The sequence below is a fragment of the Micrococcus sp. 116 genome, assembly GCF_902506395.1.
Classification (GTDB): Bacteria; Actinomycetota; Actinomycetes; order Actinomycetales; family Micrococcaceae; genus Micrococcus; species Micrococcus luteus.
In genome coordinates this window covers 631,225-688,640 of sequence record NZ_LR732370.1, presented here as the reverse complement: position 1 = coordinate 688,640, position 57,416 = coordinate 631,225, and the positions used below count along the sequence as shown (strand labels likewise).

At 73.8% G+C, this 57,416-nt stretch carries 47 protein-coding genes and 3 tRNA genes (1 of these 50 running past the window's edge); 8 read left to right on the top strand and 42 right to left on the bottom strand.

The window, feature by feature from the left end:
- The 3 genes from ffh to ftsY form a co-directional block, all read right to left on the bottom strand.
- Positions 1-1,353: the 5' portion of a signal recognition particle protein gene (gene ffh / locus CITRIK5_RS03200; protein WP_020628323.1), read on the bottom strand. 234 nt of this gene lie to the left of the window's left edge; the window shows 1,353 of its 1,587 coding nt (coding positions 1-1,353); it begins with the start codon at positions 1,351-1,353; its stop codon lies beyond the left edge, outside the window.
- A 123-nt stretch (positions 1,354-1,476) separates the two neighbouring features.
- Entirely contained in the window at positions 1,477-2,739 is a 1,263-nt protein-coding gene (locus tag CITRIK5_RS03195; protein WP_060973686.1) for an ammonium transporter, read from the bottom strand.
- A 194-nt stretch (positions 2,740-2,933) separates the two neighbouring features.
- A complete protein-coding gene (gene ftsY, locus CITRIK5_RS03190; RefSeq protein WP_182496698.1) occupies positions 2,934-4,142 on the bottom strand; it encodes a signal recognition particle-docking protein FtsY in 1,209 nt (402 codons plus the stop codon).
- Between the two features lie 38 nt (positions 4,143-4,180).
- Between ftsY and CITRIK5_RS03185 the strand changes: the two genes are divergently transcribed.
- A complete protein-coding gene (locus CITRIK5_RS03185) occupies positions 4,181-5,518 on the top strand; it encodes an MFS transporter (RefSeq protein WP_255477349.1) in 1,338 nt (445 codons plus the stop codon).
- Positions 5,519-5,580: 62 nt separating this feature from the next.
- Here CITRIK5_RS03185 and CITRIK5_RS03180 read toward each other — a convergent pair whose 3' ends face one another.
- Positions 5,581-7,386, bottom strand: a complete 1,806-nt coding sequence (locus CITRIK5_RS03180) for a hypothetical protein (RefSeq protein WP_134376875.1) — start codon at positions 7,384-7,386, stop codon at positions 5,581-5,583.
- Positions 7,383-8,537, bottom strand: coding sequence for a non-hydrolyzing UDP-N-acetylglucosamine 2-epimerase (gene wecB / locus CITRIK5_RS03175; RefSeq protein WP_134376877.1), 1,155 nt, complete (start codon positions 8,535-8,537; stop codon positions 7,383-7,385). The genes CITRIK5_RS03180 and wecB overlap by 4 nt, the downstream gene beginning before the upstream one ends.
- 220 nt (positions 8,538-8,757) lie before the next feature.
- Between wecB and CITRIK5_RS03170 the strand changes: the two genes are divergently transcribed.
- The 3 genes from CITRIK5_RS03170 to CITRIK5_RS03160 all read left to right on the top strand — a co-directional run bounded on the left by CITRIK5_RS03170 (position 8,758) and on the right by CITRIK5_RS03160 (position 12,373).
- Positions 8,758-9,651, top strand: a complete 894-nt coding sequence (locus CITRIK5_RS03170; RefSeq protein ID WP_134376879.1) for an ABC transporter permease — start codon at positions 8,758-8,760, stop codon at positions 9,649-9,651.
- A complete protein-coding gene (locus CITRIK5_RS03165; protein ID WP_134376881.1) occupies positions 9,648-10,529 on the top strand; it encodes an ABC transporter ATP-binding protein in 882 nt (293 codons plus the stop codon). Before CITRIK5_RS03170 ends, CITRIK5_RS03165 begins: the two co-directional genes overlap by 4 nt.
- A gap of 218 nt (positions 10,530-10,747) precedes the next feature.
- Positions 10,748-12,373 (top strand): glycosyltransferase family 4 protein, encoded by a 1,626-nt coding sequence (locus CITRIK5_RS03160; protein WP_135101948.1) that lies wholly within the window; start codon positions 10,748-10,750, stop codon positions 12,371-12,373.
- Positions 12,374-12,376: 3 nt separating this feature from the next.
- On the opposite strand, the gene CITRIK5_RS03155 is transcribed toward CITRIK5_RS03160, so the two are convergent.
- The 12 genes from CITRIK5_RS03155 to coaD all read right to left on the bottom strand — a co-directional run bounded on the left by CITRIK5_RS03155 (position 12,377) and on the right by coaD (position 25,033).
- Positions 12,377-14,656, bottom strand: a complete 2,280-nt coding sequence (locus CITRIK5_RS03155; protein ID WP_134376887.1) for a glycosyltransferase — start codon at positions 14,654-14,656, stop codon at positions 12,377-12,379.
- Positions 14,653-15,270: a hypothetical protein gene (locus tag CITRIK5_RS03150; RefSeq protein ID WP_127435260.1), complete on the bottom strand. Its 618-nt coding sequence runs from the start codon at positions 15,268-15,270 to the stop codon at positions 14,653-14,655. Before CITRIK5_RS03150 ends, CITRIK5_RS03155 begins: the two co-directional genes overlap by 4 nt.
- 238 nt (positions 15,271-15,508) lie before the next feature.
- On the bottom strand, positions 15,509-17,260 hold the full coding sequence (locus CITRIK5_RS03145; protein WP_036381209.1) for a glycosyltransferase family 4 protein: 1,752 nt from the start codon (positions 17,258-17,260) through the stop codon (positions 15,509-15,511).
- 3 nt (positions 17,261-17,263) lie between these two features.
- On the bottom strand, positions 17,264-18,523 hold the full coding sequence (wecC, locus tag CITRIK5_RS03140; protein WP_036381206.1) for a UDP-N-acetyl-D-mannosamine dehydrogenase: 1,260 nt from the start codon (positions 18,521-18,523) through the stop codon (positions 17,264-17,266).
- A gap of 155 nt (positions 18,524-18,678) precedes the next feature.
- Entirely contained in the window at positions 18,679-19,851 is a 1,173-nt protein-coding gene (locus tag CITRIK5_RS03135; RefSeq protein WP_073115619.1) for a glycosyltransferase family 4 protein, read from the bottom strand.
- Positions 19,841-20,986, bottom strand: a complete 1,146-nt coding sequence (locus CITRIK5_RS03130) for an LCP family protein (protein WP_127445983.1) — start codon at positions 20,984-20,986, stop codon at positions 19,841-19,843. The genes CITRIK5_RS03135 and CITRIK5_RS03130 overlap by 11 nt, the downstream gene beginning before the upstream one ends.
- A 50-nt stretch (positions 20,987-21,036) precedes the next feature.
- A complete protein-coding gene (gene mutM, locus CITRIK5_RS03125; RefSeq protein ID WP_134376895.1) occupies positions 21,037-21,954 on the bottom strand; it encodes a bifunctional DNA-formamidopyrimidine glycosylase/DNA-(apurinic or apyrimidinic site) lyase in 918 nt (305 codons plus the stop codon).
- 4 nt (positions 21,955-21,958) lie between these two features.
- Positions 21,959-22,621, bottom strand: a complete 663-nt coding sequence (rnc, locus tag CITRIK5_RS03120; RefSeq protein WP_012750822.1) for a ribonuclease III — start codon at positions 22,619-22,621, stop codon at positions 21,959-21,961.
- Between the two features lie 73 nt (positions 22,622-22,694).
- Positions 22,695-22,898 carry a 50S ribosomal protein L32 gene (gene rpmF / locus CITRIK5_RS03115; protein ID WP_002856390.1) on the bottom strand — a complete coding sequence of 68 codons (204 nt, stop codon included), beginning with the start codon at positions 22,896-22,898 and terminating at the stop codon, positions 22,695-22,697.
- Positions 22,899-22,900: 2 nt separating this feature from the next.
- Positions 22,901-23,473, bottom strand: a complete 573-nt coding sequence (locus tag CITRIK5_RS03110) for a DUF177 domain-containing protein (RefSeq protein ID WP_002856392.1) — start codon at positions 23,471-23,473, stop codon at positions 22,901-22,903.
- 174 nt (positions 23,474-23,647) lie between these two features.
- Positions 23,648-24,517 carry a UTP--glucose-1-phosphate uridylyltransferase gene (locus tag CITRIK5_RS03105; RefSeq protein ID WP_159833701.1) on the bottom strand — a complete coding sequence of 290 codons (870 nt, stop codon included), beginning with the start codon at positions 24,515-24,517 and terminating at the stop codon, positions 23,648-23,650.
- Positions 24,518-24,559: 42 nt separating this feature from the next.
- The gene (coaD, locus tag CITRIK5_RS03100; protein ID WP_036338106.1) at positions 24,560-25,033 is read right to left on the bottom strand and encodes a pantetheine-phosphate adenylyltransferase; all 474 of its coding nucleotides are present in this window, start codon (positions 25,031-25,033) and stop codon (positions 24,560-24,562) included.
- 132 nt (positions 25,034-25,165) lie between these two features.
- On the opposite strand from coaD, the gene CITRIK5_RS03095 reads away from it, so the two are divergent.
- On the top strand, positions 25,166-26,419 hold the full coding sequence (locus tag CITRIK5_RS03095; RefSeq protein ID WP_127445916.1) for an aminotransferase class I/II-fold pyridoxal phosphate-dependent enzyme: 1,254 nt from the start codon (positions 25,166-25,168) through the stop codon (positions 26,417-26,419).
- A gap of 237 nt (positions 26,420-26,656) precedes the next feature.
- Here CITRIK5_RS03095 and rsmD read toward each other — a convergent pair whose 3' ends face one another.
- Genes rsmD through CITRIK5_RS03075 form a run of 4 tightly spaced genes read right to left on the bottom strand, consistent with a single transcriptional unit; the run spans position 26,657 to position 31,564 of the window.
- Complete coding sequence (gene rsmD, locus CITRIK5_RS03090) at positions 26,657-27,220, bottom strand: 16S rRNA (guanine(966)-N(2))-methyltransferase RsmD (RefSeq protein ID WP_129867298.1); 564 nt, start codon at positions 27,218-27,220, stop codon at positions 26,657-26,659.
- A 3-nt stretch (positions 27,221-27,223) separates the two neighbouring features.
- Entirely contained in the window at positions 27,224-29,416 is a 2,193-nt protein-coding gene (locus CITRIK5_RS03085) for an ATP-dependent DNA helicase RecG (RefSeq protein WP_049146005.1), read from the bottom strand.
- Positions 29,406-30,446, bottom strand: a complete 1,041-nt coding sequence (locus CITRIK5_RS03080) for a DAK2 domain-containing protein (RefSeq protein ID WP_159833067.1) — start codon at positions 30,444-30,446, stop codon at positions 29,406-29,408. The genes CITRIK5_RS03085 and CITRIK5_RS03080 overlap by 11 nt, the downstream gene beginning before the upstream one ends.
- The gene (locus CITRIK5_RS03075) at positions 30,443-31,564 is read right to left on the bottom strand and encodes an LCP family protein (RefSeq protein ID WP_135019629.1); all 1,122 of its coding nucleotides are present in this window, start codon (positions 31,562-31,564) and stop codon (positions 30,443-30,445) included. Before CITRIK5_RS03075 ends, CITRIK5_RS03080 begins: the two co-directional genes overlap by 4 nt.
- 89 nt (positions 31,565-31,653) lie before the next feature.
- On the opposite strand from CITRIK5_RS03075, the gene CITRIK5_RS03070 reads away from it, so the two are divergent.
- Positions 31,654-32,133: a DUF3515 family protein gene (locus tag CITRIK5_RS03070; RefSeq protein WP_127445816.1), complete on the top strand. Its 480-nt coding sequence runs from the start codon at positions 31,654-31,656 to the stop codon at positions 32,131-32,133.
- 56 nt (positions 32,134-32,189) lie between these two features.
- On the opposite strand, the gene CITRIK5_RS03065 is transcribed toward CITRIK5_RS03070, so the two are convergent.
- The 6 genes from CITRIK5_RS03065 to leuC form a co-directional block, all read right to left on the bottom strand.
- A complete protein-coding gene (locus CITRIK5_RS03065; protein ID WP_069941791.1) occupies positions 32,190-33,329 on the bottom strand; it encodes a D-alanine--D-alanine ligase family protein in 1,140 nt (379 codons plus the stop codon).
- Positions 33,326-34,363 carry an NAD(P)H-dependent glycerol-3-phosphate dehydrogenase gene (locus CITRIK5_RS03060; RefSeq protein ID WP_069941792.1) on the bottom strand — a complete coding sequence of 346 codons (1,038 nt, stop codon included), beginning with the start codon at positions 34,361-34,363 and terminating at the stop codon, positions 33,326-33,328. The genes CITRIK5_RS03065 and CITRIK5_RS03060 overlap by 4 nt, the downstream gene beginning before the upstream one ends.
- A complete protein-coding gene (locus tag CITRIK5_RS03055; RefSeq protein ID WP_127445817.1) occupies positions 34,360-35,016 on the bottom strand; it encodes a 1-acyl-sn-glycerol-3-phosphate acyltransferase in 657 nt (218 codons plus the stop codon). The genes CITRIK5_RS03060 and CITRIK5_RS03055 overlap by 4 nt, the downstream gene beginning before the upstream one ends.
- A gap of 98 nt (positions 35,017-35,114) precedes the next feature.
- A complete protein-coding gene (gene murA, locus CITRIK5_RS03050) occupies positions 35,115-36,443 on the bottom strand; it encodes a UDP-N-acetylglucosamine 1-carboxyvinyltransferase (protein ID WP_036312919.1) in 1,329 nt (442 codons plus the stop codon).
- 172 nt (positions 36,444-36,615) lie between these two features.
- Positions 36,616-37,221, bottom strand: coding sequence for a 3-isopropylmalate dehydratase small subunit (gene leuD, locus CITRIK5_RS03045; protein ID WP_100058237.1), 606 nt, complete (start codon positions 37,219-37,221; stop codon positions 36,616-36,618).
- 3 nt (positions 37,222-37,224) lie between these two features.
- Entirely contained in the window at positions 37,225-38,679 is a 1,455-nt protein-coding gene (gene leuC, locus CITRIK5_RS03040; protein ID WP_044659168.1) for a 3-isopropylmalate dehydratase large subunit, read from the bottom strand.
- Positions 38,680-38,907: 228 nt separating this feature from the next.
- On the opposite strand from leuC, the gene CITRIK5_RS03035 reads away from it, so the two are divergent.
- Positions 38,908-39,684, top strand: a complete 777-nt coding sequence (locus CITRIK5_RS03035) for an IclR family transcriptional regulator (RefSeq protein WP_078026043.1) — start codon at positions 38,908-38,910, stop codon at positions 39,682-39,684.
- Between the two features lie 122 nt (positions 39,685-39,806).
- Positions 39,807-41,273, top strand: coding sequence for a UDP-glucose/GDP-mannose dehydrogenase family protein (locus CITRIK5_RS03030; RefSeq protein ID WP_036312925.1), 1,467 nt, complete (start codon positions 39,807-39,809; stop codon positions 41,271-41,273).
- Positions 41,274-41,300: 27 nt separating this feature from the next.
- Here CITRIK5_RS03030 and CITRIK5_RS03025 read toward each other — a convergent pair whose 3' ends face one another.
- From CITRIK5_RS03025 to CITRIK5_RS02955, 15 genes are all read right to left on the bottom strand, one after another.
- Positions 41,301-42,449: a thiamine-monophosphate kinase gene (locus CITRIK5_RS03025; protein ID WP_044659169.1), complete on the bottom strand. Its 1,149-nt coding sequence runs from the start codon at positions 42,447-42,449 to the stop codon at positions 41,301-41,303.
- Positions 42,446-44,206, bottom strand: a complete 1,761-nt coding sequence (locus tag CITRIK5_RS03020; protein WP_159833065.1) for a GTPase — start codon at positions 44,204-44,206, stop codon at positions 42,446-42,448. The genes CITRIK5_RS03025 and CITRIK5_RS03020 overlap by 4 nt, the downstream gene beginning before the upstream one ends.
- Positions 44,203-46,011 carry a dynamin family protein gene (locus tag CITRIK5_RS03015; RefSeq protein ID WP_044659171.1) on the bottom strand — a complete coding sequence of 603 codons (1,809 nt, stop codon included), beginning with the start codon at positions 46,009-46,011 and terminating at the stop codon, positions 44,203-44,205. The genes CITRIK5_RS03020 and CITRIK5_RS03015 overlap by 4 nt, the downstream gene beginning before the upstream one ends.
- Before the next feature lie 106 nt (positions 46,012-46,117).
- Positions 46,118-46,190, bottom strand: a tRNA-Glu gene (locus CITRIK5_RS03010).
- Positions 46,191-46,319: 129 nt separating this feature from the next.
- A tRNA-Glu gene (locus CITRIK5_RS03005) sits at positions 46,320-46,392 on the bottom strand.
- A 55-nt stretch (positions 46,393-46,447) separates the two neighbouring features.
- Positions 46,448-46,519 (bottom strand) — tRNA-Gln (locus CITRIK5_RS03000).
- A gap of 119 nt (positions 46,520-46,638) precedes the next feature.
- On the bottom strand, positions 46,639-47,436 hold the full coding sequence (locus CITRIK5_RS02995) for an HAD family hydrolase (RefSeq protein WP_135019811.1): 798 nt from the start codon (positions 47,434-47,436) through the stop codon (positions 46,639-46,641).
- Positions 47,433-49,010 carry a glutamate--tRNA ligase gene (gltX, locus tag CITRIK5_RS02990; protein ID WP_100058774.1) on the bottom strand — a complete coding sequence of 526 codons (1,578 nt, stop codon included), beginning with the start codon at positions 49,008-49,010 and terminating at the stop codon, positions 47,433-47,435. The genes CITRIK5_RS02995 and gltX overlap by 4 nt, the downstream gene beginning before the upstream one ends.
- 50 nt (positions 49,011-49,060) lie before the next feature.
- On the bottom strand, positions 49,061-49,855 hold the full coding sequence (locus CITRIK5_RS02985) for a fumarylacetoacetate hydrolase family protein (RefSeq protein ID WP_100058773.1): 795 nt from the start codon (positions 49,853-49,855) through the stop codon (positions 49,061-49,063).
- Positions 49,856-50,049: 194 nt separating this feature from the next.
- Positions 50,050-50,295 carry a YbdD/YjiX family protein gene (locus CITRIK5_RS02980; protein ID WP_101967181.1) on the bottom strand — a complete coding sequence of 82 codons (246 nt, stop codon included), beginning with the start codon at positions 50,293-50,295 and terminating at the stop codon, positions 50,050-50,052.
- A 1-nt stretch (position 50,296) separates the two neighbouring features.
- Positions 50,297-52,558 carry a carbon starvation CstA family protein gene (locus tag CITRIK5_RS02975; protein WP_100058583.1) on the bottom strand — a complete coding sequence of 754 codons (2,262 nt, stop codon included), beginning with the start codon at positions 52,556-52,558 and terminating at the stop codon, positions 50,297-50,299.
- A 25-nt stretch (positions 52,559-52,583) separates the two neighbouring features.
- Entirely contained in the window at positions 52,584-53,633 is a 1,050-nt protein-coding gene (locus CITRIK5_RS02970) for a branched-chain amino acid aminotransferase (protein ID WP_049145270.1), read from the bottom strand.
- A 188-nt stretch (positions 53,634-53,821) separates the two neighbouring features.
- Positions 53,822-54,898, bottom strand: a complete 1,077-nt coding sequence (locus tag CITRIK5_RS02965; protein ID WP_069941572.1) for a 3-isopropylmalate dehydrogenase — start codon at positions 54,896-54,898, stop codon at positions 53,822-53,824.
- Positions 54,899-54,969: 71 nt separating this feature from the next.
- Positions 54,970-56,595 (bottom strand): methionine--tRNA ligase, encoded by a 1,626-nt coding sequence (gene metG, locus CITRIK5_RS02960; RefSeq protein ID WP_049145187.1) that lies wholly within the window; start codon positions 56,593-56,595, stop codon positions 54,970-54,972.
- Positions 56,588-57,416: hypothetical protein (locus CITRIK5_RS02955; RefSeq protein ID WP_236557132.1), on the bottom strand; the 829-nt coding region annotated here is incomplete at its 5' end. The genes CITRIK5_RS02955 and metG, both read right to left, overlap by 8 nt.

Here is a 57,416-nt window from a genome sequence, read left to right as displayed (position 1 = left end):
GCCCGGCATCCCGGGCATGCCCGGGATGCCACCGCCGGCGGCCATGCGCTTCATCATCTTCTGCGCCTCGGCGAAGCGCTCGAGCAGGCCGTTGACCTCGGACACGCTCACGCCCGAGCCGCGGGCGATGCGGGCACGGCGCGAGCCGTTGATGATCTTGGGGGCCACGCGCTCGTGCGGGGTCATCGAGTGGATGATCGCCTCGACGCGGCCGATCGACGACTCGTCGAACTGCTCGAGCTGCTGCCGCATGCCCTGGGCGCCCGGCATCATCATGAGCATCTTCTTCAGCGAGCCCATCTTCTTGAGCTGCTGCATCTGGGCGAGGAAGTCGTCGAGGGTGAAGTCCTCCTGGTCCGCGAACTTGCGGGCCATCTTCTCGGCCTCGCTGCGGTCCCAGTTCTGCTCGGCCTGCTCGATCAGGGAGAGCACGTCGCCCATGTCGAGGATGCGCGAGGCCATGCGGTCCGGGTGGAAGACCTCGAAGTCCTTCAGGCCCTCACCCGTGGAGGCGAACATGATCGGCTTGCCGGTCACGTGGCGGACGGACAGCGCGGCGCCGCCGCGCGCGTCGCCGTCGAGCTTGGTGAGCACGACGCCGGTGAAGCCGACGCCCTCGTTGAACGCCTGGGCCGTGGCGACGGCGTCCTGGCCGATCATCGCGTCGATGACGAAGAGCACCTCGTCCGGGTCCACGGCGGCGCGGATGTCCGCGGCCTGCTGCATGAGCTCGGCGTCCACACCGAGGCGGCCCGCGGTGTCGATGATGACCACGTCGTGGTACTTCGTGTTGGCCTCGGCGACGCCGTCGCGGGCCACCTGAACCGGGTCGCCGGTGGCGGCCTCGAACTCGGAGGAGACGCCGGGGTGCGGCGCGTAGACCGGGACGCCGGCGCGCTCGCCGCCGACCTGCAGCTGCTTCACGGCGTTCGGGCGCTGGAGGTCGCAGGCCACGAGCAGCGGGGTGTGGCCCTGGGACTTGAGCAGGTGGGCGAGCTTGCCGGCGAGGGTCGTCTTGCCGGCGCCCTGCAGGCCCACGAGCATGATGACGGTGGTGCCCGTCTTGGCGTGCTGGATGCGCCGGGTCTCGCCGCCGAGGATGCCCACGAGCTCCTCGTTGACGATCTTCACGACCTGCTGGCCCGGGTTCAGGGCCTGGGCCACCTCGGCTCCGAGGGCGCGCTCCTTGATCTGCGCGATGAACTGGCGGACCACGGGCACGGCGACGTCGGCGTCCAGGAGGGCGCGGCGGATCTCGCGTGCGGTGGCGTCGATGTCCGCCTCGCTCAGCCGCCCCTTGCCCTTGAGGCTGCGGAAGGTGGCTGTGAGGCGGTCGGACAGGGAGTTGAACACGGCGGGTGTGATCCTTCGAAGCGGGGTCGACTGATCCGGACGCGGTCGGTCGCGGGCGCCGCGGCATCCACCGCGGCGCCCGCCAAGCCTAGCAACCGACCGGCCTCACCCGTCCGCGGCGGCTCACCGCGCCTCGGCGGGGACGGGCACCCCGCCGAAGCCGACGTCGTAGGCCGACTCGTCGTGCAGGGTCAGATCGACGCCCCGCTCCTCGTCCTCCTTGCTCACCCGCAGGCCCATGGTCCCGCGCAGGACCAGGGCGATGGCGGTGGTCACCACGGCGGTGAAGACCACGGCGACGAGCACGGCCACCGTCTGGGCCACCAGGAGACCGGCGTCTCCGCCGTAGAACAGGCCCGCCCGGCCCTCGTCCGGCAGGGCGAAGAAGCCGATCAGCACGGTGCCCAGGATGCCGGCGGTGAGGTGCACACCGACGACGTCGAGCGAATCGTCGAAGCCGAGGCGGTACTTGAGGTTGACCGCGAGCGCGCTGGCCGCACCGGAGACCAGGCCGATCACCACGGCCCCCAGGGGGCTCACATAGGCGCACGCGGGCGTGATGGCGACCAGTCCCGAGACGATCCCGGACGCGGTGCCGATCGAGGTCGGCCGGCCGCGGCGCAGCCACTCCACGAACACCCAGCCGAGCATGCCGGCGGCGCCGGCGGCGAGGGTGTCCACCCAGATCAGTCCGAGCTCGTCGACACCGCCCGCCGCGCCCCCGTTGAACCCGAACCAGCCGAACCAGAGCAGGGCCGCGCCGAGCATGGTGAACGGGACGTTGTGCGGCCGGTGGCCGGGGTCCACGCCGAAGCCGTGGCGCTTGCCCAGCAGCAGCGCGAGCACGAGGGCGGCCACGCCGGCGCTGATGTGCACCACGAGCCCGCCGGCGAAGTCGAGGGCCTCCCCCAGGCGGGCGCCGATGGCGCCGTCCGCGGAGAGGAGCCCGCCGCCCCACACCATGTAGGCCAGCGGCGCGTAGACGACGGTGGTCCAGACGGGCACGAAGACGCACCACGTGACGAACTTGAACCGGTCGGCCACCGCGCCGGAGATGAGGGCGACCGCGATGATCGCGAAGGTGGCGCCGTAGGCCGCGGCGACGAGCCCGCCCTCGGCCATCGTGCCGGTCAGCCCGAGGTCACCGGCGGGGTTGCCCACCACCCCGGCCCACCCGTCGCCGCCGGTCATGCCGTGGACCCACAGGACCCAGACGACGCCGACGAGGCCCATCGAGACGAAGGACATCATGATCATGTTGAGCGAGGACTTCGCGCGGGTCATGCCGCCGTAGAAGATGGCCAGCCCGGGTGTCATGAGCAGGACCATCGCCGCGCTCGTCACCATCCACACTGTCCCTGCGTCCAGGACGTTCGACTCCTCCATGGGGGTCTCCTTCGGTCCGGGCCGCGAGCCGGGGGCGAACGCCCGTCCCGCGGCGTCGCTGCCCGGCCCCGATCGGGGCCGATGGAGGGACAATATCGGAGGAGTGGGCCACGCCACACGTCGATGACGTCTCCGTGACAGAACAGGGCCCCTCCCGACGTCGTCGGGAGGGGCCCTGGACCGGGTGCGGGACGTCAGTCGGCCAGCAGCGCGTCCACGAAGCCCTCGGCGGTGAACGGTGCGAGGTCATCGGGGCCCTCGCCGAGGCCGATCAGCTTGACGGGCACGCCGAGCTGGCGCTGGATGGCGATCACGATGCCGCCCTTGGCGGTGCCGTCCAGCTTGGTCAGCACGATGCCGGTGACGTCCACGACCTCGGCGAACACCTTCGCCTGGGTCAGGCCGTTCTGGCCGGTGGTGGCGTCGAGGACGAGCAGGACCTCGTCCACCTCGGCCTGCTTCTCGATGACGCGCTTGATCTTGCCGAGCTCGTCCATGAGGTTGGCCTTGTTCTGCAGACGGCCCGCGGTGTCCACGAGTACGACGTCGACGCCCTCGGCGATGCCGTGCTCCACGGCCTCGAAGGCGACAGACGCCGGGTCGGCGCCCTCCTTCTCGGAGCGGACGGTCTCCACGCCCACGCGGGCACCCCACGTCGCGAGCTGCTCGGCGGCGGCGGCGCGGAAGGTGTCCGCGGCGCCGAGCACGACGGTGCGGTCCTCCGCCACGAGCACACGGGCGAGCTTGCCCACGGTGGTGGTCTTGCCGACGCCGTTGACGCCCACGACCATGGTCACGGCGGGGCGGTCGCCCCTGCGGGTCGCGGCGAGACGGCGATCCATCGAGGGGTCCACCATGGCCACGAGCTCCTCACGCAGCAGGGTGCGCACCTGCTCCGGGTCACGCGTGCCCTCGACCGTGACACGGGCCTTGAGGCGGTCGACGAGCTCCAGGGTGGGCTCGGTGCCGAGGTCCGCCATCAGCAGCGTCTCCTCGATCTCGTCCCACACGTCGTCGTCGATGCGGTCCTGGGACAGCAGCGCCAGCAGGCCCTTGCCGAAGACGTTGTTGGACTTGAGCAGGCGGGCCCGCAGGCGGGCCAGGCGCGAGCCGGCGGCCTCGGGCCGCTCGTACTCGGGCTTCGCCGGGGCGGTCTCCACCTCCTCGACGACGGCGGGCTCCGGCTCGGCGACGACGGGCGGCGCCTCGTCGACCTCGGGGCGTTCCAGGACGGCGGTGGAGCCCGACGGGGCCGCGTGCCGCGGGCTCGGGCGCGGGTCGTCCGCGTCCCGCACTCCCTGGTACGAGCCCTTCGGCGGGGCGGGGCGCCGGTCCAGCAGGCCGACGAGCACGCCGCCCAGCAGCAGGGCGGCCACGACTGAGACTATGAGCACGATTTCCACGGACCCAGTCTGTCACACGGGCCGTCGCCCGCCCCGGGCTGCACACCCGGCACCGTGCGAGGATGGCGGTCATGCCGTCGTCGTCCGCCCGCTCCTCGCGGGTCCCCCTGCCCCGTGAGATCAAGGTCCTCGTCGCCGCCGCGTTCATCATCGCGATCGGCTTCGGCATCATCGCCCCGCTGCTGCCGCAGTACGCGGCGACGTTCGACGCGTCCGCCGTCGGGGTGGCCGCCGTCGTGTCCGTGTTCGGGCTGACCCGCCTCCTGTTCGCCCCGGTCTCCGGCAAGCTGACGAACCGGCTCGGCGAGACGCCCGTGTACATGACGGGCGTGCTGATCGTGGCCGCGTCCATGTTCCTGATCGCCTTCGCGCAGACCTTCCCGCAGCTGATCCTCTTCCGCGCGATCGGCGGCATCGGCTCCACCCTGTTCACCGTGTCCGCGATGGCGTTCCTGGCCCGGAAGTCCCCGCCCACGATGCGCGGCAGGATCTCGGGCGCCTACGCGTCCGCCTTTCTGATCGGCAACATCGTGGGGCCGATCGTGGGCTCCGCCCTGGCCGTATTCGGGTACCGGGCCCCGTTCCTCATCTACGGCAGCTCCCTGGTGGTGGCGGCGGCCCTCGTGTTCTTCCTGCTCAAGGACACCCGGCTCGCGGACCGCGCCGTCCGCGACGTCCGCCCCGCCATGCCGATCCGGGAGGCCCTGGCCAACCCGTCCTACCGGGCCGCGCTGGTCTCCTTCTTCGCCAACGGCTGGGCGACGTTCGGTGTGCGCAACTCGGTGATGCCCCTGTTCGCGGCGAGCGCGTTCGCCGGCACGGCGCTGCTGGGCTGGGAGGTGGACGGCGCGCTCATGGCGGGCCTGGCCCTGTCCGTGTTCGCACTCGGCAACGTCACGGCCGTGACGTTCAGCTCGCGGCTGTCCGACGTGCACGGGCGCCGGCCGCTGATCCTGACGGGCCTGCTCGTCATGGCCGTCACCACCGGGGTGATCGGCTGGATGAGCTCGCCCGTGCTCTTCCTGCTCGCATGCCTGCTGGCCGGCGCGGGCACGGGCACCCTGAACGCCCCGCAGCAGGCGGCCATCGGCGACGTCGTCGGCCAGGGGCGGCGCGCGGGCGCCGTGATGTCCACCGCCCAGATGTCCGCCGACCTGGGCGCCATCTCCGGCCCGCTGCTGGCCGGGCTCGTGGTGGACACTGCCGGCTACGGATGGGCGTTCGCGCTCACCGGCGGCGTCATCCTGCTCGGCGCGCTCGCGTGGTGGCGCGCCCCGGAGACCAATCTGCCGATCGTGCCCGGTGGGCCCCGCACCGGGTCCCTGCCGCTGGTCCGCCCGGAGGACGCCCGGGTGACCCCGCGCGAGGACGGGTGAAGTCGGGGGCAGGCACGAGGCCGCCGTCCCCGCGGGGACGGCGGCCTCGTGGCGTGGACGGGTCAGGCCGGCATCCAGTCCCAGCCATACCAGAGGTCAGCCACAGTCACACGCCACACGTTCTTGGCAAAGCGCCGCCGATCCATGCCGTCCGGCAGGGAGACGGATCCCGAAAGGGCCGTGGCAGCCACTGCGAAGAGCAATGGTTCTGGCAGGTGATCCTGCAGGACCTCCTGGTTCGGGCTCTCTGCAAGGATCCGGCTGAGCTCCACCAGAGTGCGGGATGAGTACTCACCAATTCGTGCCGGTCCGGTCCGTGGGGCCGGCTCGCGATCCGGCAGCGGAGCGGTCCGCTCGGCGTAGAAGGGTCCCGACCATGCGGGATCCGGGCCCTTCTGCTCGAAGCCCCAGGAATTGTTGCCCAGCGGCACGGCCATCACCTCAGGCCAGATCCGCGCCAGAGCACCGAAGAGAGCTCGGTGGGACACCTTTTCCCCCATGGTCAGCGCGTCAGCCACGGCTGTCACCTCGGCGTCACCGAGCGGGTAAGCGATCGTCGCGTCCCGGCCGTAGTGGGCGATGTGGGCGTGCAGGTACGTTCCTGAGCGGAACTGCCGGGCGTAGAGATACAACTTCTCTGCCCGGTCCTGGGCCGGCACCTCGTGGAACCAGCGCGTCAACGCCTCCTCGAGAGGTCGTCTGCGCGACTCCACAAGCAGGTCGGGGTTGGACCGCGCGCGCACCCGGCGCAGGGCATCGGCCGTGGTGTAGCGAAGCCTTTGGGCCATGCCGCCCTTGAGGAGCGGCCACTGCCCCAACATGATGCCCTCCCCCGGGGTGCGCGGGTTCGATCCCACATAGCGGGTGGTGTGGGCCTCTGACAGTGGTTGGCCACCCGCCTGGAACAGGGTGGTCAGAATCCGCTCCCGTTCGCCGGTCGCGTCAATGGGGGTGGGCTGGGTGACCGTCAGTGGCATCCCCAATCGGTCCGTCATCATGCGAGCTACGAGCGGATCCGGCTCGTGCTCCTCGCCGAAGGTGACGGCATGAACCTCCATGTCTCTGCCCTTGAGCAGCGCCAACAGGGTGCGAGAGTCCTTGCCTCCGGACAGCCGCAGCTGCACCGGCCGACCGTCGAGTACGGCCTCCACCCGATCCATCGCCCCCAGCATCGCTTCGGCCGCCGCCTCGGCACCCTCCTCCGGCGTATGGTCCTCGGTCAGCGTCGATCGGAGCCCCGGCGGGACGTCACCCAGCCGGGCCCGGCCTTGGACGATCTCCAACGACCGATCGACGGGCAGGCGGCTCACCCCCGCGAACGGACTGACCTCCTCGAGGCTGTACCCGGAATAGAGGTAGTGGGCGAGGTATCGCTCGTCGCGCCGCACCCCCGCCCGGCGGCCACCGGCCAGCGCCAGGGCCGGCAGCAACGGCCGGTTGGAGACGTACACGTGCTCCGAGTCCTGTGCCCAGTAGAGACCGTCGAAAGCGGGCACGGTGGCCCACGCGGTCACCCGGTCCACGTGGCGTTCCACCATCACGGCCGCGTACTGACCCCATACAGGGCGGTCGTACCCGAGACGGGAGCCGACCCGGCGGACATTCCGGATCAGCTCATCCCACACGGGATGGCCGCCGGTGACGGCCCACCGGTCCGCCTCGGCAGCGGCAAGCGCGGGGCCACCAGTGCGCTGGAACACGAGGGCGACGGTCGTGACGGAGGGCTCCACGATCACAGGCTCCTGGTCGTAGGCCGGGCCCACGAACGGTGCGTAACCGTCAGCGACGGCGCGCAGGCGGCTCCGGGTGAGGTCGAGGGTGAGACCCCGGCGGGGCCGACGCGGGACGGCGAGGAGGAACTCGGTCACGCCGGATCCCCCCCGTCGAAGGCCGGCAGCCGCTCGCCCACGCCGAGCAGCTCGGCGATCGCCGAGACCGTGCGCTCCGCCGCGCGGCCGTCGCCGTAGGGGTTCACGGCCTGGGACATCGCGGTGTACGCGGCCTCATCCGTCAGCAGGCGGGTGACCTCGGTGACCACGACCTCCTCGTCCGTGCCGATCAGACGCACGGTGCCGGCGGTCACGGCCTCGGGACGCTCGGTGTTCTCGCGCATCACGAGGACGGGCTTGCCCAGGGACGGGGCCTCCTCCTGGACGCCGCCGGAGTCCGTCAGCACGACAGTGGCCACGGACAGCAGGTGGGTGAATTCACCGTAGGCCAGGGGCTCGGTCACGAGCACGTTCTCGCGGCCCTCGATCTCCGGCAGAATCGCCTCGCGCACCACCGGGTTGCGATGCGCCGGCAGCACGAAGGTGACCTCCGGGTGGTCCGCGGCCAGGCGAGCCAGGGCGCGCCCGACGCCGCGCATCGCGTCGCCCTGGTTCTCGCGCCGGTGGGTCGTCACCAGGACGACGCGACGCCCGGACGTCTCCAGCTCGGCCAGACGCTCGTCCTCGAACGGCACCTGGTGGCTGACGGCCTCCAGCAGCGCGTCGATCACGGTGTTGCCCGTGACGTAGACGTCCTCCGCGGCCACGGCCTCACGCAGCAGGTTGTCCCGGCTCACGGTGGTCGGGGGCAGGTGCAGCGCCGAGATCTGGCTGGTGATCTTGCGGTTGGCCTCCTCCGGGAACGGGGAGAGGATGTCGAAGCTGCGCAGGCCCGCCTCGGCGTGGACCACGGGGATGCCGCGGTTGAAGGCGGCGACCGCGCCCGCCGTCGAGGTCGTGGTGTCGCCCTGGACGACGACGGCGTCCGGCCGCTCCTGCTCGAGGACGGCGTCGAGCCCGTCGAGGGTGCGGGCGAACACGCCGTTGAGGGTCTGGCGGGGCTGGATGATGTTCAGGTCGTGGTCCGGGACGATGCCGAACAGCTCGTTGACCTGGTCCAGCATCTCGCGGTGCTGCCCCGTGACGGTCACCACGCACTCGAACCGCTCGTCGGCCTGCAACGCCTTGACGATGGGGGCCACCTTGATGGCCTCCGGGCGGGTTCCGTAGATGGGCATGACCTTGGGCACGGGCTCTCCTGGATTCTCGGCATCCTGGTCCGCGTCCGAACCGGGGCGCGGCTCCGGCCGGGCGTCGACCCCGGCTCCTCTTCACTTTACGCAGAGCGCAGGCGCACAGCCCACTCGCGCCGAGCCCGCCGCCCCCGCCCGGTCGGCTTGCTAGACTCCCGGGGCGCGACCAACCCGGCCGCCGACGTTCCCCTGACCCATGGAGAGAGGGTGGATCCGCATGGCCGACTCCATCGAGGCCGAGCAGCGCGGGGCACATGCCGCGGCGACCCTGCACGTGGACGGTTCCGATCTGGGGCGCGTGGGCGCTCGGCCGGGACTGGGACGCTACATTGCCTCGCTGTGGAGCTACCGGTCCTTCATCGTGTTCGACTCGCGCTCGCGCATCGCCGGCGCCGCGTCCACGAACGCCCTCGGCCGCATCTGGATGATCCTGAACCCCATCCTGGACGGGGCCGCCTATTTCCTGGTCTTCGGGGTCCTGCTGCAGACCGGCCGGGGCATCGAGAACTTCATCGCCTACCTGATCGTCGGCGTGTTCCTCTTCCGGTACACGTCCCAGGCGATCGCCAACGGATCACGGTCCATCTCCTCGAACCTGTCCATCGTGCGGGCATTCCGCTTCCCCCGAGCCACGCTGCCGATCGCTTCCAACCTGCGCGAGCTGCTGCTCTTCTTGCCGACCCTGGCCGTGATGATCGTCCTCGTCCTGGTCATCCCCCCGTTCGAGCACATCACCTGGCGGTGGCTGCTGCTCGTGCCGTTGCTCGCTCTGCAGACCCTGTTCAATCTGGGGCTCTCCCTGCTGCTGGCCCGCGTCGTGGCCCGGTGGGCTGACGTGGCCAACCTGATCACCTTCGGCACCCGCATCTGGCTGTACCTCTCCGCCGTGTTCTTCAGTGTGCAGCGGTTCGAACACGTGCCGGCGCTGGTGACCGCCATGCACCTGAACCCGATGTACTGCGTGCTGGACATCGCCCGCCAGTCGCTGCTCTACGGCGTCAATGCCGACCCGATGCGGTGGATCGTCCTCCTCGCCTGGACCGCCCTCCTCCTGGTGGTGGGCACGGTGGTGTTCTGGGACGCCGAGGAGTCCTATGGAGACGAACGATGACCGGGCATCCTGACAACGTGGGCACTGTCGAGGTGGCGGATCCCGCCGTGGTGGTGGACGAGGCATCCATGACCTACACCGTCCGCTCGGCCGACGCCGTCCAGGGTGGTCGACGCACCGGCAGCGGTGTGAAGACCACGGTGGTGGAGGCGCTCAAGCCGTTGTCCTTCGCCGTGGAGCGAGGCGAGTCAGTCGGCGTGATCGGCACAAACGGCTCCGGCAAGTCCACGCTGATGAAGCTGGTCACCGGTCAGCTGCAGCCCACCACCGGCCGGGTGTACGCCACGAGCACGCCCGTGATGCTCGGCGTCAACGCCGCCCTGGTGCGGCAGGTGTCCGGGGAGGACAACATCATGCTCGGCTGCCTCGCCATGGGCATGAGCCGGCGACAGGCCCGGGAGAAGCGAGACGCCGTCGCCGCCCTCTCCGGACTGGACGACAGGGCCCTCCAGATGCCCTTGAAGGCTTATTCCTCGGGCATGGCCTCCCGTCTCCAATTCGCCATCGCCACGTCCGTGGACCCCGACATCCTGGTGATCGATGAGGCCCTGAACACGGGTGATGCGCAGTTCCGGGCTCGCACGCGTGCCCGGCTCGACGAGCTGCGGCAGCAGGCCGGCTGTGTGTTCCTGGTGAGCCACTCCCTCAGCACGATCCAGGAAATGTGCTCCCGGGCCATCTGGCTCGAGCGGGGCGTGCTCACGATGGACGGAGACCCCGGCCGGGTCGCCAGGACCTACAAGCGGTACACGCGTCGGATGTCCGACGGCCGCGAGGACGAGGGCCGCGAGCTGCTCGCCGAGAAACAGGCAGAATTGGTGCGGTGCCGGGTCGCCTGGGCCGGTGGCACCGCTCCGACGGGCACGACGCAGCTGTGACCCCGTTCGGCCGCGCGGTGACCCGTCTCGGGCCTGGCGCCCGCCGCTGGAGGGCCCGGGCCGACGTCCTCGGTCGCCGCGCAGCGCAGCGCGCCGGGGCCGCGGGTCGGCACGTGGCGCGCTGGGCACGCGGCGCCGTCGGGGGCCTCACCCTTCCGGCGGTCGTGTGGGCTGCCGCCGGGCATGGGACAGTTCCGGAAGCACCACCCGGGGGGAGCGTGCCGCTGCCGGCCCCCGCCGTCCTGGTGCGGGCGCTGACGGGCCGCCCCCGCCCCGGCCTGGACGCCTGGAACCCGCTCGGCCCCCGGCGGGCGGACGCCCCGGGCGTGCTCCTGGTGCCGGTGGACGACGTGGCGGCGGGATCCTGGCCGCTTGAGGACGCGGCCGCGATGGTGGCTTCGCGGACCCGCCTGCCGAGCGGGTCGTCCCCCCACTCCGTGGCGCTCGCCGCACCCGGCCGCCAGCACGCCCTCATTCGTGCGCTGCGCCGCACCGCAGGCCGCCGGCTCCCCGGAGTGCTGGTCACCACGGGGTCCCTGACGGCGGGGGGCTCCCCCGAAGCTGGCCGGGTGCAGGCCGCCCTGAACCTCGTGGACGCGGTCCTGGTGCCCGACCCACAACACTGCGACCCGGCCCTGTCCCGCGCGGCTGCCGCGGCTGGCCGCGCGGTCGTGGGCCCCGAGGACGCCGCGGCCACCGTGGCCGATGTTGCCGGCCGTGGTCGGGCAGCCCGTCTGGAGCTGACGCGCAGCCACCGGCAGGGCTCAGGGCCGGGCGCCTGGCGGGAGGACCCGCCACGCCCCACCGTGCACGTGGTTCGGGAGCCGCGGCGCGTCGTCGTCGCCGGCCATGACCTCAAGTTCGCGGACGGGCTGATCACCGAGCTGCGGGCCCGCGGCCACGAGGTCCGGGTCGATTCCTGGACCGGACATGCCCGCCACGACGCCGAGGCGAGCCGGTCGCTGGCGGCATGGGCGGATGTCGTGCACTGTGAGTGGTCCCTGGGGAATCTGGTGTGGTATTCGCGCCGGCTGCCCCCGGGGGTCCGCCTGACGGCACGCACACACCTGCAGGAGGCCGCCACGGAGTTCCCCGAACGGGTGCGCCAGGAGGCCGTGGACACCTGGGTGTTCGTAGCCGAGCATGTGCGGGCGCAGGTGATCCGCGATGCGCACCTGGACCCGGGCCGTACCCGGTGGATCCCGAACGCGGTCCAACTCCCGGGCCCGGACTGGGCCTCCGCGCACCCCGCAGACCCGGCACAGCGCTTCACCCTGGGCCTGGTGGGCGTGCTGCCCGAACGCAAGGGACTGGACCGGGCCCTGGACGTGCTCGCCCTGCTGCGGGCCGAGGACCGGCGGTTCCGGCTGCGCATCCGCGGGCACAGGCCCGAAGAGGTCGCCTGGGTCCGCAGTCGTCCCGCGGCGCAGGCGTACTTCGCCGCCCAGCGGCGGCGGCTGACCCAGGACCCGGCGCTGACCGGCGCGGTCACCTGGGACCCGCACGGCCCGGACATGTCCGCCTGGTACGCCTCGGTGGGCACCGTGCTCTCCACCTCGGCCTTCGAGTCCTTCCACTTCACCCTGCCCGACGGCGCCGCCCACGGCCGGCTGCCGCGCTCACTGGCGTGGGCCGGCGCAGACGTGCTCTACCCGGCCGACTGGCTCGCCCCGGACACGGCGGCGCTGGCCGCCTCCGTGCGGGCGGCCACCGCCGACCCCGAGGCCTGGGCGGATGCCGCCGCCCGGGCCCGGGAGTTCGTGGCACGGACCTACGCCGCCGAGCTCGTCCTGCCCGCCCTGGCCGACGTCGTGCTCGGCACGCGCGCCCCGCGCCGGCCCTGACCCTCAGTCCAGGCCCAGGGCCTCCGCCCAGGCGCGGGCCACGGTGCGCTCGTCGAACGCGAGCACGCGTTCCCGCATGCGCGCGGACCACTCCTGCCGTCGTGCCTCGTCCTGTGTGAGCTCCAGGATCCAGCGGGCGGCGGCCTCAGTGTCCGCGTGGACGAGGTCGGCGCCGAAGACGCCGTCCGCACCCGGGCGGTCCCAGATCACCGGGAGCGATCCGGCCGCCATCCCCTCGGCGGGCGCGAGGTGGAAGCTCTCCACCGAGCTGGGTGAGAGCACCCATCCCATGCGCCGCAACCACGTGCCCATGTCCGCGCCGAACGGTTCGAACGCCACCGCCCGGTGCAGCGGATCCCCGCCCAACTTCGCGAAGAGATCCAGGTACCCCTCCCGCTGGAGGGGATCCTGCCACTCGTGGCGGTACTCCCACGGCATGCGACCACGCACGTGCAGGGTGAACCGGTCGTCTGCGGCGCGCAGCACGCGCAGCAGGTCCAGGGCGCGATCCAGGCGCTTGCGCAGCGGAACGATGCCGACCAGCCCCAGGCGGAACTCGGCGCCTGCCACGGGTTCCCGGGCCAGGTCCGCCACGGACACTGCGTTGGGGATGACCCGCACGCGCCCCGGGTCCGCACCGAGTGCCTCCACCGTGAGATCCCGGTAATGGTCCGAGACGGTGATGAGTGTGTCCACCGCATCCAGGTCGAGGTCACTCAGCCACGCACCGCGCAGCTCGAACATGTGGAGTCGGACGACGAGCTTCTGACCGGGGCGCTTGTGGCGGGCGTACCACACCGCATTGGGCCCCGCCCATTCGCACAGCACCACGTCCGCCCACTCAGCGTGCTCGCGGGAGACGGACGCATCGTGCCGGTGCAGGCCCGCCCACCTATCGATCCGCAGTTCGACCCCGGGATGGGTGCGCAGCATGTCCAGCAGCTCGCCCGCGAACTTCAGGTCGTGGCCGGCCACCACGACCCGCAGCGGACGGCCCGGGGAGGCAGGGTTCCTGTCTGTCGTCTCGGCAGACCGCAGCGCCGGCAGAGCCTGCGGGGAGAATCCGGGCACCACCCGCTCCACATACCCACGCAGCACGTCGGCCCGGGCGGAGACCCGATACGGGGCCGCGGCCGCCACGGCACGCTCGGCCAGCGCCCCCAGATGCGGGCGGGCCGTGGCCAACAGCTGCGCGACGCCTTCGACGGAGTCCGTGTGCGGCTCCACGAACAGGGGCCAGTCCACCCCGAGCAGCCGTTCGTGCGCCGCGGTCCGGTTGAGGACCGGAGGCACGCCGAGGGCGCAGGACTCGAGGACCTTGGTGGACAACTCGAGGCTCACGTCCAGGGCAGGCGACCTCCAGCTCAGGGCCATGTCCGCCCGGGCGGTATGGTCGAGGGCTGCACTGCGGGGAACGCCACCGGTCCAGGTCACCGCCGGGTCCGGGGTCTGCATCAGCTCCGTCATGCGGCCGAAGAACGTGGGGTCCGTCTTCTCCCTATGGACCTTGTCACCCACCATCGTCAGGCGCGCCGGGACGCCGTGCCCGGCGAGGGCCGACACGAGGGCGGGCATCAGGTCGGTGCGCCAGTTCCGGGCGAACTTGCCCGTGTAGACCAGCTCCAGCGGACGCCCCGCATCGGAGTGCGCCGCTGCCTCACCGTGGGCCCGTGCTTGGGTGGCCGAGGCCACGAGGGCGTCCGGGATCATCGGGGTGAGCACGAGGGTGCGGCCCGCGGCCTCGGGAACGTAAGCCTCCAGAACGGCGCGGGCGTCCTCGGTCTGGGCGAGCATCACGCGGCTGGCGGCGGCGATCGAGCGGATGACGTCCAGCTTCGCCGGGGCCGCGCCACTGGACGGGTAGCCGAACTCGGTCACGTAGGACCAGAGCCGACCGGGGAAGGCACCCCGGCGGGCGACCTCCGCACACAGGTGGATGCCGCGCACCATGACGATGTCCGGGTGAAGCCGCTCTGCGAGATCCTCCAGCACCTCGACGGCACGGGGGCGGTCCATCTGGTCCGTGCCCGGCTCCGGGTCGGCCTCGTGCAACGTCACACCCGCGAGAGCCCGTAGGTCCGACGTCAGGACGTCACGGCGCTCGAGCGCCTTCAGCTGCACGTGGACCTCGGCGCCGGCGGCCACCCACGTCTCGGCCATGGACCCCAGCCAGACAGCGGATCCGTCCAGGACGTTGAGGTCCACGTCCCCGTACAAGAGGACGACCGGCACGCGGGGGCGGTCCGTGGTCTCGGAGACGGCGGTCAGGTGGTCGGTGCTCATGCGTGGGTCTCTCGGGCAAGGGGGCGGACGTGGGGCTCGGCGTCATGCAGGACCCCAAGAACCACATCGGCCACACCGCGCGGGGCGTCTGTGGGGTCCTGGGTGTAGTGGATCGGCGGCGCGGGGTTCAGCACGTCCAGCGCCTCGATGTTGGGATGGGCCAAGAGGGCCGGAGCACCCAGGTGGCTGCGTCGCCCGGTGCCGGCCGCCAGCCAGGTCGTCACACCCCGACGGGCACCCTCCTCGACGGCGGTCATGACCTCACGGGCCAAACCCACGCCCTCGGCATCCAAGGCGCCGCCCCACACACCGGTGAACCCCTCGAGATCCAGGACCGCGACCTCGACACGCGCCATCACGGCGCGTGCAGTGCCGGGCACGAGGGGCTCGACGGCATGGCCGGCATCGATCAGGGCCTCCTCGATCTCCGGACGGGCGAGCACGGCCACACGGCGGCCGCCCCCGGCCGGCCGGCTGACCGGTGGGTGGGACCCGTGCAGGGCCCTGTCGAGGCGGGCGGCGGCACCGGCGTCGTCCCGCACAGCGGCGGCCGCACGGCCGGCCATCTGCACGCCGGCGGCGGGGACCTCGACCAGCAGATCGAGAGGATCCATGACAAGCGCGGGACGTCCGCGTCCACGCCCGCGGCCTCGGCCTCGGCCTCCGACGGCGGCGGAGCGCGGGGTGATGCGGGCGGCACCTCGGACCCGCTCGGCCATGGGGTCGGGCATCGCACGAACCGCGCGGGACAGGCGACGGCGCATCTCCGGGCTCAGATTGGGTTCGACGCGTCGCCGGGTGGCCCGCAGAATGCGGCCACCGGCGCTGACGACCCGGCGTGACAACGGCTTTTCAGGCATCGGTGACTCCCAGGGCTGTGTACAGGTCTCGGTAGCGGGTGACGTTGCTCGACCAGGTGCGAGTGGCCAGCGCCCAGTCCCGTCCCGCTCGGCCGAGTCGCTCGGCCTCCTCTGGCCTGGAGAGCAGACGGCCGAGGGCCGCCACGAACGCGTCCAGGTCCTCGGCACGGAACAACTCGCCGGTGACCCCATCCTCGACCAGCTCCGCGAGTGCGGGCAGATCGGAGGCCACCACGGGGCGGCCGAGCGCCGAGGCTTCCACAGACTTCATGGGCGTGACGGCGCGGGTGACGGGGAGGTCCCGGCGCGGGACGCAGAACACGTCCAGGGCCGAATGGTGCCACACTGCGTCCTCGCGGGCCACCCGCCCGGGGAACTCACAGATGTCGGCGATCCCCAGGCGGTGAGCGAGCACGCGCAGGCCGGGCAGGGCGACCCCGTCTCCGACGATGCGCAGACGGAGGCGGGGGTGTTCCGGGGCCAGCCGGGCCACAGCCCGCACCAGCAGGTCTAGCCCCTCGTAGTCCACGATCGAGGAGACTGTGCCCACGTACCGGCCGTCCGGATCCAGGCCGAGGTGCTGACGGGCCTTCGCACGAGAGGGCGGCGGCGCCTCGAAGCGGGCGTCCACCGCGTTGGGGGCCAGCACGATCCGCTCGGGATCGACGCCCTCGCTGACGAGCGTCTGCCGCATGCCCTCCCCGAGGGTGACGACCGCGTCCGCAGCGCGGGCGGCCTGGGCCTCACGGGCCGTGAAGGCGGCGTACCGGGGGGAGGCTGTCGCCGCGGGTCCCCGGGTCGCGGCCCACGTGTCGGCGAGGCGACCGCGGACTTCATACACCCAGGGGATCCCGCAGGCCTCGGCCACGGCGCGGACAGCCATCGCGTTCACGTAGTGGGTCGTGGTGTGCAGCAGCGCCGGGCGTTCGGCGCGGACCACCTCGAGCAGCAGTGCGGCATGCTGACGCACCCGCGCGGCCTGGCCTTGGGCCAGGCGCGACGGCGTCAGTCGGTGGTACTCGATCCCGTCCACCACGTCCACCGCACGCGCCCACGGCACACCCACCTGCACGGGGTAGCCGGGGCGGGTCACGGCACTGACCTGCAGACCTGCCTCGGCCTGGGCCCGAAGGATCGCGTGGCTGCGCTGGGCGTATCCGGAGCGGGTGTGGGGCAGGGAGTTGGTGAGCACGTGGAGCACCCGCCCCGGGCGCGGTGTGTACCCGGTTTCGCGCGGCAGGGTCGGCCAGTCGCCCGTCAACGCCTCGCGTTCACCCGCCATGCGGCGCGCCAGGGCCCGGTTCCGTCGATGGACACGGGCGTGCCGCACGGCGGCGTCGAGGTCACCGGTGTGGTGGGCCAGACGTGAGGCCGCAGCGTGCCAGGCCGCGCCGCGGGACGCCGGCGGGACCGCCTCCAGGACGGCGGCGGCGTCCTCGAACGCGGACAGGTGCACGAGCACGTCCGCACGCGCCGGCGCGTAGCGGATCCCGTCGGCGGCGGCCAGTCGTTCCTGAGCGTCCTCGGCGGCCCCCAACATGTGAAAACCCACCGCGGCCGGTACCCCGCCTGCGGCTGTCCCCAACGTCGTCAGCCCTCGCGCGGCAGTGCCCCTCAGACGTTCAGGCAGCCGCCGGGCGCCCTGCAGCGTGAGCAGGATCGGGTCGTCCACGGCGTGCTCGGCCACGGTCTGCGCGAGCACGCCGAGGTTGGACCGCCACGGGACGGCCGAGGCGGAACCCACGGATCAGGACCCCGGCGTTGCGCGCCACTGGCCGCGCGTGTCGATCACGCGCTTGTCGGCCACGCGGTCGCCGAGGTCGGCGAAGGCGGAGTGGTCCACCAGCAGCACCACGATGTCGGCGGCGTCCAGGGCCTCGTCGGCCGCGACCAGGCGCACGTTGTCCTTGCCCTGCAGCGCGGCCGGCAGCTCCGTCACGTGCGGCTCGACCACGAGCACGTCGGACCCGGAGAACTGGCCCGCCAGCTCGGCCGCGATGTTCAGGGCCGGGGATTCACGCAGGTCGTCGATGTTCGGCTTGAAGGCCAGGCCGAGGGCTGCGACGACCGGAGCGCGGCCGGTGGCCTGCTGGACGTCGAAGGCCGCAGCCTTGACCTGGTCGATGACCCACTGGGGCTTGCCGTCGTTGATCTCCCGGGCCGCGCGGATCAGCCGGGCGGTCTGCGGGGCGGCGTCCACGATGAACCACGGGTCCACGGCGATGCAGTGGCCGCCCACGCCGGGGCCCGGCTGCAGGATGTTCACGCGGGGATGGTGGTTGGCGAGCTCGATGAGCTCCCACACGTCGATGCCCTGCTCGGCGCAGATCACGGACAGCTCGTTGGCGAAGGCGATGTTGACGTCGCGGAAGGAGTTCTCCACGAGCTTGGCCATCTCCGCGGTGCGGGTGTCCGTCAGCAGGATCTCGCCCTCGCAGAACGTGCGGTAGAGGTCGCGGGCCCGCTCGGCCGCGCGCCGGGTCGAGCCGCCGACGATCCGGTCGTTGGTCACGAGCTCGACCATCACACGGCCCGGGAGCACCCGCTCGGGGCAGTGGGCGAAGTCCAGCTCGGACTCGCGCAGCTCAGGACGCTCGGCGAAGATCACCTCGGCCATGTGCTCGGTGGCGCCGGGGGGCGAGGTGGACTCGAGGATGACGAGCTCGTCACCCGTCAGCTGCGGGGCCAGGCCGCGGGCGGCGGCCTCGATGTAGCCCAGGTCCGGGGAGTGCCCGTCCTTGAACGGGGTCGGCACGGCGACGATGTAGGCGTCCGCCGCCGGCGTCGTCGTCGAGGCGCTGAGCAGGCCCTTCTCGACGCCGCGCGCGACGAACCCGGCCAGGTCCGGCTCCACGAAGGGCACCGTGCCCGCATTCACGGCGTCCACCGTGCGGTCCGAGACGTCCACGCCGTGCACGCGCACGCCGTTCTCCGCCAGGATGGCAGCCGTCGGCAGTCCGATGTAGCCCAGGCCGATCACGGCCACGTCCTTGATCTGCGTCGTCATGCGGTGGTCCTCATTCGTCGAAACGGTCGCACAGGAAGACCGCAACGCACGTCGGGCCACCTGTAATGCCTTGTCGAGTATAGGGACCGGACTCGACCCACGGCGCCGCGAGTACCGTGACCGAGCACGTCTCCGCTCCAGGGCCGACGTCGGGCTCAGCGACCGGCGACGCGGCGCAGCAGTCGCTCGTAGCGGCGGGCCACGGCCGGCAGGTCGGCGTGGCGGCGCACCCAGTCGCGTCCGCCCGCGCCGACGTCGGTGCGATGCGGGTCGTCCGCGAGCGCCGTCAGGTGCCGCACCAGGTCGTCCACGTCCGGGCCGATGACCTCGGCGCCGCCGGCCGCCTCGAGCGTGCGGGCGGCCTCCCCCGTCACCAGGCCCGTGACGTGCCGGCCGACGGCGAGCACCTCGTAGGTCTTGGAGGGCACGGTGTGCCGGAAGCTCGGCCAGTCGGGACGCAGGGCCACCACCAGCGTGTCCGCCCACGCGTACTGCTGGGCCACGGCCGAGCCGTGGACGGGTCCGAGGATCTCGGCCGGCGAGCCGAGCTCGGCGTTGCGGGCCTCCAGCGCCGGACGCCGGGTCCCCTCCCCGACCAGCCGGACGCGCACCCCCGGCCGGGTGCGCCGCAGCGTCGCCGCGGCGTCGACGAGCCGCTCGAGCCCCTGGCTCTCGCCCATGTTGCCCAGGTACAGCACGTGGAGCTCACCGGCGGGCCGCTCGCGCCGCGGCGCCACCGCCAGGCGAGCCAGGTCCACACCGTTGCCCAGGGTGCGGACCACCCGCACCCCGCGCCCGCGCAGCGTCTCCGCGAAGCCGTCCGTGACGGTCACCACGAGTCGGGCCGCGCGCTGGCCGCCGGTCACGACACGCTCCATCGCGGCGCCCAGCAGGCCCTGGTGGACCCCGGCCTCATGGGCGAGATCCGGCCAGGCGTCGCGCATCTCCAGCACGAGGGGACGGCGCCAGAGGCGGGAGAGCACGACGCCGGGCACCACCACGGGCAGGGCGGGCACGGTGGCCACCACCACGTCCGGGCGTCGGGTGCCCATCCCACGCGGGATGGCGAGCAGCGCGTGCACCACCGCTTCGGCGAAGCGACCGTTGCGGCCGGCCTCCCCCAGGGGCAGGCGAGGCGTGGGCAGGACACGTTCGCCGTCGGGCCCGGCGAAGGGGCGCACACCCCCGGGCGCGACGACGTCGACGTCCCAGCCCGCCGACCGCAGCGCCGCCACGACCGCGCCCCAGCGACGCGCGGGCGGGGTGCGCTCGGGCCGGTAGGAGTGGGAGACGAGCAGGAGGCGGGGGCGGCGCGGCTCAGTCGTCACAGGGGTCCTCCCCGAGGGCGGGTGCGGGCGTGGTGCCGGTCAGCAGGGTCAGCACGGGGGCGGGCCCGCCGGCGGCCTGGGCCTTCTTCCCCTTCGTGGGCTCGTGCTCGTCGACGTAGCGCTGGACGTCGTCGTCGGCGAGGGCGGACCGCAGGTCCGCCAGCTTGTCCTCGTCGAGCTCGACGATGGCGTCGCCGTTCGGGCCCTCCGCGAAGCCCTTGCGAGGCACCGTGAACATCTCGACGTCCTCGCCGCGGACGTCGCGCAGCTGCCACGCGAGCGAGGCGATCACGCCGGACGTGAGCCCCTCGTCCACACCGAGGTGGTCGGAGAACGTGGCGACGACCTCGGTGGTGCGGGCGGGATTGCCCAGGATCTGCGGGCTGAGGAAGCGGTCCATCGCCCCGGCCAGGTAGCGCTGCTGGTTCTTCACGCGGGTGACGTCGCCGTCGTCGAAGGCGTGCCGTTCGCGCACGTAGCGCAGGGCGGCGGTGTCCTGCAGCAGGATGTGTCCGCGCGGGTAGTACGAGGGGTCGGCCTGACCGGAGGAGAAGGCCTGAGGGTTGCAGACCTCGACGCCGCCCAGCGCATTCGTCACGCCCCGGAAGCCCTGGAAGTCGACCTCGAGGACGTGGTGGATCGGCACTCCCAGCAGCAGCTCCACCGTGTCCACGGCGAGGGTGTAGCCGCCCGTGTCGAAGGCCGAGTTGATCTTCGCCTCACCGTGGCCGGGCACGGTGACCCACGAATCCCGCAGCACGGACATGACGTAGACCTGGCGTCGGTCCGCGGGGATGTGCACGAGCATCATGGTGTCCGAACGCTGGCCCATGTCCTGCTCGCCCTCGCCCTCGCGGGAGTCGGAGCCCAGGACGAGCACGTTCAGCGGGCCGTCCCCGGCCGCCTGCTCGAGCGCCCCCACGTCCACCGTCTGCCGGTGGTCGTCGAAGGTGCGCCCGAGCGAGCCCGCGTACCAGGCGCCCAGACCGAGCAGCGCCGCGAGCAGGACGGCGAGCACGCCGACGACCCACGGCCAGCGCCGGCGGCGCCGCGAGACCGGCGGGGCGTCGTCGCGGGGGGACGCGGGACGCGGCAGGGGCTCGGGCGTCCAGGACGCGGCCGGGGGATGGCTCACTCGGGTCTCCTGCTCGAGGTCGGGGGTCAGGCCAGTCTACGGACGCCTCGTCAGGCGTCGGCCGCCACGGCCCGGCGACGGCGCGGCCTGGGCTGGCAGCGCGGGCACAGGTGGCTCGCCCGGTTCATGAACGGCTCGCGGACGATGCGGGAGTCGATCCCCTCGGCGGCGCAGCGGCGACACGGCTGCCCGGTGCGCCCGTAGGCCGCCAGGGAGCGGGCGAAGTAGCCCGATCGCCCGTCCACGTTGACGTAGAGCGCGTCGAAGCTCGTGCCCCCCACCTCCAGGGCCCGGCGCATCACGTCCTGGACGGCCGCCAGGAGGCGCAGCGTGTCCGCCCGGCGCATGCGCTCGGTCGGGCGCTCGGGGTGCAGGCGGGCGCCCCAGAGGGCCTCGTCCGCGTAGATGTTGCCGATCCCGGAGACCAGCGACTGGTCCAGCAGCGCGCGCTTGAGGGTGGAGCGGCGCCGTGCCAGGCGCGCGTGCACGGCCGCGGGGTCGAACAGGGGGTGCAGCGGGTCCAGGGCGATGTGGGCGGCCGTGGTGGGGATCCGCTCGCCGCCGGCGGCGTCGTCGGGCCGCAGCGCGTCGAGCCACCAGCCGCCGAAGATCCGCTGGTCCACGAACCGCAGCTCGCGGGCGGAGCCGTCCGCCGCGGTGACGGGCAGGCGCAGGCGCAGGTGTCGCTGGTCGGCGGCCCCCGGTTCGTCCACGAGGATCTGCCCGCTCATCCCCAGGTGCACGACGACGGCGTCGTCGCCCTCGGCCAGGGGCAGCCAGAGGAACTTGCCGCGGCGAGCCGGCTCGGCCAGCCGGGCGCCGCGCAGCCGCTCCCGGAGGGCGTCCGCACCGCCGGGGCTGCGACGCAGCGAGCGGGGGTCGAGGACCTCGAGCTCCGCGGCGACGGCGTCCGTGGCCCACCGGGCCAGGCCGCGCCGGACGACCTCGGCCTCGGGCAGCTCCGGCACGGGCTCAGCGCCCCGCGGCCGGCAGATCCGCCTCGAGGGCGGGCCACGAGGCGGCCGCGGCGTCCCGCTCGGCCTGCTTCTTGGAGCTGGCGACGGCGGAGCCGTACTCGCGCTCGCCGACGACGAGGGTGGCCCGGTAGCGGGGGTCGTGCGCGGGGCCCTGACCCTCGATCGCGTAGCGGACGGCGCCGAGACCGTGGCGGCTGGCGGCCTCGGCCACGACCGTCTTCCAGTCGGTGCTCTCGCGCAGCAGGTCCGGCTCGTCCAGCAGCGGCACCACGTGGCGGTGCACGAGTGCGGCCGCGGCCACGGCCCCGTGGTCCACGTAGACGGCGCCGATGAGCGCCTCGAGGGTGTCGGCGAGGATCGAGTCCTTGTCCGCCCCGCCGGTGCGGCGCTCCCCCGTGCCCAGGCGCACGAACGGGCCGATGCCGATCCGGCGCGCCACCTTCGCCAGGGCACGCGTGGACACGACGGCGGCCCGGCGGCGCGCGAGGTCGCCCTCGGCCAGGTCCGGGTACACCGTGAAGATGTGGTCGGTGACCACGTAGCCCAGCACCGAGTCCCCGAGGAACTCGAGGCGCTCGTTGGTGGGCAGCCCGCCCTGCTCGTAGGCGAACGAGCGGTGCGTCAGAGCGCGTTCGAGCGTCCCGGCGGTGATGTGCACGCCGAGACGCTCGAACAGCTCTTCTGGCTCGGGCGCGGGCTCAGGCCCGCGGCGAGCCGATGGGGACGCCATCTCAGGCGTCGGCGACCTTGCGGCCCTTGTACTCGAAGAACAGGGGGGTGCCGGCGGCGTCGGTCTTCAGCTCGGCCTGGTGGGGCAGGCGGTACGAGACGCGACCGTTCTCGACGGACTTCACCAGGGCGGGCGCGGTGGCCTTCCACTGCGACCGGCGGGCACGGGTGTTGGCACGGGACATCTTCCGCTTCGGGACTGCCACGACTATCTCTCTTCTGTCTCGGTGATGGAGGTCTCTGAGGTGCCCGCGAGGTGGGCCAGGGCGGCCCAGCGCGGGTCCACGCGCTCGTGGGCGTGCCCCTCGGGCGCGTCCTCGAGGCGGATGCCACAGTCGGCGCACAGGCCCTCACAGTCCGGCCGGCACAGCGGCTGGAACGGGAGGGCGATGACCACGGCGTCCCGGAACACGGGTTCCAGGTCCACGGTCTCGCGCACCACGAGCGGCTGCTCGCCGGCGTCGTCCTCGGACGTGCCGGTGAGGTACAGCTCCTGCAGGTCCACGGTGATCCCCTCGTGCAGCGGGCGCAGGCAACGGCCGCACTCGCCCTTCAGGGTCGCGTCCGCGGTGCCGGTGACGAGGACGCCCTCATGCACCGACTCCAGACGCAGGTCCAGTTCGACGGGGTCCCCCTCGGGGATCCCCAGCAGCGGCGTGGAGACGCCCGCAGGGGCGGGCCACTCGGCCGTCAGCTCGCGCTGGACTCCGGCCCCGCGCGTCAGATCGCGCACGGGGATCACCCACGGCGAGTCGGCGCCGTGGTGCTGGATGCTGTCCATGGTCGCTCCTCTCGGCGGGTGGGACGGCGGGGGTACACGGCCCGTCCGCACGCCCTCTGCGGGGGTGCGATGCGGCCTGGACACGGGTCCAGCCACGACGGACCGACAGCCCATCCTACCGGGTGGGTCCGCCTCGGCCAAAGCCGGCGGCGGCCCGCGCGTCGCCGGCCCGGCTCAGAGCCCGGCGGTGAACTCCTGGAGCCAGGCGCGCAGGTCGGCCCCGAGGTCCTCGTGCCGCGTCCCGAACTCGATGACCGCCTGCAGGTAGCCGAGCTTGTCCCCCGTGTCGTAGCGGCGGCCGTCGAAGACGACGGCGTGCACGCCGCGGCCCTCGCCGTCCTCCGTGGCCAGCCTCTGCAGCGCATCGGTGAGCTGGATCTCCCCGCCGCGGCCGGGCGGGGTCTCGTCCAGCACGTCGAACACCTGCGGGGCCAGCACGTAGCGGCCGATGATCGCGAGGGTGGAGGGGGCGTCCTCGCGGGCCGGCTTCTCCACGAGGTCGGTGACGCGGACGACGTCGTCGCCCTCCCCCGGCACGGCCTGCACCGCGGCCACGCCGTAGGCCGAGACGGCCTCCTCCGGGACCTCCATGAGGGCGATCACGGAGCCGCCGAGGCGCTGCTGCACGTCGATCATGCGCTCGAGCAGCGCCTCGCCGTCGCCGATGATGTCATCGCCCAGCAGGACCGCGAACGGCTCCTCGCCGACGTGGCGGCGAGCGCAGTTCACCGCGTGGCCGAGCCCGAGAGCCTCGCCCTGGCGGACGTAGTGGATGTCCCCCACCAGGTCCGACTCGTGGATCTGCGCGAGCCGCGTGGCGTCGCCCTTGCGCTCCAGCGCGGCCTCCAGCGCGGGATGGCGGTCGAAGTGGTCCTCGAGGGCCCGCTTGTTCCGGCCCGTGATCATCAGCACGTCGGCGAGGCCCGCACGCCGGGCCTCCGTCACCACGTACTCGATGGCCGGCCGGTCCACCACCGGCAGCATCTCCTTCGGCATGGCCTTGGTGGCCGGCAGGAAGCGGGTGCCCAGGCCGGCGGCCGGGATGACGGCCTTGCGGGTGCGGGGGCGGGAGGGGGCCGGGCGGGGTCAGGCCCCGCCGTCGAGGCCGCGCAGGACCGCGGCCGGGACGAACTCGGCGACGTCGCCGCCGAGTCCGTGGACCTCCTTGATGAGCGAGGAGGACACGTGGGTGTACCGGGCGTCGGCCGGGAGGTAGACCGTCTCGACCCCGGTGAGATGGCGGTTCATCGCGGCCATCGGGGCCTCGAACTCGAGGTCGGCGCCGCCGCGCAGCCCCTTGACGATCGCGTCCGCGCCGATCTGCCGGCAGAACTCGGCCAACAGGCCCGGGCCCATGGGCCGGACCGCGACACCGGCGAGGGAGGACACCGTCGCCTCGATCATGGCGATGCGCTCGTCCACGCTGAAGCGGTACGTCTTGGCGGGGTTGGAGGACACGGCGACCACCACCTCCTCGAAGAGGTTCGCGGCTCGCGCGATCACCTCGACGTGCCCCTTGTGGAGGGGATCGAACGAACCAGGGCAGACGGCACGACGCATGGGTGCCAGCCTAGCGGGGGCCGCGCCGAGCGGCGACGGACGCCCGTCCGGTCCGGCTCCGGCGCGTCGCGGTGGTGACGGACGCGGCATGCGCCGCCGTGTGCGGTCCGCGGCGATGGGTACAGTGCGGCCATGGACGGAACCCAGCCCACCCCCGGAGCAGCACGGCACGACGTCGACGTGGACGCGCCGTGGCGTCGCACGGCGGCGGCCGCGGGCCTGCTCGGTGACGCCGGCCCCGTGCCCACCGTGTTCGAGACGATGACGGGCCTCGCCGTCGAGCACGGGGCCGTGAACCTCGGCCAGGGCTTCCCCGACGCCGACGGCCCCGACGCGCTGCTGCGGCTGGCGGCCGACGCCGTGCTGGCGGGCCCCAACCAGTACGCCCCCGGCACGGGCGACCCCGCGCTGCGGCGGGCCGTTGCAGAGCACCGCCGGCGCCACTGGGGCGTGACGGAGGACCCCGCCACGCAGGTCATGATCACCACGGGTGCCACCGAGGGCATCGCCGCGACGGTCCTGGCGTTCGTGCGCCCGGGCGACGAGGTCGTCACGGTCGAGCCGTTCTACGACTCGCACGCCGCCACGATCGCCCTGGCCGGCGGCCGGCACGTGAGCGTGCCGGTGGAGGCGCCGGACTTCCTGCCGGACCCGGCACGGGTGGCCGCGGCGATGACCGACCGCACGCGCCTGCTCATCGTGAACACGCCGCACAACCCCACGGGCGCGGTCTATCCGCGGGAGCTGCTCGAGGAGCTCGTGGCCCTGTGCCGGTCCCGGGGCGTGCTGATCCTCGCGGACGAGGTCTACGACCACCTCGTCTACGAGGGCGAGCATGTCGGCCTGCGCTCGGTCGCGGGCGCCGAGGACATCGCCCTGACGGTCTCCAGCGCGGGCAAGGCGTTCGCGGTCACCGGCTGGAAGGTCGGCTGGCTGACCGGCCCGGCCGAGCTCGTCGGGGCCGCGCGCGCCGTCAAGCAGTTCCTCACCTACTCCTCCGGCCCCGCCTTCCAGCGCGCGCTGGGTGCCTATCTGCCCACCGACGACGCCGAACGGCACCTCGCCGGCCAGCGCGAGCGGTACCGCGACGCCCGGGATCGGCTCGTGGCGGGCCTGCGGGAGGCGGGCCTGGACCCGGTCGTCCCGGCGGCGGGCTACTTCGTCGTCGTGGACCTGGCCCCGTGGGGTGTGACGGACGCGGCCGAGGCCGCGGTGCGGTGGACGCGTGAGGCCGGCGTCACGGGCATCCCCGTGGGCGCGCTCTGCCGCCCGGACGGAGGCCACCTGCGGTCGTGGCTGCGGCTGGCGTTCTGCAAGTCCCCGGATGCGATCGACGAGGCGATGCGCCGCCTGGCCGAGGCGGCCCCGCGGCTGCGCGCGGCCTGACCCCCGACGCTTTCGTTGACGAAACGGCGGCCCCCGGAGCACTTTCGTTCGGGAAACGGCGGCCCCCGGAGCATTTTCGTTCGGGAAACGGCGGCCGCCGTGCTCGCGGTTCCGTGCTGAGCCCAGTCCGTTCCGCCCTCCCGTCTCCCCGGTGAGAACGGGCCGAGACGCCGCCGTTTCCCGAACGAAAGCAGGCCGACACGCCGCCGTTTCCCGAACGAAAGCGGGTGGGCGGGGTCAGCGCTCGTCCTGCCAGAGGTACAGGGCGGTCTCGCCGTAGACGCGCACCTCGACCTCCTCGAGGCCGCGCGGCCGGCGCGGCGCCGCGTCCCGGGCCGCCCGCTCGAGCACGAGCAGCCCGCCCGGGGCAAGCCGCCCGGCCGCCGCCTCCAGCACGGCCTCGAGCGGCGGGCCGGCCACCGGGTACGGCGGGTCGGCCAGGATCAGGTCCACGGGCGCGGCCTCCGCCGCGAGCGCCTGCTCCACGCTCCCGGCGCGCACGCGCACGACGTCGGCCCCGCGCGCCCGGTTGACCAGCGCGGCGTTCGCGCGGCACGCGGTCACGGCCTTCCGGTCCCGCTCGACCAGCAGCACCGATGCCGCTCCGCGGCTGGCGGCCTCGCACCCCAGGGCGCCGGAGCCGGCGTAGAGGTCGAGCACGGCCGTCCCGTCCAGCCAGTCGCGGGCCTCGAGCCAGGAGAACAGGGCCTCCTTGATGCGGTCCGTGGTGGGGCGCGTGCCGGTGCCGGGGACGGCGGTCAGGGGCCGCCCGGCGGCCGCGCCGGCGATGATGCGGGACATGGCTCAGCCCTTCTCGAGGTAGTCGGCGGCGGTGAGGTGCTCGGCCTCCCAGCGGGCCACCTCGGCGGCGAGCGCCGGGTGGGCGGAGAGCCCCGGGCCGGCCGCCATGACCTGCGCGACGGCGTCGGCGGCCACGGCGATCAGCGGGGCGTCGGCGATGACGTCCACGTGGTGCAGCCCCGAGGCCAGCCCGGACTGGGCGGCGCCGAGCACGTCGCCGACGCCGCGCTGGGCGAGGTCCTCCTGCGCGATGCGCATGCCGTCCTGCTCCTGGGCCAGGACCTCGAGCCGGCGCAGCGACGGGTGCCCGTCCGGCAGGCGCGTGGCCAGCAGGCAGACCGCCGCCCCGGGCCCGCGGCCCACGCGGCCGCGCAGCTGGTGCAGGGTGGACAGGCCGAAGTCGTCGGCGTCGAGGATCGCCATGACCGTCGCGTTGGGCACGTCCACGCCCACCTCCACGACGGTGGTCGCCACGAGCACGTCCGTCTCCCCGCGCGCGAAGGCCTGCATCGCCGCGTCCTGCTCGGCCTGGTCCATGCGCCCGTGCACGGCGTCGATCCGCAGCCCCGCCAGCGCGGGGAGACCCCGCAGCCGGGGTGTCATCTCCTCCACGTTGGCGTGACCCGGGTCGGCGTCGTCGGGGTCGATGCGCGGGCACACCACGAACGCCTGGTGCCCGGCCGCCACGTGCTCGGCGATCAGCTCCCACACGCGCCCGATCACGCGCGGGCCGTGGGCCATCCGCGCCACGTGCGTGGTGACCGGCTGACGCCCCGAGGGCAGCCCCTCGAGCACCGAGAGGTCCAGGTCGCCGAACACCGTCATCGCCACGGAGCGCGGGATGGGCGTGGCGGACATGACGAGCAGGTGCGTGCCGGGGTTGGCCCGCCGCAGGGCCTCGCGCTGGTCCACGCCGAAGCGGTGCTGCTCGTCGACGACGGCCAGGGCCAGCTCGGCGAAGCCCACCTTCTCGGAGAGCAGGGCGTGCGTCCCCACGGCGATCCCGGCCTCGCCGGAGGCCAGGGCCAGCAGGGCCTCGCGGCGTGCGGCGGTCTTGAGCGAGCCGGTGACCAGCACGACCCTCGTGGCCGGGCCGTCGCCGGCCCCGAGGGTGCCGGCCTCGGCGAGGGGGCCCATCAGGCGCAGCAGGGCACGGTGGTGCTGGGCGGCGAGCACCTCGGTGGGCGCCACCAGGGCGGCCTGGCCGCCGGCGTCCACGACCTGCAGCATCGCCCGCAGGGCCACGAGCGTCTTGCCCGCGCCCACGTCCCCCTGCAGCAGCCGGCTCATCGGGGCGTCCCGGGCCAGCTCGGCGGACAGCTGCTCCCCCACCGCCACCTGGCCGGGCGTCAGCGCGAACGGCAGGCGGGCGTCCAGGGCCTCGAGCAGGCCCCCGGGCCGCGGCGGGCGGGGCACGGCGGGCACCGCCCGCTCCCGGTCCCGGCGCCAGGCGAGCGCGGCCTGGACGAGCAGCGCCTCACGCAGGGCCAGCGCGGTCCGCGCCGGGCCGGTGGCGGCGACGTCGTGAGGGGCGTGCAGGTCCCGGTACGCCTGGGCGGTGCCCGGCAGCGGCGCGTCCAGGTCGAGCGCCGCGGCGGCCTCCGCGCGGATCCGCTCGGTGAGCAGCTCGGGGATCCGTCCCAGGTCGACGGTCTCGAGCACCCGGGCGACGGCGGAGCGGACCGTCCACGACGGCAGCTTCCCCGTGGCCCGGTAGAGCGGGACCGGTCGCACGTCCACCTCCCCCGGGGCGACGTCGTCGTCCAGGAGCGCGAAGTCCGGGTTGTTCAGCGTGATCCGGCCGCGGTACTCGGTCGTGCGGCCCTGGAACATGGCGGTCATCCCGGGGGCGAGGCGGCGGCGGGCGTCGTGGCCGTTGAAGAAGGCCATGGACAGGCTCGCCCCCGGCACGCCGGCCACGGACGGGTCCGCGACGGTGACGTCCACGATGAACCCGGGCCGGCTGTGCATGCGCCGCGTGGTCACCGACTCCACGACGGCGACGACGGTCACCTCGGCGTCGTACGGCAGGGCGGCGATGGGGGTGAGCTCGCCGCGCTCGATCCAGCGGCGCGGCACGTGGTCCAGCAGGTCCCCGACCGTGGTCAGCCCGAGCTCCTTCTCGAGGCGGGCGGGCAGCTTCCCGCCCAGCACCTCGGACAGGGGCAGGTCGGTGACGGGGGCCTCAGCGGCCATGGCACCCATCCGGTGCGGCGTCGTCGCCGTGCGACGGCTCGGCCAGGTCGGTGACGGCCAGGCCCTCCACGTCGCCGGCGGCCCGCAGGGGGCCGATCGCGTCCTCGGCGCGGGGCACGTGCACGTGGACCCGCCACGGCACCCGGCCCTGCGCGTCACGGGCGTTCCCGACGGGGGCGAGGATCACGGCGTCCCCCACGTCGGTCAGCCGTCGGCGCAGCTCGGCCGCGGCGAGCGGGGTGAGCGTCAGGGTGCCCATCACCTCGACGGCCCCCTCGGCCGACGCCTCCGCCTCGGCGGCAGGCTCGGCCTCCGCGGCGTGGGCGCCCTCGACGTAGCCGGGGAGCGCGGTGGCCAGCTCCTCGTCCACGGGCGTGCCCGTCACGACGGCGCGCAGCGCCTCGAACACCCAGAGCAGCCCGACGGCGCCGGCGTCCACGACGTGCGCCCGGGTCAGCGGGGCGAGCAACGACTCGGTCTCCTCCACGGCCTGCACGCAGTCGGCCAGCATGAGGGTCACGGCCGGACCGAGCCGCACGGCCGGGTCCGCGTCGCCGGCCACCGCGGGCGTGTCCGGGGCCTGGGTGGACGAGCGCGCGAGGCTGCGGGCGGCCGCGGAGAGCACCGTGAGGATCGTCCCCTCGCGCGGATCCGACAGGGCCTGCCGGGCGGCCCGGTCGGCGGCTCCGAACGCCGCCGCCAGGGCGAACGCGTCGACGCGCTCCCGGCCGCGCAGGGGCTCGGCCATCCCCGCCAGACTGACCGCGAGCAGCATGCCCGAGTTGCCCCGGGCCGAGTCCAGCGCGGCCGCGCCCGCGTGCGCGAGCACGGCGCCGACGTCGTCCTGTGCGGGGCAGGCGTCGGCCGCGGTGCGGGCCGCCGTCAGCGTGGCGAGCATGTTCGTGCCCGTGTCCGCGTCCGGGACCGGGAAGAGGTTCAGGGCGTCGAGTCGCGGCGCGGCCCGGCCCACGAGCTCCTCCGCGAGCGCGAGCCAGTGCCGTACCAGTGACGGCCGGGACGGCGTGCTCACTGCGCGACGGCCTCCCCCAGGGTGCCGGTGCGGATGCCCTCGCCCAGGCGGGCGATCGCCGCCCAGTCCGGCCACACGACGTCCTCGCCGGTGTCCGTGTAGCCCACGCCCACGGACGGCACCGTGCTGGTCACGATCGGGGCGTCGCGCGCATCGCGCAGGGACCACGCCAGGTTCGCGAGGGTGCTCGAGTCGAGCTCGTCGTCGAGGGTCAGGAAGGGGGCGAACTCCTCGACGGCGGCCTGCACGCGGCTCGGGTCAGAGAGGGTGTCGCGGGAGAGGAACGCGGCCACGATGGCCTTGACCAGGCGCTGCTGGTTCTCCACGCGGTCGAAGTCGCTGCGCGGCAGGTTGTACCGCTCCCGCGCGTAGGCCAGGGCCTTGTCCCCGTCCATCTGCACGGTGCCCGCGGGGAAGTCGATGCCGCCGGTCGAGACGAAGGCGCTGGGGTTGTCCACGCTGACGCCGCCCAGGGCGTCCACGAGGCCCTTGAAGCCGGCGAGGTCCACGGCGATCACGTGGTCCACGCGTGCCTGGAACATGTTCTCCGCGGTGGCCACCGTCAGCGGGATGCCGCCGTACTGGTAGGCGGCGTTGACCTTGTGGTCCCCGTGCCCCGGGATCGGCACCCACATGTCGCGCATGATGGACATGACCTGGATCTCGCTGCGGTCCCCGGGCACGTGGACCCACATGAGGGTGTCCGACCGGCCGGCGGAGTCACGGCCCTCCGCGCCCGCGTCCTCGCCGACGAGCAGCACGTCGAGTGCCTGCTCGTCCGCCTTCTCGTCCGCGTCCGGGGCGACGGGGCCCTGGGCGCCCTCGGCGGCCTGGTCCGCGTCCATGCCGGGCGGCGGCGCGGTGGGCTGCTGGGCGGACGCCCCCGCGGCACCCGGGCGGCCCGACTCGGCGGGGAACGCGCCGCCGTCGAAGCGCTGGGTGTCCTGGTCGATGATCCGGGCGATCCCGCCGACGTACACCGCCGCCGCGATGCCCACGGCCAGCAGCGCCACGAGCACCACCGCCAGGGCGATCAGCCACGGGCGGCGACGACGACGGCGCCCGACGGCGGCGTCCTCCTGCGGGGGGCGGGGGCGGGGGTCCGCGGTGCTGCTCACGTGGGCTCCTGGGGCGGGGACGGGAACGGTCCCGCCCATGCTAGGGCACGGGCCCCCGCGGATCCCGGCGCCGCACGTATCCTGGGCGGATGGAACCCCGCCGCCTGCGTCGTCTCGTGCCCCTCCTGACCGCGATCGCCCTCGGCGCCACGGCCTGCGCCGGACGGGTGGCCACGGTGGAGGCCGCGCCCCACGCCGCGGACCCGGCGTGTGCCCCGACCATGGTGGCCATGCCCGACGTCCTGGGCGACCTCGACCTGCGCCCCACCGACAGCCAGGCGACGGCCGTGTGGGGTGACCCGGCCGCCGTCGTCCTGCGCTGCGGCGCCGAGGTCCCCGGCCCCACCACGGACCGCTGCATCTCCGTGGACGGGATCGACTGGGTCATCCGGGACGAGGACGAGAACTGGCGGATCACCACCTACGGCCGTGACCCGGCCGTGGAGGTGCTGTTCGGCAAGGACCAGGCCAGCTCGGACACCGTGATGGTGGGCCTGTCCTCGGCGGTCGCGCAGATCGAGCCCAGCGGCGGCTGCGTCGGCGTGCAGGACGCCACACCCGTCGGCTGAGACCGGCGCGGACCGGCCGGCACGACCGCCGTGGCCCGGGCCGGCCGCGGGCCGCGTCAGTGCAGGCCGACGCCCCGCTCGAGGGCGAGGTCCAGTAGCTCCGAGATCAGATCGTCGTAGGACAGGCCCGTCCGCTCCCACATGGCCGGGTACATGCTGATGGGCGTGAAGCCCGGCATGGTGTTGATCTCGTTGACCACCCAGCGCCCGTCCGGGGTGAAGAAGAAGTCGCAGCGGCCCAGGCCAGATCCGTCCACGGCCTCGAAGGCGCGGATCGCCAGGGCGCGCAGCCGCTCGATCTCCTCCTCCGGCAGCTCGGCCGGGCAGGACAGCTGGGTGGTGCCGGTGTCCTGGTACTTCGACTCGAAGTCGTAGAACTGCGTCTCACCCTCGTCGTGGGCCACGACGATCTCCCCCGGCAGCGAGGCGCGCGGGGCGGCGGAGCCGTGCCCGTCGAGGACGGCGCACTCGATCTCGCGGCCGACGATGCCCGCCTCCACCACGACCTTGGGGTCGAAGCGACGGGCCTCCTCGACGGCGGCGCGCAGGCCCGCGGGCTCGGTGACGCGGGTGATGCCGAAGGACGAGCCGGCGCGGGCGGGCTTGACGAACAGCGGGTAGGCGAGCGCCCCAGCGCGGGCGAGAGCCGCCTCCGGATCGCGCGCCCAGTCGCGGGCGGTGATGGTCTCCCACGGGCCGACCTCGAGACCGGCGGCCTGGAAGGCGACCTTCATGAAGTGCTTGTCCATGCCGACCGCAGAGGCGAGCACACCGCAGCCCACGTAGGGCAGACCCAGCGACTCGAACATGCCCTGGAGGGTGCCGTCCTCACCCCAGGGGCCATGCAGCAGCGGGAACACGACGTCCACCGGGCCCAGCGAGGAGCCGTCGGCCGCGGTCAGCTCGACGGTGCCGTCCGGCAGGGCGCGCAGGCTCACCGGGGCCGCGGGCTCCGGCACCTCCGGCAGGGCGTCGCTGTCCAGGCGGAACGAGGCCACGTCCAGCTCGTCGTGCGACCACAGGCCGGAGCGGGCCACGCCCACCGGCACGACGTCCCAGCGCTGACGGTCGGCCGCGTGCAGCACGCCCGCCGCGGTCACGCAGCTGATGGGGTGCTCGCTCGAGCGGCCGCCGAAGAGCAGGAGCACGCGGGGACGCGCGCCGGCGGTGGCCTCCGGGGCGGGGGTGGCGGTCATGCGGTGCGTCCTTCCGACTTCAGGTCACGGGCGAGCAGCAGCTCGGCGAGGCGGTCCACGGCCACGTCCCCGGCGACCACCCGGTCCATCAGCTCGCTGATGGGCATCTCCACACCGTGGGCGCGGGCGGCGTGCACGATGGCGGAGACGGACTTGATGCCCTCGGCCGTCTGGCTCATGGCGGCCACCGCCTCCTCCGCGCTGAGTCCGGTGCCGATGTGGCGGCCGGCCGTGCGGTTGCGGGAGAGAGGCGAGGCGCACGTGGCCACGAGGTCGCCCAGGCCGGCGAGCCCGGCCATGGTGGCCGGGTCGCCGCCGAGCGCGACGGCCAGCCGGGTGGTCTCGGCCAGGCCCCGGGTGATGACGGAGGCCTTGGAGTTGTCCCCCAGTCCCTGCCCGTCGCAGATGCCCACGGCGAGCGCGATGACGTTCTTCACCACGCCGCCGATCTCCACGCCCACGACGTCCGTGTTCGTGTAGGGCCGGAAGGTCCGGCCGGCCGTGAGGGCGGCGATGCGCTCCGCCGTCGCGCGCGAGGCCGAGGCGACCACCGTGGCGGTGGGCTCGCCGCGCGCGATCTCGAGGGCGAGGTTGGGTCCGGAGACCACCGCGAACCGGTCCGGGCTGAGGCCCAGCTCCTCCGCGCAGACCTGCGACATCCGCGCGTCGGTGCCGCGCTCGAGGCCCTTGACGAGGGAGACCACGACGGCGTCCGGGGCCAGGTCGTCGCGCACGGCGTGCAGGGTCTCGCGCACGTGCTGCGCGGGCACGGCCACCACCACGACGCCGGCGCCCCGGACCGCCTCGGCGGCGTCGGTGACGGCACGCACGCAGGTGGGCAGGGTGATGCCGGGCAGGTACTCGGGGTTCTCGTGTCGCTCGGTGATGGCCTCGGCGACCTCGGCCCGCCGGGACCACATCACGATCTCGGACGCGCGGGCGGACTCGGGGCTGGTGCTCAGTCCCAGGACGCGGGCGAAGGCCGACCCCCAGCTGCCGGCCCCGAGGACGGCGACGGTGTGCGGATCGCTCATGCCCCGGTCACCCGCCGTCCGGTCGTGGGGTCCCAGCGGCCCTCCGGGGCCGGTTCTCCGCGCAGCTCGGCGACCAGGTCGGTGATCGCGGCCATCATGCGGCCGGTGCCCTCGAGCAGGGTCGCCGCCGTCACGGGGCGGTCCCGCAGGTCCGCGAGGTCGACGGGCGCGCCGACCCGGATCCGGGCGGTCTTGCGCGGGAGGACGCGGAGGGAGCGGCCGCCGTACGGCAGCAGCTCCTGGATGCCCCACTGACCGACGGGGATGAGCGGGGCGCCGGTCTGCAGGGCGAGGCGCACGGCCCCGTTGCGCCCGGCCATCGGCCAGCCGTCGGGATCGCGGGTGACGGTGCCCTCCGGGTAGACGATGATCGCCCGGCCAGTGGCGACGGCCTCGCGGGCGGCGGCGAGCGAGCGGCCGCCGTCGCGGGTGCGCTCGACCGGGATCATGCGGGTGGCCTCGAGGACCTGCTTGAGCACGGGCACCTTCCAGAGCTCGGCCTTGGCGAGGAAGGTCGGCAGCAGGCCCTGGTTGTAGGCCATGTGGGCCACGGAGAGCGGGTCCACCTCCGAGATGTGGTTGACGGCGAGGATCGCGCCGGTCTCGGGCAGGTGCTCGGTCCCCTCCCACACCTGGCGGACGAGGGCCCGCATCGCCGGTCGCACGATCGCCCCCGGGATCACGTAGGGGGCCCGCGCGGCACGCGTCGGACGACCCCCCGCAGCGGCAGGGCTCTGCGCGTCCACGCCGCTCACCGGTCGCGTTCGGTCAGCTCGACGTCGGCGCCGAGGCCCTCGAGCTTCGCCATGAAGTGCTCGTAGCCGCGGTTGATGATCTCCAAGCCCGTCGCCGTGGAGGTGCCCTCGGCGGTGAGGGCGGCGATCAGGTGGGAGAAGCCGCCGCGCAGGTCCGGGATGTCGAACTCGACGCCGTGCAGCGGCGTCGGGCCGGAGATCACGGCCGAGTGCAGGAAGTTGCGCTGGCCGAAGCGGCACGGCACGGAGCCGAGGCACTCGCGGTGCAGCTGGATGGAGGCGCCCATCCGCACGAGGGCGTCGGTGAAGCCGAAGCGGTTCTCGTACACGGTCTCGTGCACGATGGAGACCCCCTTGGCCTGGGTCAGCGCCACCACGAGGGGCTGCTGCCAGTCGGTCATGAAGCCGGGGTGCACGTCCGTCTCGAGCACGAGCGGATTGAGGTCGCCGCCGGCGTGCCAGAACCGGATGCCGTCGTCGACGACGTCGAACTCGCCGCCGATCTTGCGGTAGGTGTTCAGGAACGCCGTCAGGTCGCGCTGCTCGGCGCCGCGGACGTAGATGTCCCCGCGGGTGGCCAGGGCGGCGGAGGCCCACGAGGCGGACTCGTTGCGGTCGGACAGCGCGATGTGGTTGTAGCCGCGCATCTCGCTCACGCCCTCGATGCGGATGGTGCGGTCCGTCTGCACGGTGATGATCGCGCCCATCTTCTGCAGGACGGCGATGAGGTCGTGGATCTCCGGCTCGACGGCGGCGCCCTTGAGCTCGGTGATGCCCTCGGCCTTCACGGCGGTCAGCAGCACCTGCTCGGTGGCTCCGACGGAGGGGTATGGCAGCTCGAGCTTGGCGCCGTGCAGGCCCTTCGGGGCGGAGATGGAGATGCCGCCCGGGCGCTTGTCCACGACGGCGCCGAAGTTGCGCAGCACGGCCAGGTGGTAGTCGATCGGGCGGTCGCCGATCTTGCAGCCGCCGAGGTCGGGGATGAAGGCCTCCCCGATCGCGTGCATGAGCGGGCCGCAGAAGAGGATCGGGATGCGCGAGTCGCCGGCGTGGGCGTCGATCTCGGCGGTCAGGGCCGACTTCACCCCGGCCGGGTCCATCGTGATCCGCCCGGTCTCCTTGTCCCACTCCACGGACACGCCGTGGATCTCGAGGAGGGAGCTGACGACGTCCACGTCCTTGATCTCGGGGATGTTCCGGAGCACGGACGGCGAGTTGCCGAGCAGGGCGGCCACCATGGCCTTGGGCACCAGGTTCTTGGCGCCGCGCACGGTCACCTCACCGGTCAGCGGCTTGCCGCCATGGATGGTCAAGAGCTTCGCCATGCGCGTCCTTCCTCAGCGCGGCCGCAGGGCCACGGTCTCGGCCACTCCGCCGGAGCGGGGAGGTCTCTGAACGGGACCGCCCGCCGCGTGCGGCGGGCGGTCCCGGAATCGACTCCCAGCATAGGGCGTCGCCGGGCACGCGCGGCAATGGTGCGCTCCCGGCGCCGGCCGGTCAGCCGGCCGTGCGGGCCGGCAGGGTGGTGGGCTTGTACGCGGGGCGGTCCGCCTCATAGGCATCGATCTCGGCCTGGTGCCCCAGGGTGACGGCGATGTCGTCCAGGCCCTCGAGCAGCCGGCGACGGGTGTCGTCGTCGATCTGGAAGGGGGCGGTCACATCCCCGCACTCGATGGTGCGTGTGACGAGGTCCACGGTGACCGTGGTCCCGGGACGGTTCTCCAGCTCCTTCCAGATGCGCTCGACGTCCTCCTGCTCCACCTGAGCCGCGACGAGCCCCTGCTTGGCGGAGTTGCCGCGGAAGATGTCCGCGAAGCGCGGGGAGATCACGGCGCGGAAGCCGTAGTCCTTGAGCGCCCACACGGCGTGTTCGCGCGAGGAGCCGGTGCCGAAGTCGGAGCCCGCCACGAGCACGGTGCCCCCGCTGAACGGCTCGGTGTTCAGGATGAAGTCGGGGTCCTGGCGCCAGCCGGCGAACAGGGCGTCCTCGAAGCCCGTGCGGGAGATCCGCTTGAGGTACACGGCCGGGATGATCTGGTCCGTGTCCACGTTCGAGGCGCGCAGCGGCACGCCGACGCCGGTGTGGGTGGTGAACTTCTCCATGGCTCAGGCCTCCTGGAGGGTGAGGGCGGGCAGGTCGGACGGGCTGGCGAGGCGGCCCAGCACGGCGGTGGCCGCGGCGACCACCGGGGACACCAGGTGGGTGCGTCCGCCCTTGCCCTGCCGGCCCTCGAAGTTGCGGTTGGAGGTGGACGCGCAGCGCTCCCCCGGGGCGAGCTGGTCCGGGTTCATGCCCAGGCACATGGAGCAGCCGGCGAACCGCCACTCGGCCCCGAAGTCCTCGAACACCCTGTCCAGGCCCTCGTCCATGGCCTGCAGACGCACGCGCGCCGAGCCCGGCACGACCATGACGCGCAGCCCCTCGGCCTTGCGCCGGCCCCGGACGACCTCGGCGAACGCCCGCAGGTCCTCGATGCGGGAGTTGGTGCACGAGCCCATGAAGACGGTGTCGACCTCGACCTGCTTCATCGGCGTGCCGGGGGCCAGGTCCATGTAGGACAGCGCCTTGCGGGCCGCCTCCTGGGCCACCGGGTCGGTGAAGTCCTCGGGCGCGGGGACGGTGTCGTTCAGGCTCACGCCCTGACCCGGGTTGGTGCCCCACGTGACGAACGGCTCCAGCGTGTCCGCGTCGATGACCACCTCGGCGTCGAACTCCGCGCCCTCATCCGTGGCGAGGGTGCGCCAGTGCTCGACGGCGGCGTCCCAGTCGGCGCCCTCGGGGGCATGGGGCCGTCCCTTCAGGTAGGCGAAGGTGGTCTCGTCCGGGGCGACCATGCCGGCGCGGGCGCCGGCCTCGATGGACATGTTGCAGATGGTCATCCGGCCCTCCATGGAGAGGTTCCGGATGGCCTCACCGCGGTACTCGAGCACGAAGCCCTGGCCCCCGCCCGTGCCGATCTTCGCGATGACCGCGAGGATGATGTCCTTGGCCGTCACACCCGGGCGCAGCGTGCCGTCCACGGTGACCGCCATGGTCTTGAAGGGCTTCAGCGGCAGGGTCTGGGTCGCCAGGACGTGCTCGACCTCGGAGGTGCCGATGCCGAACGCCAGGGCGCCGAACGCACCGTGGGTGGAGGTGTGGGAGTCGCCGCAGACCACGGTGAGGCCGGGCTGGGTCAGGCCCAGCTGGGGGCCGACGACGTGAACGATGCCCTGCTCGGCGTCGCCCAACGGGTGCAGGCGGACGCCGAACTCGGCGCAGTTGGCCCGCAGGGTCTCGATCTGGGTGCGCGAGGTGGGATCCGCGATCGGCTGGTCGATGTCCAGCGTCGGGGTGTTGTGGTCCTCCGTGGCGATGGTCAGGTCGGGCCGACGCACCGGACGCCCGGCCAGACGCAGCCCCTCGAAGGCCTGCGGGCTCGTCACCTCGTGCACGAGGTGCAGGTCGATGTAGAGCAGGTCGGGGGTGCGGGAGGCGCCCTCGCCCCCGCCGCGCACCACCACGTGCTCGTCCCAGACCTTCTCGGCCAGCGTCCTGGGCCGCGTCGTCGCCGTCGTCATGTGCCGCACCTTCCTGCTCACGCACCTGTCAGTCGTCGCCCGGCGCGGGGCGCCGGTGCTCACGGACCACTGTGGGGCGCGGCGGGGCTGTTCTCGACCACGCGGCGCGATATTCCACATCGTGAGATTTCGTCTCACATGCCGGACGCGGCGGAGGCCGGCCCGGTCGCGCACGTCGCGCGCCGACATCCCCGGCCGTCCGCGCAGTGAGACGACTACGATCACCCCATGACCACCGAGCCCGTGCGCCCGCCCACCGAGGACGACCTCATCGGCCCCTCGCTCCACCGGCATCCCAGCGGTGTCGGCGTGGTGGACAAGTCGGTGGCGATCCTTGACGCGCTCGAGTCCGGCCCGGCCACGCTCGCCCAGCTCGTCATCGCCACCGGGATCGCGCGGCCCACGCTGCACCGGCTCGCGGCCGCCCTCACGCACCACCGCATGGTGGGCAAGGACCTGCAGGGCCGCTACGTGCTGGGCACCCGCCTCGCCGAGCTCGCCTCCGCCGCCGGCGAGGACCGGCTCACCACGGCCTCCGGCCCGGTGCTGCTGTGGCTGCGCGACGCCACGGGCGAGAGCGCCCAGGTGTTCCGTCGGCAGGCGGACTCCCGCGTGTGCGTGGCCAGCGCGGAGCGGCCCTGGGGCCTGCGCGACACCATCCCCGTGGGCGCTCGCATGTCCATGAAGGCCGGCTCCGCCGCGCAGGTGCTCCTGGCCTGGGAGGACCACGAGCGGCTCGTCGAGGGGCTGGCCGGCGCCGTGTTCACACCCACCGTCCTCGCGGCGGTGCGGCGGCGCGGCTGGGCCCAGTCCCTGGCCGAGCGCGAGCCCGGGGTCGCCTCGGTGTCGGCGCCGGTGCGCGGTCCCAGCGGCCGCGTCATCGCGGCGGTCTCGATCTCCGGCCCCCTCGAGCGGCTCTCCCGACAGCCGGGCCGGCTGCACGCGGACGCCGTCGTCTCCGCCGCGACGCGGCTCACCGAGCTCATCCGCGCCGGCGAGGCCTGAGGCCCGCCCGCGCCACCGACGGGACGCGCCGCCGAGACACCCCGTTCTTCCCGCGTTCACCCGCGGGGCCTAGCGTCAGCCAGGTCCCCGACCGCCGCCCCCGCACCACCGAGGAGTCCGCCGTGACCGAGACGACCGCGCCCGCCGCCCCCGCCGAGCAGGAGGCCGCGCCGCGGCTGTCCGTGATCGGCACGGGCTATCTGGGCGCCACGCACGCCGCGTGCATGGCCGAGCTGGGCTTCGAGGTCCTCGGCGTGGACGTGGACCCGGCCAAGATCGAGCGCCTGGCCCGCGGCGAGGTGCCCTTCCACGAACCCGGCCTGCCCGAGCTGCTGCGCACCCACGTCGCCTCCGGGCGGCTGCGCTTCACCACGGACGTCGCGGAGGCGGCCCGCTGGGCGGACGTCCACTTCATCGGCGTCGGCACCCCGCAGAAGGTGGGCGAGACCGCGGCGGACCTGAGCTATGTGGACGCCGCCGTCGCCTCCCTCGCTGCGGCGATCGACCGCGACGCGCTGATCGTCGGCAAGTCGACCGTGCCCGTGGGCACCGCGCGCCGCCTGGCCGAGCTCGTGCGCACCGTGCGCGCCGAGGCCGGGCTGCCGGGCGAGGTCGAGCTCGCCTGGAACCCCGAGTTCCTGCGGGAGGGCTTCGCCGTGAGGGACACGCTCACCCCGGACCGCCTCGTCATCGGCACGCACGGGCCCCGCGCCGCGGGCATCCTGCGCCGGGTCTACGCGCGGCAGCTCGCGGACGACACCCCGTGGATCAGCACGGACCTCGAGACGGCCGAGCTGGTGAAGGTGGCCGCGAACGCCTTCCTGGCCACGAAGATCTCGTTCATCAACGCGTTCTCGGAGATCACCGAGAACGTGGGCGGGGACATCGGCACCCTTGCGGACGCGATCGGCCACGACGCGCGGATCGGACGCCGGTTCCTCAACGCGGGCGTGGGGTTCGGGGGCGGCTGTCTGCCCAAGGACATCCGCGCGCTCCAGGCGCGCGTCTCCGAGCTGGGCCTGGACCGGACCATGCGGTTTCTGGCGGAGGTGGACGACATCAACCTGCGCCGCCGTGACCGCGTGGTGGACCTGGCGGTGCAGGTGCTCTCCGCGGCTCGCGACGGCCGGATCCGCCGGGCCGAGGCCTCCGGGCCCGCCCCCACCCCCGCGAGCGTGCAGGTGCTCAACGGCACGCGGATCGCCGTGCTGGGCGTCACGTTCAAGCCGGACTCCGACGACGTCCGGGACTCCCCCGCCCTCGACGTCGCCAACCGTCTCTACACGGCCGGCGCCGACGTCCGGGTGTACGACCCCGAGGGCAATGCCAACGCGGCCGCCCGCTTCCCGCGGCTCGACTACGTGGACTCGCTCGAGGCGGCCGTGGACGGCGCCGAGCTGACCCTGCTGCTGACCGAGTGGCGCCAGTTCCGCGAGATGGATCCGGACACCGTGGGCGCACGCGTGGCCTCCCGCCTGCTGATCGACGGGCGCAACGTCCTGGACGTCGCCGCGTGGCGCGAGCACGGGTGGGACGTCATCGGCCTCGGCCACCGCTTCGACCCGGAGCGACTCCTCCGCGCGGCCTGACCCGCCCGCGGACCCCGGCCCGGGCGCTCAGCCGGCGAACGGGTCCCAGCCGGACTCGGACAGGGGCCGGTGCCCGGTCGGCGGCCGGGCCCCGTCCGGCACGAGCCGGCCGATCCGCGTGAACCCCCGGGGCAGCTCGGTCTCGGGCCACGCCAGCCCCAGGAGGCCGTAGTCCTCGCCCCCGCCGGTCACGAGCGCCTCCGGACTGGTCCCGGCCAGGGCGGCCACGCGGCGCAGGGGTGCGGCGGTCGCCGCCAGCCAGGCCTCGTCCAGCCACGGTGCCGGCGCGGGTCCGGCCCCGCCGGTGGCGGCCGCCATGCGGTGCGCGTCCTTGCCCAGGCCGTCGGAGACGTCCATGAGGGTGAGCAGGCCGGCCGTCACCGCGGCGGGTCCGAGGGCCAGCGGCGGGCGGGGTCGCAGCTGGGCGCGGACGGCGCGGGCGAGCTCCCGCGGTGACGGCCGGTCGGCGGCGGGGAGGGCGTCCGCCCGTCGCTCCAGCTCCGCGCGGTCGGTGAGCAGCAGGGCGAGCCCGGCGGCGGCCCACCCCGGCCCCGGGGGCGCGGCGGCCCGGGGACCGTCCGGCACCGCCTGGGCATGGACGAGGTCGGCGCCCTCGGCGAGCACGCGGTCCCGGTCCGCCGCGGCCGGCGTGCGGCACAGCACTCCGCCGGGGTGCGGGTCCCCGAGCACCGTCACCGCGGCGTGGACCCGTCCGCCGGTGCCCAGGTCGCCCCCGGCCACCCGGCAGTCCGGCGCGCCGAGGTGACGCACCGCGCCCACGATGCCCGCGGCGAACGACCGCACCCAGGCGACCGGCGTCGTCGGCGGCAGGGTGAGGGCGGTGACGAGCGCGGAGGCGGTCCCGCCCATCGCGTTGACGTCCGAGAGGTTCTGGGCGACGGCCTTCCAGCCGGCGTCGTGGCCGCGGGTGCGGGGGCCGGCCGGCCAGCGGTGCAGGAAGTCCGTGCCCTCCCCCATCGCGTCCGTGGAGATGAGCGTCCCGCCGCGGGGCGCGGGCACGAGGGCGGCGTCGTCGCCCGGGGCGACGGTGCCGGCGGGCCAGTGGCCGTCCCGGACGGCGGGAGCGAGCCCGGTCAGGACGACCTCCAGCAGCTCGGCCTCCGTGAGGTCGCCGACGGTCGCCCCCGCCGCGGCCGCGGGGTCGCGCACCGTCATCGGCGGCCCCGCCGGACCGGGGCGCCGGAGGCCCGGGCGAGGGCGTCGCGGAAGGCGCGGAAGCGGTCCACCTCGGCGCGCACCGGGTCGACGACGAGCCGCCGGCCGACGTCGGTGGTCGCCTCCTCGAGGCGGCGGCGCGCGTGGCGTCCCCGCGCCGCGGCGGTCCACCGGGTCAGGGGGATCGCCAGCAGGGCCAGGAGCACGCCGGGCGCGAGGCCGCCGACGGGCAGCAGCGTCGGGAGGGGGAAGCCCTCGACCGTGGGGGCGGGCGGCAGGGGGAACTGCAGGTACCCGGCCAGGGCGAGGACGCCCAGCCAGCCGGCGCCGACGACGGCGGTGAGGAGGGCGAGCCACTGCAGCACGTCCAGCACGGGGTGCCACCAGCTGCCCCGACCGGCCCCGAGGTCGGTGGCGGCGATCGCCTGGTCCACGGCGCCGGGGAGCTCCTCGGCGTGCTCCCGGCCCGCGCGGCGGATGGCGGCGGCCCACGGCTCGGAGGCTCCCGCGCCGGCCGCGGCGGCCAGCGTGCGGACCGCGCCGTCGACGACGGCCCGCTGGGTGCCCGAGCGCTCGGGCAGGGAGGTGCGGTGCAGCGCGGGGTCGCGGGCGACCTCGTCCCGGTCGCGGCGGGGGGCGGCGCTCTCGGGCATCAGGTGCAGGCGCCGCAGGGGGTCCGCGCGGAAGGAGTGCATCCAGCGCAGCACGGGCCAGCTGGTGCGCTTGGCCGAGCGCAGCCGGTACGAGCCCTCCACCGCCCGGACGACGGCCGGCACGCCGCCGGCCACGGCCAGCTCGCGCCCGAGCCGCTGCTCGTCCCCGGGCCCGACGCCGGCCGGCTCGCCCTCGCCCGAGGCGGCGGCGAGGTCCGCGGCACGGGCCGCGACGTCCGCGCCCAGGCGTTCGGCGGCCGCGCCGCGCTGGGCGACGATCGCCGCGACCTGCCGGCCGACCTCCTCGAGGCCCTCCCCCGTGCGCGCGGACACGGGCAGCACCCGGACGTCGCCGAGGCCGTGGCCGGAGAGCATCCGGCGCAGCGAGGCCAGCACGACGTCCCGGTCACGCACCGAGAGCCGGTCCACCTGGTTGAGCAGCACGAGGGTGACGGCCGCGTGCGAGCCCATGGTCGCCAGGAACTCGCGGTGCAGCACGGCGTCCGCGTACTTCTCCGGGTCCACGACCCACACCAGCACGTCCACGTGGCCGGCCAGCCGGGAGGTGATCTCGCGGTTGCCCCGCTCGACCGAGTCGATGTCCGGCAGGTCCAGCAGGATCAGGCCGGTGGCGTCGGCGCCGTCACGGCGGCCGAAGCCGAGGAAGCCGGGGCGGCCGTCGTCGAGCACGGGCGCCTCGTCCAGCAGGTGGCGGCGGCGCACGCCGAGCCAGTCGAGCAGCGCGGCCGCGCCGCCGCCCTCGCCGGTGCCGTCGCCGTGCTCCGCGTCCGGGTCCAACCCCTGTCCCCGGCCCACGCCCCAGACCGCGGCGAGCGGCTCGGACGTGGTGGGCCGGGTGGCGGCCACGCGGGCCAGGTCGCGGCCGGTGAGCGCGTTGAACAGGGAGGACTTGCCGGAGCCCGTCGCCCCGAAGAACCCGACCACGGTGTGCTCCGCGGAGAGTGCCTGGCGCTCCCCGGCCGCGCGCACGACGGCGTCGGCCCCGGCCACGACGTCCTCGGGCAGGCGGCCCGCGGCCAGCTCGGCGGCCTCGCCGAGGGCGTCCAGGCGGGGGGCCAGGGCGGGGGTGTCGCGGCGGCTCATCGGGGCTCCTCCCCCGCCTCGGCGGCGGACGGGGCGTGCTCGGGCCCGGTCGGGCCGTCGACGCCGGCGGCCACCCCGCGGCGCAGCACCGGCACGAGGGCGCGCAGCTCCTCGGTGGCCTGCGGCTCGCGCTCGAGGTGGAGCAGCGGCAGGAAGCGGTCCGCGAGCACGGTCTCGAGGAAGGCCCGCACTCGGTGCTCGAGCAGCTCATCGGCACGCCGGGCCATGCGGCGCACGGCGTCCTCGCCGAAGATCGACTCGAGCAGCTTCTGCCCGACGACGGCGGCGCCGCCGGCGATGCCGACCTCGATGCCCGCGAGTCCGCCGGTGGAGGCGAACGAGATGATCATGAGGGCCACGGCCGCGCCGTTCACGCCGGTGGCCGCCAGGCGGGCGCGCGTGCGCTTGCCCGCGCCCTCCTCCTGGATCAGCGCCAGCACGTCCGACTGCCAGTCCCGCACGACGTCGGCCGCCCGCGCCGACGTGTCCGGCGCCAGGGCGCCCAGGTCGCGCCCGGCCACGAGGGCCCGGCCCGCCGGCTCGGACGCCCAACGCCGCTCGATCTGCTCGGCGGCCGCGGCGGCCGCCTCGACCATCACGGCGTGCAGGCCGGTCTCGAGCGCGGTCTCGACCTCTTCGGGCGGGGCCGGGCGCCCGCGCACCAGGGCGCCGAGGCGGTCCCGCAGCCGGCCGATCGTGGTCTCGACGCCGCGGAAGAACTCCCCCGTGCCGACGAAGTCCTGCCAGCGGGAGAGCACCTCGCCGCGCAGCAGCGTGCCGTCCGAGGTGGCCTCGTGGACCCGGCCGACGGCCTGGTCCGTGGAGTCCCCCACGATCCGGGCGAGCAGGTCCGCGGCGTGCCGCTGCTCCTCCTCGGCGCGGGCCAGGTCGGCGACGCGGGCGGCCAGCTGGCCCAGCACGCCGTCCACGGTCCGGCGGGCGACAGCGCCGCGCGCCTGGGCGTCGGCGGCGAGGGTCTCGAGCCAGGCGCGCAGGCCCGCGACGTGCTCCTGCGGGAGCAGACCGCGCTCGTCGAAGCGGGTCTCGGGGATCACGTGGATCCGGGCGTCGGCGAGGCCGCGCTCGGTGAGCATGCGCCGCAGGTCCGGGGTGATGTCCTCCGCCGCGCCCTCGGGCACGCGGCCGAGCACGACGGCCACGGTGATGTCGCGGGCGGCGGCCTCGTCCAGCAGCTGCCAGGGCACGGCGTCGGCGTAGCGGTGCGCCGTCGTCGTGAAGATCCACAGGTCGGCGGCCTCGAGGAGCTGCCGGGCCAGCGCGCGGTTCTGGTCCGCCACGGAGTCGATGTCCGGGGCGTCCACGAGGGCGATGCCTGACGGCAGTGCGGGCTCGGCCACGAGCGCGACCGTGTCCATCGCGGACTGGTCGGGTTCGACGGGGCCGGCGGCCGCGTCGCGGTGCACGCTGACGCGGGCGAGGTCGGGCAGCACCCGCGGGCCCGTGAACCAGTGGGCGTCGGCGGGGTTGTGCAGCAGCAGCGGCTGCCGCGTGGTGGGCCGCAGGGCGGAGGAGCGGGAGACCTCGTGGCCGACGAGCGCGTTCACCAGCGTGGACTTGCCCGCACCGGTGGAGCCGCCGACGACGGCCAGCAGCGGCGCGTCGAGCGAGTCGAGGCGGGGCAGCACGTAGTCGTCGATCTGGTGCAGGGTGCGCTCTCGCTCGGCGCGGTCCTGCCCTGCGGTGACGGTCTCGAAGGGCAACTCGAGCGCGGCGAGGTGCTCGCGCACGCGGCGGACGGCCGTGTCGACACCGAGGTCTGGGACGTTCTGATCCGTGTGTGGCACGTGGGCCATCGTCTCACGGGCGCGCGCCGGCCGCCCATCCCGCCGGCCCGGCGGACGGAGACGACGGAAGCCCGGTCCGCAGGGACCGGGCTTCCTGTCACTCGGGTGACCCCAGCGGGATTTGAACCCGCGTTACCGCCGTGAGAGGGCGGCGTACTAGGCCGCTATACGATGGGGCCGAGCGCGCTGTCCGCGTGTGCGGAAGCGATGCCGTGGAGACCTTCTGCTGCGCCTGCGTCTCCTGTTCAGGCGGCGGATGCGTTCATCCGCCCGTGCCGTTCCGGTCTGAGGACCGGGCGGCGACTGCGTGACCCCAGCGGGATTTGAACCCGCGTTACCGCCGTGAGAGGGCGGCGTACTAGGCCGCTATACGATGGGGCCGTGCGCCACGTCCGAGCGTCTCCGCCCGTGCGCGTTCACTGAGTCCGAAGACTCGCTGGGGTACCAGGACTCGAACCTAGAATGACGGTACCAGAAACCGTTGTGTTGCCAATTACACCATACCCCACTGTCGGTCAAGCATGCCTGACCGATGTGCATCATATTCATGAGCTCCGTGTTCCCGGATCTCTCCGGCAACGAGTAAGAACTCTACACCCTCCGGGCGGCGCGTGCAAAATCGGCGGGTCAGGCCGCCAGCCAGGTCCGCAGCCCGCCGATCGCCCGCATCCGCCAGCACGCGTGCTCCTCGTCCCAGAGCGGCTCCTCCGCCCCGCCGTGGGCGGGGGCGTCGGGGCTCATCCACACCGGGACGAGCCCCGCCGACCGGGCCCCCTCGACGTCGTGACGCAGGCTGTCCCCCACCATGAGGGTACGTCCCGGGTCCGTGCCCAGGCGGGAGCAGCCGGCCAGGAAGGGGGCCGGGTCCGGCTTCGGGGCCCCGGCCGTGTCCGAGCCGATCAGCACCTCGACCCACTCCAGACCGAGGGCGTCGGCCTTGCCGCGCTGGTAGGTCTCCACGTTGTTCGTGACGATCCCCACGCCACGGCCTGTTCCCCGCACCTCGGCGAGCACGTCGGCGGTCGCGGGGAACAGCGCCCAGTGCCCGCGCACGACCTCCTCGTAGTCGGTGGTCCACAGGCCGTCGAGCGGGGTCGCCGCGTCCTCGGGCACGCCGAGCGCGCGCAGGGCGTCGGCCACGCGGGCCAGCCGCTGCTCCTCGAACGTCAGCTCCCCGGCCACGTAGCGCCCGTAGTGGCCGCCGACGTCGGACGCGAAGGCGTCGGTGGCCTCGGCCAGCACCGCCGGGTCGACGTCGGCGGCCCCGGCCCACTGCCGGCGCACCGTCGCGTCGAACGCGGCGTGCTGGGCGGAGCGCAGATCCAGCAGCGTGTCGTCCAGGTCGAAGAGGACGGCGTCCCAGGCCGGCGGCGCGGGCGCGCCCGCGGACCCGCCGGCCGGCGTCGTGCTGGCGCCCCGGCTCATGCGTCGGCGGGCCGGCCCTGGTCCAGGCCCTGCTCCGCGGCGAAGCGGTCCAGGCGGGCGAGCGCGGAGTCGCGGCCCAGGATCTCAAGCGACTCGAAGAGCGGCGGGGACACCTTGCGGCCGGTCACCGCGACGCGCACGGGGCCGAACGCCTGGCGCGGCTTGAGGCCCAGGCCGTCGATGAGGGCGGACCGCAGCGCCGCCTCGATGCGCTCGGTGGTGAACTCGTCCTCGGGCAGGGCGGCCAGCGCCTCCCGGGCCGCGGCGACGGCGGCCCCCAGGTCCGCCGGCATCCCCTTGAGGGCGCCCTCGGCCGTCCGGACGTCCCGGTCCGCCGTGAAGAGGAAGGCGAGCATCTCGACGGCCTCGCCGAGCAGCTGCACACGCTCCTGCACGAGCGGGGCCGCGGCGGTGAGGATCTGCATCTCCCGCTCCGTCAGGTGCTCGCCCACGAGGCCGGCCGCGTGCAGGTAGGGCACGAGACGGTCACGGAAGTCGGCCACGTCGAGCATGCGCACGTGCGTGCCGTTGATCGCGATCGCCTTCTTCTCGTCGAAGCGGGCGGGGTTGGCCAGCACCTTGTGCACGTCGAAGTGCTCCACGAACTGCTGCGGGGTGAAGATGTCCTCGTCCGCGGAGAGGGACCAGCCCAGCAGGCCGAGGTAGTTCAGCAGGCCCTCCGGGATGAAGCCGTTGTCCCGGTGCAGGAACAGGTTGGCCTGCGGGTCGCGCTTGGAGAGCTTCTTGTTGCCCTCGCCCATCACGTAGGGCAGGTGGCCGAACACCGGCATGTACCGGGCGACGCCGATCGCGTGCAGGGCGCGGTAGAGCGCGATCTGGCGCGGAGTCGAGGAGAGCAGGTCCTCACCGCGCAGCACGTGGGTGATGCCCATGAGCGCGTCGTCCACCGGGTTCACGAGGGTGTACAGCGGCGAGCCGTCCGCGCGCACCACCACGAAGTCCGGCACGGAGCCGGCCTTGAAGGTGATCTCCCCGCGCACCAGGTCGGTGAAGGTGATGTCCTCGTCCGGCATGCGCAGCCGCCAGACCGGCGCGCGGCCCTCGGCCTCGAAGGCGGCGATCTGCTCGTCCGTGAGGTCGCGGTCGTGGCCGTCGTAGCCGAGCTTGGGGTCGCGGCCGGCGGCCCGGTGACGGGCCTCGGTCTCCTCGGGGCTCGAGTAGGACGGGTAGATGTGTCCGCCGGCCTTGAGCTTCTCGATCACGTCCGCGTAGATCTGCCCGCGCTGGGACTGACGGTACGGCTCGTGCGGGCCGCCGACCTCGACGCCCTCGTCCCAGTCGATCCCGAGCCAGCGCATCGCCTCGACCAGCTGCTGGTAGGACTCCTCCGAGTCGCGCTTGGCATCCGTGTCCTCGATGCGGAACACGAGGGTGCCGCCGGTGTGCCGCGCCCAGCCCCAGTTGAACAGGACGGTGCGGATCAGCCCCACGTGGGGGGTGCCGGTGGGCGAGGGGGCGAAGCGCACGCGCACGGGGGTCTCGGCGTCCACCTGGGGGACGTCGGCGAAGGGGGCGGGGGCGTTCTCGGACACGGGAGCGGTGGCGTCAGTCATGATGCCCCGAGTCTACGCGGGGGCCCGGACGCCGTCGTCGGGCGCCTGCGTCAGCGGCGGAAGACGGTGGCGAGGACGCCGATGCCCTCGACCTCGGCCTCGACGCGCTGGCCCTCCTGGACCGTCCCGACCCCGCCCGGGGTGCCGGTCAGGATCACGTCGCCGGGCAGGAGGGTGAACATCTCCGAGGCCGCGGCCACGAGCTCGCGGACGCCGAAGACCATATCCGCGGTCGTGCCGTCCTGGCGGGTCTCACCGTCGAGGCGGGACGTGATGCGCAGGCCGCCGGTCGGCTCCACGTCCAGCTCGGTCTCGATCCACGGGCCCAGCGGGCAGGCGCCGTCGAAGCCCTTGGCGCGGGCCCACTGCAGGTCGGTGCGCTGGGCGTCGCGGGCGGTGAGGTCGTTGCCCACGGTGTAGCCGAACACGACGTCGTCCACGCGGCTCACCGGCACGTCCTTGCAGATGGTGCCGATCACGACGGCGAGCTCGGCCTCGTAGGAGACCTCCTCCGACCAGCTGGGCAGGGTGACCGGCTCGTTCGGACCCACCACGGAGGTGTTCGGCTTGAGGAAGAACTGCGGGGACGTGGGCACCTCGTTGCCGAGCTCCTTGGCGTGGTCCGCCCAGTTGCGGCCCACGCCCACGATCTTGGAGCGCGGGATGATCGGCGCGACCAGCCGCACGTCCTCGAGGCGGTGGGTCGTGCCGGTCGGCTGGATCCCATGGAAGAACGGGTCCCCCTGCAGGGCGGTGATGCTCAGCTCGGAGAGGTCGGCGTCCGCCGGGCCCTCCACGATGCCGTAGGTCGGTTCGGCCTGGTCCACGAAACGGGCGATGCGCATGGGGGTCAGCGTAGTGGGTGAGCGGCGGTCGCCGTCGCCGGACACCCCACCCGATGCCGACTGCGCTGACGCCGCGAGCCAGACGATTCGGCCGCGCCCGACGGCCCGGGGCGACCGATTCGTCTGGCTCGCGGGCGGATTCGTCTGGCTCAGCGCGGTGCAGCGCGGTGCGGAGCGGGGCGGGTCCAGGCCGCTCAGCAGCAGCGGCTGCCCGGATTCTCCTCCTGGCGGGCGTACTCGGCCCGCCAGAACTCCCGCTCGGTCATCGGCGCGCGCTCCGGATGGTGGGCCCGGTGGTGGGCCACGTACGCGTCGTACTTCCCCTCTCCGGAGAGCTGGCGGACCCACCAGCGCACCCGGGCCCACACCCCGGGCCGAGACGGGCCGGCCGGGCCCTCCGCGGTGGAGGGCCCGGCCGGCGTCGCGCGCGGATCGGCCACGTCAGTGACCCCGCACCGGCTGCCGGTCCGCCGGCAGGGCGTCCCACTGCCGCTGCAGCTCCTTCTCCTCGGCCGTGGCGAACAGCCCGGCCGGGGCGAAGCGCTGCGAGGGCACGTACGGGTCCTGGTGATCGATGACCTCGGTGCCGCGGAAGGCGCGCACCGTGGCGAGCACCGACGTCGTGATGACCACGAGCGCCAGCACGAGGAACACGATGGACAGCGTGCCCTGGATGAAGGTGTTGCGGACCACGGCCTCCATCGCCGGCACGGACTTCGCGGCGCCGAAGCTCGTGGCGCCCGAGGCCAGCGCGTCCTTGAACGCGTTGTGCTGCGCCCAGTAGCCCACCGCCGGGACCGACGAGAAGATCTTCTGGAAGCTCGCCACCGTGGTGACCACGGTGATGAAGCCCAGCGGCAGCGCCACGATCCACAGGCCCCGGAAGTGCCGGCGGCCGGCCACGATCGCCAGGACCACCGCGAGCGCGATGGCCGCCAGCAGCTGGTTGGCGATGCCGAACAGCGGGAACAGCGTGTTGATGCCGCCCAGCGGGTCGGTCACGCCCATGATCAGCACGGCGCCCCACGCGGCCACCATGATGCCGGTGCACACCCAGGCGCCCACGCGCCAGCCGGTGTCCTTGAAGCGCGGGACCACGTTGCCCAGGGAATCCTGGAGCATGAAGCGGGCCACGCGGGTGCCGGCGTCCACGGCGGTGAGGATGAACAGCGCCTCGAACATGATGGCGAAGTGGTACCAGAAGCCCATGAGGGCCTCGCCGCCGATCAGCTGGCCCATGATGATCGAGAGCCCGACGGCGAGCGTCGGGGCGCCACCCGTGCGGGAGACGACCGTGTCCTCGCCCACGAGGTTCGCCAGCGCGGTGAGCTGCTCGGGCGTGACGTCCACGCCGGCCAGGCCCAGGCTCATCACCCAGGCGGCCGCCGTCTCGGGGGTGCCGCCGGTGAGCGCGGCGGGGGCGTTCATGGCGAAGTAGATGCCGCGGTCGATGGACACGGCCGCCACGAGCGCCATGACCGCCACGAAGGCCTCCATGAGCATGCCGCCGTAGCCGATGAAGCGGGTCTGGCGCTCCTTCTCCACCATCTTCGGGGTGGTGCCCGAGGCGATCAGCGCGTGGAAGCCGGACAGGGCGCCGCACGCGATGGTCACGAACAGGAACGGGAACAGGGAGCCCGGCCACACCGGACCGGTCTGGCCCGAGGCGAACTCGGAGATCGCCGGGGCGGTGATCTGCGGCTGCACGATCACGATGGCCACGGCGAGGCCGGCGATCACGCCGATCTTCATGAAGGTGGAGAGGTAGTCGCGGGGCGCGAGCAGCAGCCACACGGGCAGCACGGCGGCCACGAAGCCGTAGATGATGATGCCCCACGCGATGGTCACGCGGTCCAGGGTGAACAGGGCCACGCCCCAGTCGGTCTCGGCGACCCAGCCGCCGCCGATGATGGCGGCCATGAGCAGCACGAAGCCGATGATCGAGACCTCGGTGATCCGGCCCGGGCGCAGGTAGCGCAGGTACAGGCCCATGAAGATCGCGATCGGGATGGTCAGGGCCACGGAGAACACGCCCCACGGGGACTCGCCGAGGGCGTTGACCACCACGAGCGCGAGGATCGCGGTGATGATCACCATGATCAGCAGGGTGGCCACGATCGCGGCGGTGCCCCCGACGCGGCCCAGCTCGTCCCGGGCCATCTGGCCGAGCGAGCGGCCGCCGCGGCGCATCGAGAAGAACAGGACGAGGTAGTCCTGGACCGCGCCGGCCAGGATCACGCCGACGATGATCCAGATGGTGCCGGGCAGGTAGCCCATCTGCGCGGCGAGCACGGGGCCCACGAGCGGACCGGCGCCGGCGATGGCCGCGAAGTGGTGGCCGTAGAGCACGCGGCGGTCGGTGGCCACGTAGTCCCGGCCGTCGGCCCGGTACTCGGCCGGGGTGGCGCGGGTGTCGTCCGGGTGGACGATCATGCGCTCGACGTACTTCGAGTAGAAGCGGTAGCCGATCGCGAACGTCGCCACGGCGGCGAACACGAACCAGATCGCGTTGATCGTCTCGCCGCGGTGCAGGGCGAGCATGGTCCAGGCGACGCCGCCGAGCAGGGCGACGGCCACCCAGACGGCGATCTTCACGGGCGTCCAGCGGGGCCGGCCGGCGGCCTCGGTGGGCGGGAGGTCTTCCGGCGTCGTGGCCGGGAGTGGGGCGCCCTCGGCGGCCGCGGAGGAGCGGTGCGAGCTCACGGGGGTCTCCGTTCGTGGGGTGGGGTCAGACGAGGCGGTGCAGCCAGCCGTGGCGGTCCTCGACGCGCCCGGTCTGGATGCCCTCGAGCTCGGTGCGGATCTTGAGGGCCACGTCGGCCCCGCCGGCGGACTCGATCACGTCGTCGCCGTCGAGCAGACGGCCGATCGGGGTCACGACGGCGGCGGTGCCGCACGCGAAGACCTCGGTGATCTCGCCCGAGCGGACGCCCTCGGCCCACTCGGCGAGGGTGACGCGACGCTCCTCGACGGTCAGGCCCATGTCCCGGCCGAGCTGGAGGATCGAGGAGCGGGTGACGCCCTCGAGGATCGTGCCGGTGAGCGCCGGGGTGACGAGGCGGCCGTCGGCGTGCACGAAGAACACGTTCATGCCGCCGAGCTCCTCGATCGCGTCGTCGTGGTACTGGTCGAGGAACACGACCTGGTCGGCGCCCTGGGCCGCGGCCTGCAGCTGGGGCAGCAGCGAGGCGGCGTAGTTGCCGCCGGTCTTGGCCGCGCCCATGCCGCCCTTGCCGGCGCGGGCGTAGTCGCGCGAGACCCAGATGGTCACCGGCTTGAGCTCGCCGCCGAAGTAGTTGCCGGCCGGGGAGGCGATCACCATGTACCGCACCTGCCGGGCCGGGCGGACGCCGAGGAACGCCTCGGAGGCGAACATGAAGGGGCGCAGGTAGAGGGACTGGCCCGGGCCGGTGGGCACCCAGGCCCGGTCCGCCTCGAGCTGGGCCTGCAGCGAGCCGAGGAACAGCTCCTCGGGCAGCTCCGGCAGGGCCAGGCGGCGGGCGGAGCGGTTCAGGCGGGCCGCGTTGGCCTCGGGGCGGAACGTCCACACCGACCCGTCCTCGTGCCGGTAGGCCTTCAGGCCCTCGAAGATCTCCTGGCCGTAGTGCAGCACGGCGGCCGCGGGGTCCAGGGACAGCGGGCCGTAGGGCTCCACGCGGGCGTCATGCCACGCGCCGCCGTCCTCGTCCCAGGTCCAGTCGATCGAGACCATGTGGTCCGTGAAGACGTTGCCGAAACCGGGGTCCTGGAGGATCTCGACGCGCTGCTGATCGGACATCGGGGACAGATGTGGTTGCCGCGTGAACACGGTCTCGGACACGGTGGGATCACTCCTCGTGACGGGTGACGGATGGGGACGGCTCCGGTGCCGGGCACGACGCGCGGGGGGCCACGGCGCCGGGCGTGGCACACGCCACAGGCCGTCGCCCCATCCTAGACCCGGCGTCGACGCGCCGGGCCCGCGCGTCAGACCCGCGCGGCGACGTCGGCGCCCACCTCGGCGGTGGTGCCCCGCGCGCCGTCCACCCGGTCCTTCAGGTGCGCCCACACCGCGGTGCGCACGCGCGCCGCGGCGCCGGTCTCGCCCACGTGCTCGAGCAGCAGGGCGGCGGAGAGGATGGCGGCCACGGGGTCGGCGATCCCCTGGCCCGCGATGTCCGGAGCGGAGCCGTGGACCGGCTCGAACATCGACGGCGCCGTGCCCTCGACGTTGATGTTGCCGGAGGCGGCGAGCCCGATGCCGCCGGTCACGGCCGCGGCGAGGTCCGTGATGATGTCCCCGAACAGGTTGTCCGTCACGATCACGTCGAAGCGGGCCGGGTCCGTCGCCAGGAAGATCATGGCGGCGTCGACGTGCATGTAGTCCCAGGTGACCGCGGGGAAGTCGGCCGCCACGGACTCCACGGTGCGGCGCCACAGGTGGCCGGCGTGGACCAGGACGTTGTGCTTGTGCACGAGCGTGAGGCGCTTGCGCTCGCCCGCGTCGGCGCGACGGAAGGCGTCCTCGACGACGCGGCGCACGCCGAACGCCGTGTTCACGGAGACCTCCGTGGCGATCTCGTGCGGGGTGTCCACGCGGATCGCACCGCCGTTGCCCACGTACGGCCCCTCCGTGCCCTCGCGCACCACGGTGAAGTCGATCTCGCCGGGCGCGGCCAGGGGGCTGACGGCGCCGGGCAGCAGGGTGGCCGGGCGCAGGTTCACGCCGTGGTCCAGCGCGAAGCGCAGCTTGAGCAGCATGCCGCGCTCGATCAGCCCGGACGGGATGCGCTCGTCCCCGGGCGCGGCGCCGACGGCCCCGAACAGGATCGCGTCGTGGCGGCGAAGGGACTCGAGGACCTCGTCCGTGAGCGCCTCGCCGGTCTCGAGCCAGTGCTCCGCACCCAGCGGATACGGGGTGAGCCGGGCCTCCGGACGCCCCTCGGCACGCAGCGCCGCCTGCAGGACGGCGGCGGCCTGGTCGGTGACCTCGGGGCCGATGCCGTCGCCGCCGATGACGGCGATGTCCAAGGGGTCTGCGGAGCTGCGTGTGGTCTCGGTCATGGCCCTCAGGCTACGCGCGGCACGCGTGAGGACCACATCGTGTGACACCCGGTCTCACCCTCCGGACGGACTCAGTCCTCGGCGGGCTCCTCGTGCCGCGGGAAGACCGGCTGCGGGGCGGGCAGCGGGGTGCCGGGGACCAGGTCCTCGTGGAACGCGGCGAAGGACCGCGGGCCGGTGCCGGACGCGCCGGTGCGGCCGGCGTCGCCCTCGGCGGGGACGCCGAGCAGGTCCAGCAGCCGCGAGGCCGAGCCGGGCATCACCGGCTGCGCGAGCAGGGCCACCCGGCGCACGGCCTGCAACGTCACGTACAGCACCGTGCGCATGCGCGGCTCGTCCGTCTTGCGCAGCACCCACGGGGCCTGGTCCGCGAAGTAGGCGTTGATCTCACCGAGCACGCGCCAGGTCTCCTCGAGCGCGTCGTGGAAGTCCTGCACCGCGTACGCGGACCGGGAGCGCTCCAGCAGGGCGTCGACCTGGGCCAGGACGGCGCGGTCCGCCTCGGTGAGCTCGCCCGGCTCGGGCACGGCGGCGCCGCAGTTCTTGGCCACCATGGACAGCGAGCGCTGGGCGAGGTTGCCGAGGTTGTTGGCCAGGTCCGCGTTCTTGCGGCTCACCACGGCCTCGTGGCTGTAGGAGCCGTCCGCGCCGAACGGGAACTCGCGCAGCAGGAAGAAGCGAATGGCGTCCAGGCCGTACCGGGCCACCCATTCCCGCGGGTGCACCACGTTGCCCAGGGACTTGGACATCTTGGCCCCGTTGTTGTTCAGGAAGCCATGGATCATGACGCGGCGCGGCAGCTCGAGGCCGGCCGACATGAGGAACGCGGGCCAGAAGATGCAGTGGAACCGGGAGATGTCCTTGCCGATCACGTGCAGGTCCGCCGGCCAGTAGCGCGCGAACGCCTCCGGGTCCTCCGCCGGCCAGCCCGCGCCGGTGAGGTAGTTCGTCAACGCGTCGACCCAGACGTAGGTGACGTGGTCGGCGCGCCGGTCGGCGTCGGCGGCGTCGGGGTCCGCGGGCGCCGGCAGGTCGATGCCCCACTGGAAGGAGGTCCGGGAGATGGACAGGTCCTCGAGCCCGGCCTCCACGAAGCGGATGACCTCGTTGAAGCGGTACCGGGGGGCGGCGAAGTCCGGGTGCTCGCGGTAGTGGTCCAGCAGCGGCTGCTGGTACTTGGACAGGCGGAAGAAATAGGACTCCTCCTCCGTCCACGTCACCTCGGTGCCGGTCTCGACGGCGCGGCGCACCCCGTCCTGACCCACCTCGGTCTCGTCCTCGCCGAAGTAGCGTTCGTCCCGCACGGAGTACCAGCCGGCGTAGGAGCCGAGGTAGATGTCCCCGTTGGCCTCCATCCGCCGCCAGATCTCGCGGACGGCCTCGGCGTGGTCCGTGTCCGTGGTGCGGATGAAGCGGTCGTAGGAGATGTCCAGGACGTCGTCGTCCATCTCCTTGAAGACGGCGGCGTTGCGCGTGGCCAGCTCGAGGGCGCTCACGCCCTGCTGCTGCGCCGTCTGCTCCATCTTCTGGCCGTGCTCGTCCGTGCCGGTCAGGAAGCGCACATCCCGCCCGTCGAGCCGCTGGAAGCGGGCCATCGCGTCCGAGGCGATGTACTCGTAGGCGTGGCCGATGTGCGGCTCGCCGTTCGGGTAGGAGATGGCCGTGGTCAGGTAGTACGGGGCGCGGGCGTCAGTCACAGTCGTCGAGTCTAGCGGCGGGCCCGGGGCCCGCGCCGAGGACGACGTCGTCCGCGCCGACGTCCGGGACGCCGTCGGCGGTCACCTGCAGATGGCCCGGCGCAGGCCGCAGGTGGAGGTGGGCCCACGGGGCCACCACGAGCACGGACGCCCCGATCATCTCGGTCAGCTCCTCCGCGTGCGTCGCCACGTGGTAGGCCAGGGTGCTGCGCCCGATCCCGAAGACGAGCGGCACCGCCTCGAGGACGATCGCGCCGAAGAAGAACACCGCGCCGCCCGCCACCGTCAGCGCTCGGGTCCGGCGGGGCAGGGCGACGGTGCACAGCGCGAGCAGCCCGAGGACGACGATCGCGGCCGGCGCGCCGAGGATCAGCCACTGGAACGCGGGCAGCGGGTTCTCCCCCGCGAACGGCAGGGCCTCCCACAGCTGGCCGGCCTGCTCGTGGATCTGCGTCGATTCGTCCAGGCTCATGGCCGCCAGCAGGGCCGCGGGGGTCAACCACGCGAGCAGGCTCCGCCGCCGATCCGCCCCCAGCGCGCGACGCACGAGACCCACCGTGGTGAAGCCCGCGGCCCCCAGCAGGAGCAGGCCCGAGCTCCACCACGCCGTGAGGTTGGCCTCGTGGTTCACGTCGAAGACCTCGCGCCACCACGGCACCTGCCGCGGGCCCAGCCCGAACACGAAGGGGAGGGCGAACGACCAGGCGGCGAGCAGGACACTGACGCCGATCAGCCCGCCCGCCGCGCGCCGGGCCCAGCGGCCCTGCACGCCCGGAGGCGTGGCGGGGCGGGCCGCTGCGGCGCGCGCGGTCGGGGCGGGT

What these genes read in the sequence shown, in the direction of transcription:
- CITRIK5_RS03065 (WP_069941791.1), bottom strand. Translation starts at nt 33,329, where the DNA reads ATGACCGCCACCCCCGCCCCGGAGGCCACCGCCGGCGCGCGTCCCCGC.
- CITRIK5_RS03165 (WP_134376881.1), top strand. Translation starts at nt 9,648, where the DNA reads ATGACCGGGCATCCTGACAACGTGGGCACTGTCGAGGTGGCGGATCCC.
- murA (WP_036312919.1), bottom strand. Translation starts at nt 36,443, where the DNA reads ATGGCGAAGCTCTTGACCATCCATGGCGGCAAGCCGCTGACCGGTGAG.
- CITRIK5_RS03060 (WP_069941792.1), bottom strand. Translation starts at nt 34,363, where the DNA reads ATGAGCGATCCGCACACCGTCGCCGTCCTCGGGGCCGGCAGCTGGGGG.
- coaD (WP_036338106.1), bottom strand. Translation starts at nt 25,033, where the DNA reads ATGCGTCGTGCCGTCTGCCCTGGTTCGTTCGATCCCCTCCACAAGGGG.
- CITRIK5_RS03020 (WP_159833065.1), bottom strand. Translation starts at nt 44,206, where the DNA reads ATGAGCCGCCGCGACACCCCCGCCCTGGCCCCCCGCCTGGACGCCCTC.
- wecC (WP_036381206.1), bottom strand. Translation starts at nt 18,523, where the DNA reads ATGACGACGCAGATCAAGGACGTGGCCGTGATCGGCCTGGGCTACATC.
- CITRIK5_RS03170 (WP_134376879.1), top strand. Translation starts at nt 8,758, where the DNA reads ATGGCCGACTCCATCGAGGCCGAGCAGCGCGGGGCACATGCCGCGGCG.
- CITRIK5_RS03110 (WP_002856392.1), bottom strand. Translation starts at nt 23,473, where the DNA reads ATGGACAGCATCCAGCACCACGGCGCCGACTCGCCGTGGGTGATCCCC.
- CITRIK5_RS03150 (WP_127435260.1), bottom strand. Translation starts at nt 15,270, where the DNA reads ATGGATCCTCTCGATCTGCTGGTCGAGGTCCCCGCCGCCGGCGTGCAG.
- CITRIK5_RS02970 (WP_049145270.1), bottom strand. Translation starts at nt 53,633, where the DNA reads ATGTCCGATCAGCAGCGCGTCGAGATCCTCCAGGACCCCGGTTTCGGC.
- rsmD (WP_129867298.1), bottom strand. Translation starts at nt 27,220, where the DNA reads ATGTCCCGCATCATCGCCGGCGCGGCCGCCGGGCGGCCCCTGACCGCC.
- CITRIK5_RS03085 (WP_049146005.1), bottom strand. Translation starts at nt 29,416, where the DNA reads ATGGCCGCTGAGGCCCCCGTCACCGACCTGCCCCTGTCCGAGGTGCTG.
- gltX (WP_100058774.1), bottom strand. Translation starts at nt 49,010, where the DNA reads ATGACTGACGCCACCGCTCCCGTGTCCGAGAACGCCCCCGCCCCCTTC.
- CITRIK5_RS03025 (WP_044659169.1), bottom strand. Translation starts at nt 42,449, where the DNA reads ATGACGGTGCGCGACCCCGCGGCCGCGGCGGGGGCGACCGTCGGCGAC.
- CITRIK5_RS02985 (WP_100058773.1), bottom strand. Translation starts at nt 49,855, where the DNA reads ATGCGCATCGCCCGTTTCGTGGACCAGGCCGAACCGACCTACGGCATC.
- leuD (WP_100058237.1), bottom strand. Translation starts at nt 37,221, where the DNA reads ATGGAGAAGTTCACCACCCACACCGGCGTCGGCGTGCCGCTGCGCGCC.
- CITRIK5_RS03035 (WP_078026043.1), top strand. Translation starts at nt 38,908, where the DNA reads ATGACCACCGAGCCCGTGCGCCCGCCCACCGAGGACGACCTCATCGGC.
- CITRIK5_RS03195 (WP_060973686.1), bottom strand. Translation starts at nt 2,739, where the DNA reads ATGGAGGAGTCGAACGTCCTGGACGCAGGGACAGTGTGGATGGTGACG.
- CITRIK5_RS03095 (WP_127445916.1), top strand. Translation starts at nt 25,166, where the DNA reads ATGGACGGAACCCAGCCCACCCCCGGAGCAGCACGGCACGACGTCGAC.
- CITRIK5_RS03055 (WP_127445817.1), bottom strand. Translation starts at nt 35,016, where the DNA reads ATGCGGGCCCTCGTCCGCCAGGTGTGGGAGGGGACCGAGCACCTGCCC.
- leuC (WP_044659168.1), bottom strand. Translation starts at nt 38,679, where the DNA reads ATGACGACGGCGACGACGCGGCCCAGGACGCTGGCCGAGAAGGTCTGG.
- CITRIK5_RS02995 (WP_135019811.1), bottom strand. Translation starts at nt 47,436, where the DNA reads ATGAGCCGGGGCGCCAGCACGACGCCGGCCGGCGGGTCCGCGGGCGCG.
- CITRIK5_RS02965 (WP_069941572.1), bottom strand. Translation starts at nt 54,898, where the DNA reads ATGACCGAGACCACACGCAGCTCCGCAGACCCCTTGGACATCGCCGTC.
- CITRIK5_RS03070 (WP_127445816.1), top strand. Translation starts at nt 31,654, where the DNA reads ATGGAACCCCGCCGCCTGCGTCGTCTCGTGCCCCTCCTGACCGCGATC.
- CITRIK5_RS03155 (WP_134376887.1), bottom strand. Translation starts at nt 14,656, where the DNA reads ATGAGCACCGACCACCTGACCGCCGTCTCCGAGACCACGGACCGCCCC.